This window comes from Tritonibacter horizontis, from assembly GCF_001518015.1.
Taxonomy (GTDB): Bacteria; Pseudomonadota; Alphaproteobacteria; order Rhodobacterales; family Rhodobacteraceae; genus Epibacterium; species Epibacterium horizontis.
Window position 1 is genome coordinate 171,270 of record NZ_LPUY01000074.1, and the last position, 45,564, is coordinate 216,833.

A 45,564-nucleotide genomic window follows, 5' to 3' on the forward strand; every position below is an offset into this window, starting at 1 on the left:
ATTTTGTTCACATGGACTGCGGCGTGGTCCGCAGCTGGCGCGGCTGACCCCTGCCGCCTCATGATCGGTTCGGTTTGTCGGCGAAACCTCAGGGTTGGTCGCGCGCAAACCGTTGGTTTCAAAGACATCTGCGTCACCACAGGCCGTCGCGTTCGGCGTATCAGCCGGAAAACACACTGAATTCTGAACTTCTGCGTTTTTCCCATTGCAGTGTTTTTGAGGGGCGCGTATATCCCCACCACAGACGCACCTGTAGCTCAGCTGGATAGAGCGCTGCCCTCCGAAGGCAGAGGCCAGAGGTTCGAATCCTCTCAGGTGCGCCATTAAAACCTTCCCCCCGACCAGCCCCCCCAATCGAGCACGTGAATCTGTTTCGGCAGGGATAAACACCTGTCCTGTCACGAAAAATCGTGGTGGCGGTGGTTCTGATCTGGGCCCGTCCCTCCGGGCGGAGTCGTTCAGTTGCGCACTGAGCTGAGGATGCTTCCCACCGTTTCTTCCCGGAGCTGCGCCTGACCGGCTTCGGAAAACAGGGCATCGCCAAAGTTTGTGGCGAAGGTCATCTGGTTTGCCACATTGAAAAAACTCATCGCGCTGATCTGCCAGTGCAGCACCAGCGGCGAAACATCCGCCCGGAACACGCCCGCCGCCTTGCCGGCCTCGCAGATACGTTCCAGCTGTTTGATCGCCACAGAGTTCGTGGTGGCCAGGTTTTGCAATTCGCGCAGGTGACGGGCGTTGTGAATATTCTCGATCATCACCAACCGAATGAACTCCGGGTTGGCCCGGTGGTGATCAAAGGTGAATTCCACCAGTTTCCGCAGCGCGGCCATCGGCTCCAACCCGTCCAGGTCCAGCTCGGATTCTGCTTTTCGCACGCTGGCGTATTCCGCTTCGAGCACCGCGCGGTAGAGCCCTTCCTTGTCGCCGAAATAGTAAAAGATCATCCGTTTGGAGGTTTTGATCCGTTCCGCGATCACCTGCACTCTGGCGCCGGACAGACCGTGCTCTGCGATTTCCGCCCGGGCCGCCCGCAGGATATCCGCCTTGACGGCTTCGGGATCCTGTTTCCAGGACCGACCGACGTTTTTTTTCACTGTTTTTTCAGCCATTTCACCCGCTTCCCTCATCTGTCCTAATTGGCACATTTAACCGCGCGGTTCAATCCTGTTGACTAAATTAACCGCACGGTTCATTTTGGGGCAAGAGAGAGATTCGGACGAGCCACGATGAGGCTTGTCATGTGGGGAGGACATCAGATGCGCGAAAGTGGCGAGACGCTGCTGGCTGGGCTTGTGGGGCGGGGGATCCAGCTTTCGCGGACCCCGGCGATGCATGTCGCAGAGGCAGAATCGCAAGGCATGCATGCCGCCTATCAGCTACTTGATGCCGACCTGTTGGATCGGCCGCTGGCCGAGATCCTCGATGCGGCAGAGATGATGGGGTTCAGCGGGCTGAACGTCACCTATCCGTTCAAGATCGAGGTTCTGCCGCTGCTTGATACGCTGTCCACCAACGCCAAATCGGTTGGCGCGGTCAATACGATCGCGTTTCGTGACGGCCGCCGGTTTGGCCATAACACGGACCTTTGGGGGTTTGCCGAGGGGCTGCGGCGCGGGCTTCCCGGGGCGGCATTGGACCATGTGCTGCAGTTCGGCGCCGGTGGCGCCGGCGTTGCGGTTGCCCATGCGCTGGCGGAACTTGGGGTTCGGCAGCTGTCGATTGTCGATGTCGACCCGGAACGGGCCGCAACATTGGCAACGCAGATTGCGCATACCCATGAAACCTGCGCCGCGGTTGCGGTCGAAGATGCCGCTGCCCTGATCCAATCCGACCGCCCTGACGGGATCGTCAACGCCACCCCGATGGGCATGGCCAAACTGCCCGGCACAGCCGTCGAAACCAGTTTGCTCCAGCCCACGATGTGGGTGGCGGATATCGTATATTTCCCTTTGGAAACAGAGTTGTTGCGGGCTGCGCGCGCCCGTGGCTGCCGGGTTCTGCCCGGATCCGGAATGGCCGTGTTTCAGGCCGTGCGCGCCTTTGAACTGTTTACCGGCCGCAAGGCTGATCCAATCCGGATGAAGGCAACATTCGACGCCTTTGTCCCATCGCGCGATCCCGCGCACACCTGAAGACCTGACTTTGCTTATCGGGAGGAGAAAAGCATGACTAAAACTTTCACCAAATGGGCCACAGTCGCCGCAACGGCATTGACCCTTGGCATGGGCGCAACGGCGCAGGCGCAAACTCTTCGTCTGGCTCACGTGGACCCGGACGACTGGACCGCATCGAAAAAGGGCGCCGCCGCCCATGTGTTCAAGAACATCGTCGAAGGCGAAACCGACCTGACGGTAGAGCTGTTCCCAGCCGGTGCGCTCGGCAACGAGGATGAACTGATCGGCCAGGCACAGGAAGGTCTGACCCAGGTGGTCCTGGTTTCCGGTGCCATGTCCAAGGTCTGCCCGGCGGCTTCCGTTCTGGATATTCCCTACACGTTTTCCTCGGCCACCGTCGCCTGGGAAGTGCTGGACGGTCCCTTCGGTGACGATCTGGCCGCGCATTGTCTTGAACAGACCGGCCTGCGCACCCTTGCCTATGGCGAAACCGGGTTCCGCAACTTCACCAACAACACCCGCGAGATCAAAAGCCCCGCAGATATGGAAGGGCTGAAGTTCCGCGTGCAGCCGATCCCGCTCTATGTGGAAATGGTCAAGGGCCTGGGCGGCGAGCCGACCCCGATTGCCTGGACCGAACTGCCGAATGCGCTGTCGACCGGTGTCGTCGATGGTCAGGAAAACCCGGTTGGTGTGATCTACAACAACTCCCTGCACAAGCTGCAGAAATACATGACCCTAGACGGCCATGTCTATGCGGCTGATTTCATTCTGATTTCGGATGAGTTCTATGAGGGCCTGGAACCGGCCGAGCAGGAAGTGGTCAAGAAAGCCGCCCGTGTGGCAGGCACCATGGGCCGTGCGATCCAGCAATGGGGCACTGCCGAGGGCGTGAACAAGGTGCAGGCCGAGGGCATGCAGGTCTATTCGCCGACTGCCGACGAGATTGCAGCCTTTGCGGAAAAGGCGCAGCCTGCTGTGGTAGACTATCTGCGCGGCGAACTGGGTGACGATGCCGTCTGGATCGACAACCTTCAGGCCGCCGTTGCCGCCACCAACTGATACTTGAACACCCCGGACCGCCCTGTCGTGGGGCGGTCCGGTCACCATAAAGGTCACTGCCATGCACAGTCTCAATCGCCTTGTCGAACGGATCCTCGCCGGCCTGTCGGGCCTGTCCATCGCCCTGGTCTTTTCCATCATCTTCGTGAACGCGCTGCGGCGCTACACACTTGGCAAGTCCCTGCCCTGGGGCGAAGAATTGCCGATCTATCTCACCATCTACGGGGTCATGTTCGGCGTTGCCCTCGCCTATATGCAGGACCGCCACATTCGCTTTACCGTGCTGACGGAATTCCTGTCCGAGCGGGTGCGCGCGCGGCTTTGGTTGCTGGTGGACGGGATCACTGCGCTCAGCGGCCTGGGTCTGATGTTCGCGGGCCATGCCTTTGCGGTCCGGCGCGGCAACCTCGACTCCTCTGGTCTGAAATCGGCCGCGGGCTGGCTCAGTGACACCACCGGGTTTGAGACATTGCTCTGGATCGGGAAGACCGGCACCTGGCAATATGCCATGCCCATCGGCGGCGCGCTCCTGTGCCTCGCTGCGACCCTGAAATTCGCGGAACGTCTCTCCGCCCTGCGGAGCGCATGACCATGGTTTACGTTGTTCTGATTGCCGGTCTTCTCATCGGCGCCCCGATTGCAATTGCCATCATCTCTGCCCTGCTGGTGTTTATGGCAACGGGAGAGGCCCCCTACAGCTTGCGGATTGTCGCCTCCGAGATGTTCCGCAGCATGAATTCCTTCCCATTGCTGGCCATTCCGCTGTTTGTGCTGGCCGGAGAGCTGATGAACGAAAGCGGGATCACCGGCCGCATCATTGCCTTTGCCAATGTTCTGGTCGGGCGGATGCGGGCCGGGCTGGCGTTGGTCAATATCTGGGCTTCGGTGATCTTTGCGGGTCTGTCCGGGTCTGCGGTTGCCGATACCTCCGCCATCGGGCGGGTCTTTATCCCCGAGATGGAAAAACACGGTTACGACCGGTCCTTTGCGGCGGCGCTGACGGCGGCATCGTCGGTGATCGGCCCGATCATTCCGCCCTCGATCCCGGTCATCATCTATGCGCTGATCGTCTCCGGCGTGTCCGTGCCGGCGCTGTTTATGGCCGGGGTCATTCCGGGGCTGATGCTGGCGCTGTTCCTGTCGGCCTATGTCATGCTGACGGTCAAGGTAAAGGACCCTGCCCCCGGCGTTACCTCCGACACCCAATCCGCAGGTCAGGCGCTGCTGGGCGGCATCCTGCCGCTGCTGATGCCGGTTTTTGTCGTCGGCTCCATCCTGATCGGGGTGGTAACCCCGACCGAGGCGGCGTCTTTTGCTGTGGCTTACGCCTTGTTTCTGGGCGCGTTTGTCTACCGCAAGATCACCCTGACCTCCCTGCCCCGGATCTTTACCGATGCCATGCGGGACAGTGCCGTGATCCTGGTGATCATCGCCGCCGTGGGCGCTGCCAACTGGCTTTTGACCTATAACCGCGTGCCCAACATGCTCACCGATTGGGTGCTTGGAAACGTGGAGAGCAAGACCATGTTCCTGATCGCGGTCATCCTGCTGTTTCTCTTTGTCGGTCTCTTTCTTGAGGGGATCGCTGCGATGCTGGTGCTGGTGCCGATCCTGCACCCCATTGCGGTCTCCATGGGGGTTGATCCGGTCCACTTCGGCATTCTGGTGATTTTCAACCTGATGATTGGTCTCATCACGCCGCCCTTGGGTCTGTGCATGTTTGTCGCCGAAGGCATTGCCCAGGTCGGCATGGCGCGGCTGACCCGCTCGATCCTGCCGTTCTTCCTGGTCGAGGTGGTGGTGCTGCTGATCCTGACCTTCGTGCCGGAAACCGTGATCTGGCTGCCCCGCGTGCTTGGATATTGAGGGAAACCCGCAGATGAAAACGTCCATCGCCACTGTCTCGATCTCCGGTAACCTGCTTGAAAAACTGGACGCGATCGCCAAGGCGGGATTTGGCGGGATCGAGATCTTTGAACAGGATTTTCTGACCCACGAAGGTACCCCGCGCGAGGTCGGTCAGATGATCCGCGATCACGGGCTGGAGATCACTCTGTTTCAGCCCTTTCGGGATTTCGAATGCCTGCCGGGAGCCCTGCGCGACAAAGCGTTTGACCGGGCGGAACGAAAATTCGATCTGATGCAGGAGCTGGGGACCGATCTCGTGCTGATCTGTTCCTCGGTGCATCCACAGGCCCTTGGCGGAATTGAACGGGCGGCGGATGATCTCAACGAACTGGGCGGGCGCGCCGCGGCGCGCGGCCTGCGTGTCGGATATGAAGCCCTGGCCTGGGGGCGGCATGTCAATGACCACCGGGATGCCTGGGAAATCGTGCGCCGGGCCGATCACGACAACGTTGGTCTGATCCTCGACAGTTTCCACACCTTGGGGCGCAAGCTCAGCCCGGAGAGCATTCGCGCCATTCCCGGCGACAAGATTTTTTTCGTGCAGCTGGCGGATGCGCCGCAGATCGACATGGATCTGCTGTATTGGTCGCGGCATTTCCGAAACATGCCGGGCGAAGGCGATCTGGATGTGACCGGGTTCATGCGCGCGGTGATGGCAGCCGGATACCAGGGGCCCATCAGCCTTGAGATTTTCAACGATCAGTTCCGGGGGTCCAACCCGCTGGCCGTGGCGCAGGATGGGTATCGTTCGTTGGTTGCGTTGATGGATGACGTGCGCCGGACAGAGCCGTCGGCCGCCGTTGCCCTGCCCGCCTTCCCGCCCCGGATCGAGACAGATGGCGTTGCCTTTGTCGAATTTGCCGCGCGGGGCGAGGCGGCCGCCGGGCTGGGACGGACCTTGGCGACACTCGGTTTTCGCCGGGTCGGCAGCCATCGCAACAAATCCATCACCCTCTGGCAACAGGGAGAGGTGCGCATCGCGGTGAATTCGGAAACCGAAGGCCATGCCGCCAGCACCTGGAACGCCCGTGGCACCTCGGTCTGTGACGTGGGGCTCTCGGTGCGCTCTGCGGCCGATACCGTCGCGCGGGCGCAGGCCCTTGGGGCGCATCCCTTTGGTCAACCGCTGGGGCCGGGCGAATTGGACATTCCCGCGATCCGCGGGCTTGGCGGTTCGGTCCTGCATTTCCTTGAGCCAGAGCCGGAAGGCGCGCAGGTCTGGGATGTGGAATTTGTGACAGATGCGGCGCCACAAACGGCAGAGGCCGGCCTGACCCGCATCGACCACCTTGCCCAGACCATGAGCTATGAAGATATGCTCAGCTGGTCGCTGTTCTATACGTCCCTGTTTGATATGCATAAAATGCCGATGATCGATGTTGTCGATCCCGACGGGCTGGTGCGCAGTCAGGCGATCGGGACACCGGATGGCAGCCTTCGCATCACGCTGAACGGGGCCGAAACCCACCGCACGCTGGCGGGCAATTTCCTGGCCGAAAGCTTTGGCGCCTCGGTTCAACATCTGGCCTTTGCAACCGATGATATCTTTGCCACGGCCCCGCAACTTGCGGATCTGGGGTTCGAGGCGCTGGTGATCCCTGCCAACTATTACGACGACATCGCCGCACGTTTCGACATCGCGCCCGACCGACTGGCGGCGATGAAAGCGGCGAATATTCTGTACGATGCCGAAGGTGAGGCGGAGTTTTTCCAACTTTTCTCGCGCAGTTTTGCGGGCGGTGTCTTCTTTGAAATCGTGCAGCGCGGTGAAGGGTATAAAGGGTTCGGCGGTCCCAACGCGCCGTTCCGCATCGCCGCTCAAAAACGGCTGATGCGGGCCAAGGGGATGCCACAGAAGTAGCGCCTGCCTGAAAACGCCAATTGCCCGAACTGGCAGGTGGCCAGCCCAGCTACAGGCCCTTAAATCGTCCGCCCCTGCTTTGCTGCGAACCAGGTGGTTACGGCGCTCAGATCCGGACCGGTCAGGGCGCGATTGAACACAGCGAATGCATACATTCGCATGCCGCATGGGTTTGTCGCCGCACGGTTGGCGGCGATCCGCAGGGTCTGGCCTGGATGGAGCGGCGTGGTGTATTCCGACCGCTGGTCGGCTACCATGCCGTCCACGATCATCGCAGCCGTTCCAGCCGCGAGATCCAGCCGCACCGCTTCGACAAAATCCACATCAAGACGGTCCACGACATCATTGAGAAAGCCCGACAATCCCAACCCGGAGGAGTTTACTCTGCCGTAGAATTTATCCGCGCCACCGGCCTCGACCTGGTAGTCCCTTGATACCGCATCAAAGGACCAGAGGCTTTCATTCACCCCGGAAGCGGCAAGCGGACGCGCGGCCATGACGGCCGTGTGATTGTCGCCGCCGACCGTGGTGGTTTCCAGGTAGTCATCCGTCCGGTCGAACTCCAGCCACTGTACGCCATTGACCGACCGAAAGGTTGGGCGGGCGGCGTCTGAGGGCGCAACAAGATGATCGCTCTCCGCCACCTTGTTGCGGATCAGCCTGACCGGATCGCCATCCGCCGCAACCGGGACCAGCCCCGCCGCGTCCTGAAACAGGGTCCCCGGATCAGAGGGATCGTAAAGACAGGCGAGCCCCGCCATCCCAATCAGCCCGCCGTGCTGCGCGATCACGGCAAAGCGCGCCGTGCTCTCTAGCGAGATCGAGATGCCCTCCATCAGTAAAGCCCCACGATGCCAGTGGCGGTTGTCCCACTTGCAAGGATCCGGCGGGCGCGGACCGGATAGGGCACGCCCGGTTGCAGCGCGGGCAAGGTGGTGGTGCTGCCGTCCTTCATGATCACCGCAAGATCGCCGGCGGTCGCAACCATGATCGCACGCGGAAGCACATTGAGATCTGCGCCGTCGTCAGGCACCACGTCAAACGCGCCGGTTGCGGGAGAGCCCAGGTCGGAACTGAAGCTGGAGAAGTGATCTGTCGCAGGCATTTTATATCCTTTTCAGCAGCGCTGTATGGTTCGGGATTTAATGCGGCTGACTGTGACAGAGGGGGCTTGAGATGTGGTCTCCTGGAGGGGCGCTGTCTTTACCTTTGCGCAAGAAAGGCAGCTCTGTTCGGCGATTTCTCACCGTGGTGAGCCCACTGGGTGAGGATTCAAAACGGCGTGTACCGTATTGAAAACGTGCACCATCTATCGGATCACTCAGGTGGATAAACCAAAAAAAACCGCGCGGCCTGGCCCGGATTGGGGGCGCAGGCTGCACGGGGTTTGGTGTTGCGCTGGCGGCGATGGTGCCTAACCTGCCAATCGCGATCCTGTCGCTTGCGGCATCAACGCGCCGTCAAGCAGGGATTCGATGCGGGCAATGCAGTCCGCCCGCAGGTCGCGTTTGATCGCGGCATAGGCCTCCTGCGGCAGCGCCGCCAGTTTGCGGGCTTCCTTCAGCGCATAGCCATGCAGATCCTGCAAATCATCCGCGATGATTTCGATGAACTGCGCGTTGCGCGCGGCAATCGGCCCCAGCCGTTGCCCCGTCAACATCAACCGGCGCTGGGTATTGGTGTCGAGCACGGCGCGCGCGATCTCCATCAGGGCAACGGGAAAGACTTTTCCCTGCTGCACTTCGATCATTTCAAAAGCGCCGCGCGCATGGGACACCCGCAGATCGCTGGCCAGGATAAAGAACATGCCCGCCCCGGAGCTCAGCCCCAGCGTGGCCACAACCACCGGTTTTGGACAGGCATAAAGCGCCAGAAAGGCGCCGTTCAGCTCGGCCGCGATACTGTCCGGCTCTTCGATCTCGGGGTCGATCCCGACCGAAAAATCCTTGAACGGGCTGGTCAGCAGGATTGACCGAACTTCAGGGTCAGCACTTAACGCTCTGATCTCATGTTCGAAGTCGCGCAAAAAATCGCCCGACAGGCGATTGTCCGGTGCCCGCCCCAATTGCAGTTCGACGACTCCATCGCCGTGCGTTCGGCGGTTAAGCCATTCGTCGCGTTCCATAATGCCCCCAGGTTCCCAATAGAATGATGCACCAGGCCGCAGCACATCTGTCTGGTCCGACTTTGGGGGCGGTTCTTTGCCAATGTGTTACCACGGCCTGTGAAACCATTTTGAATTGTAAAGGTTTCGCCGCTAGACGCCGGAGTCGTCCAGCGCCTGAAGCCCCGCCTGGGCAAAGCTCGGCACGTATCCGCCCAGCGTCATGGCCCGGTCCGGGTTGGAGGCATTTCCATCGAGCGCGCGTTTAAGAACGCCCTGCAAGATCGCGGCCATGCGAAAGAAACTGAACCCGAGGTAGAACCCGAAGTTGTCAATTCCCGGCAGGCCACGGCGCTGACAATAGGCGTCGATAAAGGCCTGATCGGTCATCAGGCCTTCGGCTTGTCTGTCGATCCCGGCCAGGCCGCGCCCATCGGTGCCGGGCGGCATCTGCCATTGCATGATGACCCCGGCAAGATCCGCATACGGGTGACCAATGGTCGAAAGCTCCCAATCAAGCACCGCACGGCAGTCCTGCCCATCCGGCGAAAAGATCATGTTGTCGATGCGAAAGTCGCCATGCACCAGCCGACGCTGGCCATCATCCGGTGGCAAGGCGGATCCCAGCGCCTGGATCAATCGATCCATTGCGGCGATGGTCCGGGTTTCAGAGGCGCGGTATTGCTTGGTCCAGCGCGCCAGCTGGCGGGCGAAATAATCGCCGGGGGGACCGAAATCGCTCAGTCCGATCTGTTCAGGGTCCACCTCATGCAGCGCCGCGAGAACCCTGTTCATCTCATCAATCGGTGCGCGACGAGCCGCGACGGGCAGCTTCGGCAGGCGGGGGTCCGCGAAATTGCGCCCCGCCACATGGTCCATGATGTAGAAGGCGGCACCGATCACATCGTCGTCCTCGCAGAGCAGATGCATCCGTGGAACCTGCACACCACTTTGCTGAAGGGCGGATTGCACGCGAAACTCCCGGTCAACCGCATGTGCGGATTTCAGGAGGTTTCCCAATGGCTTGCGGCGAAGAACATATCTATGTTCGCCGGCGTCCAACAGATAGGTCGGGTTGGACTGACCCATGGCAAATTTTTCAACCCGCAGGGTCCCGTCAAACCCCGGCAGCCGGCCGGCAACAAAGTCGGCCACCTTCGCGATATCAATATCGCTCGCCGGGCTGGTCATGATTGAAACGCGCGACGGACAGACTGGCCTGCCACCGCGTATTCTGACGCGATCCGGTCCACCAGCGCGGCGGCGGTGGTCAGGGATTTAACGGCACCGATGCCCTGTCCCGATCCCCAGATCTCCTTCCAGGCTTTTGGCTTTTCCCGATCCCCGCCGAAATTCATCGTGGCGGCATCTGCCGTTGGCAAATTCTCCGGGTCCATGCCGGCCTGGCGAACGGACTGCTTGAGGTAGTTTCCCCAGACCCCTGTAAAGAGGGAGGAATAGACGATTTCTTCGGCGGAGCCATCTACGATCATCTGTTTGTATTCGGCAGGCGCGTTGGCCTCTTGCGTGGCGATGAAGGGGGATCCCATATAGCCGAAATCCGCCCCCAGAGCGCGCGCGGCGAGCAAGGCCCGACCGCTGGCAATGGCCCCCGACAGCGCCAGGGGACCATCGAACCATTCGCGGATCTCCTGGATCAGGGCAAAGGGCGATTGCTGGCCAGCATGCCCACCGGCGCCGGCCGCAACGGCGATTAGCCCATCGGCGCCTTTTTCAATCGCTTTCCGGGCGAAGGTATTGTTGATTACGTCGTGTAGTACAATGCCACCACAGGCATGTGCGGCCTCATTCACCTCGGGGCGGGCACCGAGAGAGGTGATCCAGATTGGAACTTTCCAGCGTTGGCAGATCTCAAGATCGCGCTCGAGACGGGCATTCGACCGGTGTACGATCTGGTTGACCGCAAAGGGGGCGGCCGGAGCATCGGGGTTGGCCTGGTTGTGACGGTCCAGAGCTTCGGTGATTTCTTTCAACCAAAGCTCCAGCCGCGGCGGCTCACCGGTCTCCTCGCGGGCGTTCAGGGCGGGAAAAGAACCGACGATCCCGGCCTTGCATTGCGCAATCACAAGCGCAGGGGTGGAGATGATGAACAACGGTGCACCGATCAGGGGCAAGCGGAGCCGCTGCAGGGCGTCCGGCAACGTCCTGCCGTCCGTCAAACCGGTATATTCGTTCATTTTCAATTCCCTCCAACGCGTTGTGAAAGCGCCCTGCGCAGGGCAAAGGCCAAGGCCAGCCGCTTCCTCTTGCCACGAAGATGGCATTTCGGTCTGCTTCGTACAACGGATGCTGTGCCGTCACGACATCACGTCACATTGCTTACAGGCGCGGTTTCGCAGCCAAAATACGCCGCAGTCTTCACGGCGCCAGTTTTTCTGGTCGGTTTCACGGGTTTATCACGCTGCCGACTGGCGTGCAGACACAGCACGGTGGCAAGCTTGTTTCAGGTTGCCGCTATTGTACCCGGGCCCCAAGGGGCGCAATAAGGCTGACAGATGGATCTGGCGACAGCGGGTCCACAGCCAACCGCTCTGCCGGGCAGGGCAACCAGAGAAGGACAACAGATGACGAGCATTTTGATCCTCAACGGACCGAACCTGAATTTGCTGGGCACGCGCCAGCCGGAGGTTTATGGCCGTGAAACCCTGGCGATGGTCGAAGAGAAATGTCAGCGCCACGGAACCTCCGCCGGGGTCGAGATCACATGCCTGCAGTCGAACCATGAAGGTGTGTTGTTGGATGCAATCCACGCGGCAAAGGGCCGCCATGATGGGATCATTCTGAACGCTGGCGCCTTCACCCATAGTTCGGTGGCATTGATGGATGCGATCTATTCGGTCGAAGTGCCGACGATCGAGGTGCATCTGTCAAATATCCACGCGCGCGAGAGTTTTCGCCAAACCTCCTATATCTCCAAGGCGGTGATCGGCCAGATTTGCGGCTTTGGCTCCTTTGGCTACCTGATGGCGATTGATGCGCTGATCGAACGGTTCAAGGGTGGCAGTGACGAATGAAGGTCGCGGAGTATCTCCATCGGGTGACACAGTTCAGGTCCATCGCTGATTTGTGGGGCGCTCATGTCGCACAAATGGGGCGGTATGGATTTGACCGTCTCCTTTATGGATATACTCTCTTCAAGACCGAGACCTCGCTTGGCGATCCGGACGATTTTGTCGTGCTCAGCAATCATAGTCCTGAGTATCTCAAGGGGTATATCTCGGACGGGCTGTATTCGGATGCGCCGATGTTGCGATGGGCGCTCGACAATGAGGGCGTTGCCAGTTGGCGTATTGCCCAGGACATGGCCGCGCAGGGTCTGCTGGACCCGCGCGCGCAAGCCACCTTTGATTTCAATATGCGCATGGGGGTCCGGGCGGGCTATACCATCAGCTTTCATTCCGCCACCCAACGGTTCAAGGGGGCGATTGCCCTCGCCGCGCGACCGGAATCGAGCCAGGACGCGGTGGAGGACATCTGGGCAGAGCACGGCCAGGACATCGTTCTGATGAACAATGTGGCACATCTTAAAATTCTCACCCTGCCCTACGAAGCTCCGAATCGGGTCCTGACAAAGCGGCAACGAGAGGTGTTGCAGTGGGTCGGAGATGGAAAAACCATTCAGGACATCGCGCTTTTGATGGGGTTGACCAACGCCACCATCGAAAAGCACCTGCGGTTGGCGCGCGCGAATTTGTCAGTAGAAACAACAGCTCAAGCTGTTCTGAAGGCCTCGCTTCACAATCAGATGTACTCGGTCGGTGGCTAGGTTTTTGCCGCCCGACAAGACACTGAGAAAAGTGAAAAACCGTAGATTTTTTGTTAAGGTTTTATGATGCTGCACTTGCAGCAGGTATGGAAATCAGGACTATTCTTACGAGCGTAAAACTGGCATAATGAAAATGTTCCGTGAGTGGTGGCTTGGCCTGGGAACATTGGGGACTGACCCCTGTAATTGCAGGGCTCTCTGACCTGTTCGGTCGTTGGCGTGTATTGATCCGCGTCAGCGATCGGCCTTAAACCTCTGATATATCGTTGTGAATAGTCCAACCACTCGGCGCGTGCCGTCGCATTTCCGCATGGGCCGCCGTGCTGCGCGCTGCCCTTTGGGCGGCGCAGTGTTTTATTTTGCAGAACCGCGCCACAGCTTAACGAAAAAACCCTAGCGCGAACACTCGCGCCAGGGTTTCGTCGATCCGGAAAGCAGTGAGGGCGGATTAGCCCTTCGCGGCTTTCGCAACTTCTGCGGCGAAGTCTTCTTTTTCGACTTCGATGCCTTCGCCAACTTCGACGCGCGCAAAACCGGTGATGGTCGCGCCCTCTTCGGTTGCTGCGGCTTGGACTGTCAGGTCCGGGTTCACCACGAACTGCTGGTTCAGCAGGGTGGATTCCGCGACGAATTTTTTCATCCGGCCAACGATCATCTTCTCGATCACCTGCTCGGGCTTGCCGGACTCACGTGCGATATCCATCTGCACCTGACGCTCTTTTTCCACCAGCGCGGGATCCATGTCGTCTTCGGACAGGGCGGCGGGGTTCACAGCGGCGATATGCATGGCGATCTGTTTGCCAATCGCTTCGTTGCCACCGGTCAGAGCGACCAGAACACCGATTTTGCCCATGCCTTCTGCGGCGGCGTTGTGCACGTAGGACACGACGGTCTCGCCTTCCAGCTTGACCATCCGGCGCAGGGTCATGTTTTCACCGATGGTGGCGATCTTGTCGGTCAGCGTGTCGGCGACTGTTTTGCCACCCAGGTCCGCCGCGGCCAGTGCCTCGACCGAGTCCACACCAAGCGCCGCTTGCGCAATGCTGCCAACCATGGCCTGGAAATCAGCGTTCTTGCCGACGAAATCGGTTTCGGAGTTGACTTCAACCGCGACGCCAGTGCCGCCATCGACAACGACAGCCACGAGGCCTTCTGCAGCGGTACGGCCGGATTTCTTGGCCGCTTTCGCCAGACCCTTGGTGCGCAGCCAGTCAACGGCGGCGTCCATGTCGCCATCGTTCTCTGTCAGTGCTTTCTTCGCGTCCATCATGCCTGCGCCGGTCATTTCGCGCAGTTCTTTTACCATTGCTGCCGTGATTGCCATCTTTAGGCTCTCCTCAAGTCAAATGCGATTTGGGGCAGGTCTAACCTGCCCCACATGTCAAATCTATGACAGGCTGTCGGGTCAGGCCTGGGCTTCTTCAGCGACGGCTTCTTCGACGGGTGCCTCTTCCAGAGCACCAAGGTCAACGCCAGCGGCGCCCATCTGAGCGGTCATACCGTCCAGAGCGGCACGGGCCACCAGGTCACAGTAGAGCGTGATCGCGCGGGCGGCGTCGTCGTTGCCGGGGATGATGTAGTCTACACCATCGGGCGAGCAGTTGGTGTCAACAATTGCGACAACCGGGATGCCCAGCTTGTTGGCTTCGGCGATGGCGAGCGATTCTTTTTTCACGTCGATGACGAACAGCAGATCGGGAACGCCGCCCATGTCGCGGATACCGCCCAGGGATGCTTCGAGTTTCTGCTGGTCACGTTCCATGTGCAGGCGCTCTTTTTTGGTGAGACCTTCTGCACCGGTCACCATGCGCTCGTCGATTTCCTTCAGACGGTTGATCGACTGGGAAACGGTTTTCCAGTTGGTCAGCGTGCCGCCGAGCCAGCGGTGGTTCATGTAGTACTGCGCGGATTTCTCTGCTGCTTCGGCGATCGGGCCGGCGGCCTGACGCTTGGTGCCGACGAAGAGAACGCGGCCGCCTTTGGCGACGGTGTCACGGATCGCGGTCAGGGCCTGGTCCAGCATCGGAACAGTCTGCGTCAGGTCCATGATGTGGATGCCGTTGCGCGCGCCGTAGATGAACGGACCCATGCGGGGGTTCCAACGCTGCGTCTGGTGACCAAAGTGTACGCCAGCTTCCAGCAGCTGACGCATGGTGAACTCGGGAAGAGCCATGCTATTCTATCCTTTTCCGGTTTCATCCTCGGCGGGGGTTCAGACGCAAATGCGGCCAACCGGCGGTGCGTCCGGGATGTCTCCCCGGAACGGACCAAACCCCGCCTGTGGGTTCGATGGCGCGCGTATAGGCCAGGTTTGCGGGCGGCGCAAGCGCAAAAGAGCAGCTAGTCCGTGGCAACCGCGCCCTGACGCTGGCGGGTGTGGCCCATTCTGACCGTTTCCTCGCAATAGGCGGCAAGGGCCTTGCGGTTCTCGAACCGCGAAACCGCAACGGGCGGGTGGTAGGTGACATCCACCCGCCCCTGCGGTGAGGCCGCAAGCACCCTGAGGAAATGCGAGCCGAAATCCATGTCGCCCCACCAGCCATAAAACCGGGGCTCGGCGCCGTTTGGCGCGTGAAATGCCACCGAAACCGGCTGAACCGACAGTTGATCGCGCAGGTCCGGTTCAAAGAGCGACGCAAAGAGCGTTGTTTTGAAGGGCAAAACCCGCAACCCATCCGTTGAGGTCCCTTCCGGGAAAAACAACAACCTGTGCCCCGCCTTGAGCCGTGCGCCAAATAGCGCTTTTTGTGCGCTGGCTTTTTTTCTGTCCCGCTCGATAAAGACCGTGCCGGTGGCGCGTGCCAGCCAGCCGATCCCCGGCCAGCCGGCCACTTCGGATTTGGACACGAAGTAGATCCTGCTTCGGGCGTTCAGTGCAAAAATATCCAGCCAGGAGCTGTGATTGGCCACGATGATCCCCGGCCCTGTCATCGGCCGTCCCGTCGAGGTGAACCGGATCCCCATCACCCGAAAGGCGTTGCGACAGACAAAGAGCGTCAGCCAGGGCGTTGCCGGTCGACGCGCGCCGCACAAGGGGCGTTCGACCAGCCGGGCAAGCAGCAGCAGGAGCAGACCGCCAAAGACCAGGATCGCCAGCAATAATCCGCGCAGCCCCACGCGCAGCCAGCCCCAGCCCGAGATCGTCACCGACTCCGGGGGCGTGTCGCTGTTCCAGCTGATGTTGTTCATTCGGTGCCGCGTCCTTGGGTGTAAAACCGGCTCTGACGCAGATTCATCCGGTCGGTATCAAGGATCAGGCAGACATCGGTGGTGTTAAAGGCGTGATCCACAAAGGCGCCGTCGCCAACAAATCCGCCAAGTCGCAGATAGGCCTTGATCAACGAGGGGGTCTCCAGCATGGCGCGGCGGCGGTCGATCTGATCCTCGGACAGCAGGTCCATCGGTTGATAGGTTTTTGACCGCACCCGCAGCTCTTCTGGCGCAAGGTGGTTGTGGTGCAGCAGGGCCAGCGGCTGAACCAGGGCCTTCAGGTCTGTTCCGTGAAAGGAGGCAACGCCGAACAACACTTCGATTTTGTGCTTGGCAACATAGCTGGCGAGACCGTTCCACAGATAGAACATGGCCATGCCACCGCGATAATCCCGGTGCAGGCAGGACCGTCCCAGTTCCAGCAATTTGCGGCCGGACTGGCGCAGGGCGGTCAGATCATATTCGTCCTCAGAGTAAAACTGCCCCAGTTTCGCGGCCTGATCACAGCGCAGCAAGCGGTAGACGCCGATCACGTCTCGCGTGGTGTTGTCGTAGACGAGCATGTGATCAAAAAACGGATCGAACCGATCCCGCTCCAACCCTGCCTCGTGGTCGACCAACGCGCCACCGCCGCCCAGTTCGCGCACGAAGACCTCGTACCGGAGGGCTTGCGCGGCTCTCAGGTCCTCTTCGGTCTCTGCAATCTTTACGGAAAACTGTGGCGCCCCGTCATGCATGGCTCTATTCAATCCCTAGTCTGTGTCGGGCAGATAGCCCATCGGCACGTTCGCGCGCAAGTTTTATGCTGCCTTGCGCCCCTGGCGTTAACGATTCATAAACCGTTTTTAAGGATCAAAGACAGGGACCAGAGCAACCAGAGCGCCGTTGAAGACGACTTTGCCCTGGTCTGGAAAATTGACTGTGATCTTACCGCCAATGTTCGACTGTACCTGTCCCATGCCCCAATCGGGGTGATCGGGGTGGCGCACGAACATACCGGGTGCCAGGATTGCATTGAGGTCGTTCATGATTGGATGGCCTGTATTGGAGGAATATTATGGGTGTAGATAGCGCCAAACTGGCGGCATTGGTAGGCTCCCGGATTTGTCACGACCTGATCAGCCCGGTCGGGGCGATCAACAATGGTCTGGAACTGCTCGGGATGTCCAATGCGCTTGACGGGCCGGAGCTGGAGCTGATCTCGGACAGCGTCAACAACGCCAATGCCCGGATCCGGTTCTTTCGCATCGCCTTTGGCGCCGCCGGTGAGCAGGATCTTGGCCGGTCCGAGGTGATGAGCGTTCTTGACGACGTCAGTCAAGGCAGCCGGATCAAATATCACTGGTCCTCCATGGAGTCCGCCACGCGTCGCGAGGTGCGGATGACCTTTCTGGCCGGGCTTTGTGTCGAAAGCGCCCTGCCCTATGGTGGCGCCGTGCAAATCCTGCGCAGCGGCACCAGTTGGACTGTGGTGGGTGAAGGCCGCAAGATCAACGTGGACGAGACCCTTTGGTCTGGATTGAGCGCCGCGCAGCCAGAGGCCGAGATTACCCCGGCGCTGGTGCAATTCGCGCTGCTGCCAGAAGCCGCAAAAGAGGCCGATCGCAGCCTTTCCTATGATCACAGCCTGGAAAAAGTTTCGATCAGCTTCTGACCCGCTCCACGAATAAGGGTCTGACCGAATACAGACGCCGCTGTCAGCCAGCGGCGTCTTTGTTTTTCAGGGGGTCAGCCCCTGACCGTTCCGTCCCCCCGGACCAGATATTTGAAGCTGGTCAACTGAGCGGCGCCCACCGGACCGCGGGCGTGCATCTTGCCAGTGGAAATCCCGATCTCGCCGCCCATGCCGAATTCACCGCCATCGGCAAATTGGGTCGAGGCGTTGTGCATCAGGATCGCGCTGTCGAGCTCTGCAAAGAACTGCGCGACGGCGGCATCATCTTCGGTGATGATGCAGTCGGTATGGGCCGAGTGATACTTGCGAATATGCGCAATCGCGTCGTTAATCCCCGAAACTTTCTTGGCTGCGATGATGGCGTCGAGGTATTCCCTGCCCCAATCCGCATCGGTTGCGGTGGTCATGTTCTCGGGGCCAGGCAGGCCTGCTTCGGCATGGATTTCCACCCCGCCAAGGGCCAGCAGCTCCAGCACATCCTTGCCAATGGTGTCGGCGATATCCTCGTGGATCAACAGGCATTCGGCAGCACCGCAAACGCTGGTGCGCCGGGTCTTGGCGTTCAGCACCACGTCCACGGCTTTTTTGCGGTCGGCGGATTTGTCGATATAGATATGCACGATCCCCTCAAGATGGGCAAAGACCGGCACCCGGGCCTCGCGTTGGACCAGGCCGACCAGTCCCTTGCCGCCGCGCGGCACAATCACATCGACATAATCGACCATTGCCAGCAATTCCTGCACCGCCGCCCGGTCCCGTGTGGGGACCAATTGCACAGCATCTTCGGGCAGATCGGCGGCGCGCAGTCCTTCGACCAGGCAGGCATGGATTGCCTGCGCCGAATGCAGGCTCTCTGAACCGCCGCGCAGAATGACCGCATTACCGGATTTCAGGCAGAGCGCCCCGGCATCGGCTGTGACATTGGGCCGACTTTCGTAGATCACGCCGATGACCCCCAGCGGCGTGCGCACTCGCTCGATCCGCAGCCCCGATGGCCGGTCCCAGGCGTCCAGCACGGTGCCGACAGGATCATCCTGCGCCGCGACCGCCCGCAGGGCGTCCACCATACCCTGGATCCGATCCTCGTTCAGCATCAGCCGGTCGATCATCGGCGAAGAGAGGCCCTTTTCCTGCGCAAAGGCAATGTCCTGCTGGTTCGCGGCGATAATCGCGGCGCGGCGCGACCAGACGGCGTCTGCCGCCGTGGTCAGGGCCAGTGCCTTGCGCGCGGCGCTGGCGGTCGCAAGGGTATATGCTGCCGCTTTTGCGCGTTGGCCGATGTCGGCCATCAGCGCGGGGATGTTTTCCAGATCTTTCATCTCGGTTGCCCTTTGTTGTCCCGTTTTGGGGTGTCCCCTTTCGGGGTCGGGTCCCTCCGCCACAGGGCGCGCCGGAGGGTCAAAACATATGCGGTTCAGAATGGCAGGATCAGAGCGCCATGTCATCCCGATGGATCAATGCCGCCCGTCCCGGAGAGCCGAGGAGGGCCTCGATTTCGTCCGAGCGGTGGCCCTGAATGGCGCGCGCTTCCTCGGCGGTATACCGGCTGAGGCCCTGGCCGAGTTTGCGCCCGTCTGGACCAAGGATGGCCAGCGGATCACCGCGGCCAAAATCGCCCTCCACATGGCGCACTCCTGCGGGCAACAAGCTGCTTCCAGACCGCAAGGCGCGGGCGGCACCGGCGTCGATGGCGACCACACCCCGGGTTTTCATCGCGGCGATCCAGCGTTTGCGGGCGACCTGCGGGTCGTCCTGAGCCGTAAACCAGGTCGAGGGCGCGCCATTCTCCAGCGCCCGCAGCGGCGACTGGGCAGAACCTTCGGTTATTGCCATCGCGCAGCCCGCGGCGGTCGCCATCTTTGCCGCCATCAGTTTGGTGATCATGCCGCCTTTGGACAGGCCAGAGACCCCGTCGCCGGCCATGGATTCGATGTCAGGCGTAATGCTGTCGATCCGGTCAAAGCGCCGCGCAGTTGGGTCGAGTGCCGGATTGGCGCTGTAAAACCCGTCGACATCCGACAGCAGGACAAGCAAATCCGCCCCGACCGTCACGGCCACCTGCGCCGCCAGCCGGTCATTGTCACCATAGCGGATTTCATCCGTTGCAATGGTGTCGTTCTCGTTGACGATGGCCACCGCGCCCAGCCCGATCAGGGTTTCCAATGTGGCCCGCGCATTCAGGTAGCGTCGCCGGTCGGCGCTGTCTTCCAGCGTGACCAGCACCTGAGCCGCGGTGATCCCATGCGGCGCCAGGGCTTCTTCATAGGCGCGAGCTAGGCGAATTTGCCCCACCGCCGCCGCCGCCTGGGATTGCTCCAGCGGCAGCACGGTCCGGGGCAGCCCAAGCGCCCCGCGCCCCAACGCAATTGAACCGGAGGACACCAGCACCACATCCTTGCCCGTGGATTTCAGCCAGGCAACATCGGCGCAGAGACTGCGCAGCCAATCCTGTCGCAACGCGCCGGTCTGGCGATCCACCAGCAGCGCCGAGCCAACCTTGACGACGACGCGTCTGGCTGCGTCTAGGGCTGCCAAGGGGCGTCCTCCTCCACCGAGGATTCTTCCTCCTTGATCCGCAGACGGTCGTCGTCGATCTGCGAGCGAACCGCGCGCAGCACGGTATCCAGCCCCTCGCGGCTGACGCTCGACATCAACAGGACCGGCGCGCCGACCTCTGCCTCGAGCGCGGCCCGCGCCTCTGCCCGTTCGTCGTCGTCCAGAGCGTCGATCTTGTTCAGGGCGGTGACACGGGGCTTGTTCGCCAGCTCGCCGCCATAGGCCTCCAGCTCGTTGATGATGGTGCGGTAATCCGCCGCCACCGTCTCTGATGTGCCATCAACCAGATGCAACAGCACCGCACAGCGTTCCACATGGCCGAGGAACCGGTCACCGATGCCGCGCCCTTCATGAGCGCCTTCGATCAGGCCGGGAATATCGGCCATGACGAATTCCGTGTTGTCGATCCCCACCACGCCGAGGTTCGGATGCAGGGTCGTAAACGGGTAATCCGCAATTTTTGGCCGCGCGTTGGAGGTTGCGGACAAAAAGGTGGATTTACCGGCATTTGGCAGACCCAGCAATCCGGCGTCCGCGATCAGTTTCAGCCGCAGCCAGATCGTCCGCTCCACCCCGTCCTGACCGGAGTTGGCCCGGCGCGGCGCCTGGTTGGTCGAGGATTTGAAATGCAGGTTGCCAAAACCGCCGTTGCCACCCTTGGCCAGCATCACCCGCTCGCCAATGACCGTCAGATCGGCCAATACGGTTTCTTCATCCTCGTCGAGGATCTCGGTGCCGACCGGAACCCGCAGAACGATATCGTCGCCATCTTTGCCGGAGCGCTGGCGCCCCATGCCGGACTGGCCGTTCTTGGCAAAGAAATGCTGCTGGTAGCGAAAATCGATCAGGGTGTTGAGGCCATCGACGACCTCGACCCAGACGGTGCCGCCTTTGCCGCCGTCACCGCCGTCCGGACCACCGTATTCGATGTATTTTTCGCGGCGGAAGCTGACGCAGCCGTTCCCGCCGGCGCCAGAGCGGATATAGACCTTTGCCAGATCGAGAAATTTCATGAGAAGGCCCCAGTGTTAAAGCTTGATCGCCAATACTTGAATTCAGGGGATGGCTCAACCCTGTGATGTTCGTCCGGACCGGGAGGGTCAAAATCAAAAACGCGGGCCGGTCCGATGACAAGCCCGCGAAGATATGGCCCTGAAACGGCGGTTACAGCTTGCGGCTATAGGTCCAGGTTGGCACCGTCGTGTCGCGCGCCACCGAATAGCTTTCGGCGTCGCCAAGATAGTCAAACCCGCAATGCGCCAGCACCCGCGCTGAGGCTGGATTGTCCTGAAACACGCTGGCGAACATCGTCGCATCGTTCAGCGGGTTGGCCTCGACCAGAAGGCTCACGGCCATGGAGGCCAGTCCGGTGTTCCAGAACGGCGGCGCCACCCAATAGCCGACTTCGGACTGGTTGCGGTCCATGGATTTCAAGGAAATGACACCCATGAGTTCGGAATTGCCATCCTTGGTGCCATCCATCGCCCAGATGAATTCATCCTGTTCCGCCGCCATCGCCCGCGAGACATAGGCCTCTGCCGCGCCCGGTGGATACGGATGTGGGATCGGTGCGGTCATTTTCGCCACGCGCGCATCGCCGGCATAGTGGTGCACAAGCCCAACATCCGACGACCGGAGTGGCCGCAGGACAAAGCGATCCGATTCAATGGTTATCTGCTGATCCACTTGATCCAAACCCATAGTCTTCGCTCCTCCTCAGAAACACAATTGCGGCACCGACAGGACAAGCTCCTCCATGCCCTCGCCGCACAGATGGGAGGTCCCCGTATTGCAAACAAGGCGCATCACGTCGCTTGTTCGACAACAACCCGGCACTGGACCCATCAAAACGCCAAGAGGGACCGGTCGTATAACCGATCCCCCTGAAGATTTTACTACCCTTTGGGTTCGGTTTACTCAGCGGCCTCCGCCACTGGGAGAACCGAAATAAAGGTGCGGCCCTTGAGGCCCTTGTGGAAGGTCACGTTGCCATTGGCGGTCGCAAAGATGGTGTGATCTTTGCCGATACCAACGCCTTCGCCCGGCCAGAACTTGGTGCCGCGCTGACGAACGATGATGTTACCTGCAATTGCGGACTGGCCGCCGTACAGTTTCACGCCAAGACGGCGACCTGCGGAGTCGCGACCGTTACGGGACGAACCGCCTGCTTTTTTATGTGCCATTCTTGTCTCTCCTTAGCCTTGAGCCAGCTCTTTGGCCTGCTCAACCCATTCGGGTTTGATCTTGATGGCGTCGATACCAGCAATGTCGTCTTCAGACAAGGCTGCGATCTGAGCGAAGGTGGTCAGGCCAGCTGCTTCCAGCTTTTTGACCGCCGCGGGACCAACACCGGTGATCTGGGACAGATCGTCGGAACCAGCAGCTGCAGGAGCTGCGGCTTTGGCGGCCTTGGGGGCAGCAGCAGGTGCCGCATCGCCTTTGCCTGTCGCCAGTTTCACACCGGAAGCATCCGCACCAGAGGCCAGGATCTCTGTGATCCGCACCAAAGTCAGCTTCTGACGGTGACCGACAGTCCGCTTGGAGGAGTGCTTACGGCGACGTTTGACGAAGTTGATGACCTTGTCACCTTTGATCTGATCGATCACTTCGGCCTGAACGGCGGCGCCGGATACGAAAGGCGCGCCGACCACGGGGGCATCGCCACCGAGCATCAGAACGTCATTGAATTGGATGGTTTCGCCGGCGTCAGCAACAAGTTTCTCAACGCGGAGCACATCGCCCGCCTGAACTTTGTACTGCTTGCCGCCAGTCTTGAGGACTGCGAACATCTTCAGTCTTTCCTTTTCTAACCGCGTTCTTCGGTCCCCCATTCGGGGTGTTGTCGACGGGACCTGCGTCCTGTCACCTGGAACAGCGCGCTCCGCCTTGCGGAACGGTATGACAAAATGACCCCGGCGCGGGGAGTCCGGGCCGGGATGCGCGCTTTTGACGGTCTGAAGGACGGATGTCAACCCATTTCACAGGCCCGCGTTGGAAAAACAATCCCTGCGGCAAGGTCCAAACCGTTTCTCAGAGTTCCTGAACCGGCTGCAGGCCCCGCATGCGATGGGCGAGTTCCTCGAACCGATTGGCCTGGATCTCGTATTGCACGGCATTGAGAAGCGCGTAGACTTCTTGCATCACGGGGTCTTCCAACGCCGCCACATAGTCGCGCAACTCATCGACCGAGAAGTCCCGATAGGTATAGGCGGAATGGGCCAGGTTGGACGCGTTCATCGCGCGGCGCATTTCGTCTTCTTGCGCCTTCATCATGGCCCGCAGCCCATCGGCATCGAACTGCATTTCGACCAGACCGGCCGCAGAGGCGGCCATGAGGAACCGGAACTGAATTTCCTGCACCGCCCTCAAGGCGCTGTCGGTGCCGCCAATCGCGGTGTTCATCCGATGAAACAGACTGATGCGCGGATCGCCCGTCGCCTGCATTTCGGCCACCATATCCTCACCAATCTCGCGGCGGGACTCGCCCTCCTCGCGCTGGTGCGAGATGTTTTCCGCCTCGACCAGTCGCTGCCCGAGGTCGGAGGCATAAAACTCCGCCGCATGCAGCAAAGCGTCGCGCGACAGGGTCTGCTCCAGGATATCGACTGCCATGTCCTGCATTTTTTCCGGATCGAACACGTCGCTGGCCAGCCGCTCCCAGGCCAGTCCGAAATCGCTGGCCTCGGCACCCAGCATGCCAGGCGCGTCGCCGGCCGATTGCGCAATACTGGCAATCGCGACATCAAATCCGGTCACCTCGAGGAAAGCCGACACCTGAGAGCGCTCAGCAGCATAAGACGGAGCGGCCAGAAGCGAGGAAAGCCAGAACAACGCAACACAGATCCCCTCCACGATGGCAGGGCGGGTTTTGGCGGGGCGAGCGGGCGCGGTTGGTGTCATCGTCATAGGCTAAATGTAGAAGTGAAACCGCGCGGCGCAAATGGAAAAGTGAAATTCTTGAACGCGTTGTGATTTCGCCCCTTGCACAGCCCGTATTTCCACTTTAAACGCCCTCACACCCCCCGCGGAGAGGTGCCGGAGTGGTCGAACGGGGCGGTCTCGAAAACCGTTGAGCCTTTACGGGTTCCCAGGGTTCGAATCCCTGTCTCTCCGCCATTTAAACCCTGTCACACCACGGGTTTACAGTCTGAACAATCGAACACTGACCAGTCCGCGCAGCGCTCCCTCTTGGTGGGCTTGGGCTGGATGTTCGACATCTTCGCTCAAGCCGGCGCAGCGACGCCGTCAATGACCCGCTTTTGCGGGACGGACTATTGTGTCGCGATAGAGCAATCCGGCCTACATTGGCGGCGAGATGAGCGCCGAAGGCTGGTGACATGGGGTATTGCTCACGATCGGACAAAAGAAAAGCCGGGGTTTGGACCCGGCTTTTCTGCGCGTTATCCTGACGGGGCCGCTTATCCGCGACGGCGGCGACCGCCGGCACGACCGCCGCGCCCTCTGGCTTCTTCGCCTTCTTTGAGCGGTGCCTTGTTGAACTTGATCCATTCACCGCCGTGGGGGTCATTGTTGGTCAGGAAATTGGCCGCCCGGATGGCCTCCATTTCCGACCCCGCGCGCGGTTTCGTTGACCCAAGACCAAAGAGCGTGACAAAGGTCTCGTCGTCCATATCCTCGGGCAGGATGATGCCGGAGGCCGCCACCAGCGCCTTTTTCTCCGCAATGGCTTTCTGCGTTACCGGAAGGGCAACGGGGTTCATGATCGCAGAGGTCATGCCTGCCCCCATTGCCATCGGCAGGAAGGCATTGTTGATCCCATGACGGTTGGGCAGGCCGAACGAGATATTTGACGCGCCACAGGTGGTATTTACGCCAAGTTCCTCACGCAAACGCCGCACCAGGGCAAAGACCTGAAGCCCGGCGGTTCCCATCGCCCCCACTGGCATCACCAGAGGGTCGACGACGATATCATGGGCGGGAATGCCAAAATCGGCTGCGCGCTGGACGATCTTTTTGGCGACCTCAAAACGGACATCGGGGTCTTCGGAAATCCCGGTGTCATCGTTGGAAATCGCCACCACCGGCACATTGTATTTCTTCACCAACGGTAAGATCTGCTCCAGCCGTTCTTCCTCGCCAGTGACCGAGTTCAGCAGCGGACGCCCCTCACAGACCGCAAGACCAGCTTCAAGCGCACCGGGGACCGAAGAGTCGATGCACAAAGGAACGTCAACAAGCCCTTGAACCAGCTCGACAATCTTGGACATCAAGGGCGGCTCTGTTTCGTTGGGGTTCGGGTTGGAGTTGTAGACCACCCCGGCGTTGATATCGAGCACCGTTGCCCCGGCCAGAACCTGGGCGACGGCGTCCTTTTCAATGGTCGAAAAATCGCCCGCCTCCAGTTCGGCGGCCAGTTTCTTGCGCCCGGTGGGATTGATCCGCTCGCCGATCACGCAGAAAGGCTCGTCAAACCCCATCACGGCGGTTTTTGTCTTCGATTCTACGACAGTACGGGTCATGGTTTATCCTTGCTGATTGGCAGGTTGGGCGGGTTCGCCGCCATTATTGATGGCCCATGTGGCGTTGGTCTTGATCCCGCCAAGTGGGAAGAAATGCACATTGGTGATGTTAAAGTCCGGATGCGCGGCCTTGTAGGCGGCGAGTTCGCTCAGAACCTCTGTCGGCTCATAGGGCAACATCAGTTTGGTCACATCCATCGCCCGTTTTTGCAGGACCTTGAGCGACGGGCCAACACCACAGGCGATGGCGAATTTGATCAGGGTCTGCAGCTTGGCCGGGCCGGCAATGCCGATGTGGATCGGCAGGTCAATGCCGGCGTCTTTCAGGCCGTTGGCCCAGGCGATGATCGGTTTGGCTTCAAAGGCGAACTGCGTCGCCAGGGCCATTTTTGCATCCGTGCGTTCCGAAAACTTCTGTTTCCACGACAGCGCTTGGGAGACGTTCTTCATCGAGCCGTCAGGGTCAATGTCCTTGTTACCCTCCGGGTGACCGGCGACATGCAGATTGGTAAAGCCCGCCTTGTCAAACAGGCCCGTTTCCAACAGTTGCATGGAACTGTCAAACGCGCCGTGGGGGTTTGTCACCCCGCCGGCCAGCATCAGCCCCTGACGCACATCCGCCTCGCCCTGATAGCGCGCGATCCAGTCTGCAAGCGTCGCCTTATCCTTGATGATCCGGGCCGGAAAATGCGGCATCACCGGATAGCCGTCGGCGTTCAGGCGTTGGGCGGTGGCGACCATGTCTTCGATTGGCGTGCCTTCGATATGGGCGATGTAGACGCGGGTGCCGACGGGCAGCAGCGCACGGAAATCCTCAACCTTTTCGGCCGTCCGCGGCATGACCTCGATGGAATAATCCGTCAGGAAATCCTGCAGCTGCGGGTCGACCGGGACCTCCGCCTCAGTGGCACGTTTTTTGAAATTCAACAAAGCCATGGCGGCCTCCCATAGAGACGTCCGGGCGCTCACGCCCAGCCGTCATTCGCGATCAGGGTCTTCAGGCGGTCCTGATCGTATTCCTGTTCCAGACGCGCGGCTTCGGCCTCGGCAATGTCACCGGGGTCTCCGTCCACGCTGTAAGGATCGGCCTTGCGCCACTCTGCCAGATAGGCATCCGAGTCCTTGGCGTTTACTTTCATCGCGGCCCGGTCAATGGCCTGCTCGAAGCGTTCATCGAGCGGGCGTTTGGAGCCACGCCGCCCCTTGCCCACGATGACCTGAGCCGGGATGTCGCGCCAGTAAACGATGGTGACGTCGGGCATTGCCGTTCCTTCCTGATACGTCCGTCGTATCGCGTTTCTAATTCGCCAATGATCGCTGAGTGCGTCGAATTTCGACAACAAAGAGGGGAGGAGCGACCTTTCGCGACGGATGCTAGTCTTTCCCCTGCCCCGTGACCAGCGCTGGTCGCCGTCATAATATTCAACAAAATCATGAGTGGTTTGGGCCGGAGCCCTGCATTTTGGTCGTGTTTTCAAGAGCAAGCCCCTGGCACTCCCTTGCACAGACGGAATGGCGCACGTAGGATCAAGGCAACACGATAATCGGAGGGCGTGATTCATGGCGCCCAGGCGTTCCAAAGGTACAGGAGCGTTCCCCAGAGCGGTAGAGAGCCCTGTACCTGCCCGACCGGACCCGGATGCCCTCTATGCGGCGCTGGATCTTGGTACGAATAGCTGCAGAATGCTGATTGCCCAGCCAAAGGGCAGCGGCTTTCATGTGGTAGATAGTTTTTCCAAATCGGTCCAGCTTGGGTCCGGTCTGGAAAAGACGGGGCGTTTGTCCCGCTCGTCGATGGCGCGGACCATTCAGGCGCTGCGAATCTGTCAGCAAAAAATCTCCCGCAATCGGGTCAAACGGATGCGGCTTGTGGCGACAGAGGCCTGTCGGCGGGCCAAGAACGGACGCGACTTCATGCGTCAGATCAAGCGCGAAACCGGGATGACGATGGACATCATCCAGCCGGAAGAAGAAGCGCGGCTGGCGGTGATTTCCTGCGCGCCCCTGGTGTCGACCAAGACAGAGCAGCTTCTGGTTGTCGATATCGGCGGCGGCTCGACAGAACTGGTCTGGATTGATCTGTCCTCGATTGCGCGCCGCGACCGCCCCTCTGCGATCATGCGGCTGCACGCTGGTTTTCACAATTCCGACAGCCCCTTCCCCGCCGCCAAGGTTGTCGACTGGATTTCCGTGCCCCTCGGCGTTGCCACCCTGCGGGACCAGTTCAACGATGTTGAGGACGACGCGGCGCGTTTCGCACTGATGAGCTGGTTCTTTGAGGAAAATCTGGCCGATTTCGCGCCCTACAAGAACGAACAGGCCCGCGAGGGGTTTCAGATTGTCGGCACCTCCGGCACGGTGACAACCGTTGCGGCCTCTCATCTCGGGCTCAAACGCTATGACCGGACCAAGGTGGACGGGCTGCGAATGACCTCGGATCAGATCGACAAAGTGATCCGCAGCTATCTGGAGCTTGGCCCGCAGGGGCGCCGCCGTGATCCGCGTATCGGCGAGGATCGCCAGGCGCTGATCATGTCAGGGGCTGCAATTTTGCAGGCCTTGCTGCGCTGCTGGCCGACCGATCGCTTGTCCGTCGCGGACCGGGGTTTGCGCGAAGGGTTGCTTTATGCACAGATGAGTGCCGATGGCGTGCTTGAGGATGGGCCGTTCTGATCGCCCACTGGATTTGCGGACGCGGCAGGAATGCCTGCCACGACCCCCTGTGAAACAGAGCCCCCGCAGCGCCCTTGAACCCCGGCGCGCGAACCGTTATCTGCACCCATCCCATGGAGGCCGAGTTGATGGCGAAGAAACCGACTGGTAAGAACACATCTGGCCGCGGACAGCGCGATCTGACCGTAAAGGTAAAGACTGCGCGGGGCCGGACCCTCAGCTCGACCCGTTGGCTGCAACGCCAGCTGAACGATCCCTATGTCAAACGGGCCCAGAACGAAGGCTATCGCGGGCGGGCAGCGTTCAAGATCATGGAACTTGACGACAAATACCGGTTTCTGGTCCCGGGCGCCCGCGTCATCGACCTTGGTTGCGCGCCCGGCGGTTGGGCGCAGGTGGCCGTGCCCCGGGTCAATGCACTGGGTGAGAAAAGCGGCAAGGCGGTTGGACGGATCATCGGCGTCGACCTTCAGGAACTGGAGCCTCTCGCAGGGGCGGAATTCCACCAGCTGGATTTCATGGATGAGGGCGCCGACGACAAGGTCAAGGAATGGCTGGACGGCAATGCGGATGTGGTGATGTCCGATATGGCCGCCTCCAGTTCCGGTCACAAGCAGACAGACCACCTGCGGATCATGTCCCTGTGCGAAGCGGCGGCCTATTTCGCCTTTGATGTGCTTGAAGAGGGCGGTACCTTTGTTGCCAAAGTGCTGGCCGGCGGGGCCGAGGGCGAGTTGCAGAAGCTTTTGAAACAAAAGTTCAAAGCCGTTGCCAACGTCAAGCCGCCCTCCTCCCGCGCGGACAGTTCGGAAAAATTCGTCGTTGCGACGGGTTATCGCGGCAACGGCTAGCGAAACAACCAGCGCGACCGTCTGGCGGTCAGGGATCGCACGGCGAGGTCCCTCATTTCCAGAATCGCCTCACTGCCTGCATGCGATGGTTTCCGTTTCCCGGCCGCGTGCCAGCGGACGGCAGAGGGCGCGCTGGTGCGGCTCTCGGACATGCTTGCAAGTTTCAGCAGGCGTTGACGTGCTGTCGGCGCATTGGAATTGGCACTGGTCATGTAAGGTCCCCCGGTTCACTCACCAAGGGAGAGTTTCGGCGGGGGGCGTGCCGTTCCGGCGGCGCAATTGTGGCGAAATTCGTGCCTGTCCGAACAATTCAATTCAAGCGTCGCGGGTGTCCTTTGCTGCAGCCGCCCGATCCGTTTCCAGCACGCCGTTGATTTCGGCCCCCAGGATCAGGATCGCCGCATTGAGATAGAGAAAGATCAGCGCTGCCATCGCGCCGGCCAATCCGGCATAGGTGGCGGAATAGCTGGCAAAGCTGGAAACATAGAACGCAAACCCAAGGCCAGCCGCCCACCACAGGACCAATGTCGTGGCGGCGCCGGGAAAAATGCGCCGTATCGTCGCGCGCTGCGGCAGCAGCACCAGATGGTACAAAAAGACCGCAGCAATCGGCACCACCGCGACAACCAGGCCACTGGCCCCGTTTTCCCATCCGCTCAGCACATCGAGATCCGGGAAAAACCGTCCCAGGAACCGGGCAGCAAGGGGCAAGAACAGCTCGAAAAAGGCGGCCAATAGCAACCCGACACCACCAAGGATCACAAGTCCCACAGAAATCAACCGGTGTTTCCAGAACGGCCGCGTTTCCTCCTGGCCATAGGCGCGCAGCATCGCGACCCGGATCGCGTCAACTCCATTGGATGCAAAATACAGCGCCAGAATGCCCCCAAGGGTCATCAGCCCGGTGCCAGAGGTTTCAAGGACCGCATAGACCTCTCGTGTGATCGGTTTGGCGACCGAAGGGGGCCAGCTGCCGAAAACCAGATTGACCACGTCCTCGACCACAATCCGATGCGACAACAGGCTGGCAATCGCCCCGCTGAGCGACACCGTAAACAGCACAAACGGAAACAAGGCCATCATCATCGACATGGCGATATGGCTGCTGAGCACCCAGGCGTTCTTGCGGTTGAAGCGCGCCACCGCGCGGCGCAATACCTGCCACACCTGCGTGCGTTTTTGTCCCTTGGCCATGACGGTCCCTTGTGTGGTTTGTGCGTGGTTTGATTGCATTTGCCCGTGATCGGTGGCCGTGGTGTGTGGGGTCGCCCTTAAAGCAGCCCCCCTGATACAGCCCCCGGTCGGCACAGGTCGTATCCGGACCGAAAAATTTGCGACATCAGGATGATCGCGACCCGCCCTCCGTCAGCCGCCTGCCCTTCGCGTTTCGGAGCCGCTGTTCCAGAAGGGTTTCGGTTAGTTTAGAAATCGAACCTTGAACATGCAACGCTTGCATTACATGCATGTTACAAGATCTTGGTTCGAGGGGCATATTTATGCTTTTGTCTGTCAGTGGCCTGACCCATCGGTATCCCGGCCAGTCGCGCAATGTTCTGACCGGTGTCGGCTTTGACCTGGCGCGGGGCGACAGCGTGGCGCTGACCGGGGAAAGCGGTTCCGGCAAAAGCACCGTGTTGCATTTTCTCGCAGCCCTTGACCGACCGGATCAGGGCCGCATCCTGTTTGACGGGCACGACATCGTGCCCCTCGCGGACAAACCCGCAGCCGCCCTGCGTCGCAGCCGGATCGCGCTGGTTTTTCAGCAGTTTAATCTGGTTCCGGCGCTTACGGTGGCGGACAATATCGCCCTTCACGCGCATCTGGGACAGCGATTTGATCCGGAATGGACCCAGACCCTGATCCGCCAATTGGGCTTGGCCGAGCTGGTCACCAGATACCCGGAACAGATCTCTGGCGGGCAACAACAACGGGTTGCGATCGCCCGGGCGTTGGCTCTGCGACCGGATCTGCTGCTGGCGGACGAGCCGACCGGCAATCTGGATGAAACTGCCAGCGCCGAGGTTCTGCGCCTGATGTTCAGGCTTGTGGCCGAGGCCGGAAGTGCCCTGTTTCTGGTGACCCATTCGCAAAACATCGCCCGTCAATGCGCCCGTCGGCTGCATCTGAGCGGCGGCACAATCCGGCCCGTCGGCTCATGATCCTGACCCTGCGGGTGCTGCTGAGCCATTGGCGACATGCGCCGCTTCAATTGGGTTTGCTGATCCTCGGTCTGGCCCTTGCCACCGCGCTCTGGTCGGCGGTTCAGGCGATCAACAGCGAGGCGCGTGCGTCTTATTCCCGCGCGGTAGAGCAGCTTGGCACCCGCGATCTGCCCAGCCTGACCGCCCCGGACGGCGACATTCCGCTGGCGACCTATGTCGCGCTGCGCCGGGCGGGGTGGCAGGTGTCGCCGGTTCTGGAAGGGGTCTGGACCCCCGCCAAAGAGTCGCTGACCCTGCTGGGCGTTGATGTCCTGAGCTACCCGGGGGCCGCATTGATGGCGCAAACGACACCCGCCACCGGACTGGATCCTCTTGCCGTCCTGCGCCCGCCCGGCACGCTCTATGCGCATCCCGACACGCTGGCGCATGTGCTGCAGGACACAGGGCCGCGCGTCATGGCCCTGCAAGAGCTGCCGCAGGGCATTGTCCTGACCGATCTTTCGGTTGCCGAGAGGCTGCTGGGGACATCGGGCCGTCTCAGCCGCATACTGATCCTGCCGGATCAGCCCATGGGGCTTTTGCCGCTGACCCAGCTGGTGCCAGAGCTGGAGCTGAGCACAACGGACGACGGAGCGCTTGGTGATCCGCAGCGATTGACCCAGAGTTTTCACCTCAACCTGACGGCGTTTGGGCTGTTGGCGTTTGGCGTCGGACTGTTCATCGTTCAGGGCAGCGTCACCCTCAGTGTCGAGCAACGGCGCGGCACCATTCACACCCTGCGCTGCCTCGGCGTGCCGGTCGCCACACTGATACAGGCGCTCCTGCTGGAGTTGGTGTTGCTGGCGCTGGTTGCCGGTGTGCTTGGTCTGGTGCTGGGCTACATCGTTGCCGGTTTTCTGCTGCCGGATGTCAATGCGACGCTGCGTGGGCTATATGGTGCACCGGTCGCCGGCGCGCTGTCCCTGCGTCCCGGCTGGGTCCTGTCCGGGCTTGGGATGGCGCTGGCCGGCACGGGTCTGGCCGGGCTTCAGGCCTTGCTGACCCTGAAACATATGGCGACACAGCTGACCCAGGCGAGCCAGGCCGTCGCACGCCGCCGGGCGGGCCTGATCTGGATATGGGCCATTGTGGGCCTCTTGTTGATCGGGCTTGCTGGGGGAATGCTTTGGGGCGGAAACGGCCTTGTGGCGGGCTTTGTCGGTCTTGCGGGCCTGATGCTGGGCTGCGCGCTGTTGTTACCGCCGAGCCTCTTTTGGGCGCTGACGTTCTGGCTGCGGATGACCCGTCGTCCTGTCCTGCGTTGGTTGATTGCGGACAGCCGCTTGCAACTGCCCGGCCTGTCGCTGTCCCTGATGGCGCTTTTACTGGCGATTGCGACCAATATCGGTGTCGGCACCATGGTATCGAGCTTTCGGCTGACCTTTACCGGCTGGATCGATCAGCGGCTCGCCGCTGACCTCTATGTCGAAGCGGCAGGACCGCAACAGGCGCAGGCGATATTGACCTGGGCAGAGGCACGGGGCGCGCGCAGCTTGCCGCAATACCGCTGGACAACCCGAAGCGCCTCGGCGCCGCTGCTGCTGTATGGCGTGGTCGATGATCCGCTTTACCGGCAGAACTGGCCGCTGCTGCGCAGTCTTCCCGACGCATGGGATCGCTTGCACAGCAAGGGCGCGGTCCTGATCAACGAACAATTGGCCCATCGCGCCGACCTCGCCCCCGGAGACATGCTGGCGCTCGGACCAGACTGGTCTGCCCGGATCGTGGGGATCTATTCCGACTATGGCAACCCGGATGGGCAGGCGATTGCCGGGATTACGACCTTGCAGCAACGGGCGGTCCCCCTGACCTTGCGGCGCATCGGTCTGGTGCCGCCGGACGGCGAAACACCCGAAGGGCTGGCGGCCGCCCTGCGCCAGGACCTGGCCCTGCCCGCAAGTGCCATCCTGGCCAAGGACCGGATCCGCGCGGCATCTGTGGCGGTGTTTGACCGAACCTTTGTGGTGACCGCCGCCCTCAACGTGTTGACCTTGGGAGTTGCCGGCTTTGCGATGCTCACCAGTTTTCTCAGCCAATGGAGCAGACGACTGCCGCAACTCGCGCCGGTCTGGGCCATGGGCGTCAGCCGCCGCCAACTTGCCGGGCTCGAGCTGTTGCGCAGTCTCGGTCTGGCGCTGTTGACCTTCGTGCTTGCGCTGCCGCTGGGCCTTGGTCTGGCCTGGGTCCTGCTGACTGTCATCAATCTGGAGGCCTTTGGCTGGCGGCTGCCGATGTTCCTTTTCCCGGCGGACTGGGCGCGTCTGCTGGGCCTGACAGGGGCGGCAGCCGGGATTGCGGCGCTCCTGCCGATCCTGCGCCTGCTGCACATCCCTCCGGCCCGCTTGTTGGGAGTTTTTTCAAATGATCGCTAGGGCTTATCGGGCAGTCTTCGCCTGCATTTCAACTGCAATCCTGGGTATTGTTTTCCCAGCACTTCCAGTGTCTGCACAGACCCAAGGCTACGCGGACCTCGGTCGCGCGGCAACGGGTTTTGCCGTGCCGACGCCGGGCGTGCCTTTGCAATTCCCGGCGGATCACGGTGCCCACCCCGACTATCGGATCGAGTGGTGGTATCTGACGGCGAACCTTCAGACCGAAACCGGCGAAGATCTGGGGATACAATGGACGCTTTTTCGCTCCGCACTTGCGCCGGGCGAAGGGCCGGCCTGGCAAAGCCCGCAGATCTGGATGGCCCATGCCGCCGTCACCACACCCAGCGACCACCATTTCGCCGAACGTCTGGGACGAGGCGGAACCGGGCAAGCCGGGGTCGAGATCGCGCCGTTCACCGCCTGGATTGACGACTGGGAACTCCGTGCGCCCGATGCCTCGCTCGACCGGCTGGCCGTGACCGCAAGATCCGAGGACTTTGCCTATGCGCTGGACCTCGCGGCGGATGGGCCGCTGGTTCTGCACGGCAGCGACGGCTATTCGGTCAAATCGGCGCAGGGTCAGGCCAGCTATTACTACGCGCAACCCGCCTATCAGATCACCGGGCAGATCACCCTGCCGGACGGTTCGCACAGGGTTTCCGGCACGGCCTGGTTGGACCGGGAATGGTCAAGTCAACCCCTTGCGCCCGATCAAAGCGGCTGGGACTGGTTCTCGTTGCGGCTCGACAGTGGTGAGGCGCTGATGGGCTTCGTCCTGCGCAGCGAACAGGGCGATTTCACCTCCGGCACCTGGATCACTGCTGACGGAACGGTTGAACCCCTGCACCCGGAGGAGTTCCAGGCTGCGCCCCTCGCCTGGTCCGAGGTCGCCGGGCGGCAGATCCCGACTCGCTGGCACGTCACGCTTGACTCTCGCCAACTCCGGGTCGAGGTGGGCGCGCTCAATCCGCAGGCCTGGATGGGAACATCCTTTGCCTATTGGGAGGGGCCGGTCACGGTCTCCGGCAGCCACACGGGTCGCGGATATCTGGAAATGACCGGCTACGGGGAACTGCGCTCCAACAGTCCCTCGAACCGGAAATAGGCGCGCGCGGCACGGTGCAGCGGCGCGGTGTTGAAATCCTCCACCATCCGCTGTTGGTCGAGTGAGGCAAAGCCGGGATGCGCCCGCCGCAGCGCCGCGAGATCCGTGATGATGGTCCGAACCAGCGCGTTCACCACGCGCAAGCCCTGCTGACGGGTGGTGACCAGGGTTGCGGCAAACCCGAAGGATTTCACCGGCTCCCTGTTGCCCCGATAGAGGTTTGCCGGAATTTCAGCAAAGCCATAAACATCGCTTGCGGCGATAATCGCCCGCAGACGCGGGTCATCGACCGGAACCAGCACAGAGTCACAGGCGGTGGTTGCATCCTCGACCGAGGCTGACGGATGCCCCACCACATAAATCATTGCGTCGAATTCACCGGCGCAGAGGGCGGCGGACTGGCTTTCTGCCGGCAAGTCGGACACCTGGGCAAAACTGTCCAGGTCCCATTCCAGCGCCGTCATCAGCACCTCCATCGTGGCGCGCTGGCCAGACCCCTTGTTGCCGATGTTCACACGTTTGCCACGCAGATCGGCAAAGGACGCAATGCCGGCATCCGCGCGCGCCACTACGGTAAAGATCTCCGAATGCAGCGAGACCAGCGCGCGCAGGTCGGAAAACGGGACCCCTTCAGATAGCAGTGGCGATCCGTGATAGGCCTGCGCCTGCCAGTCGGACTGCACAATGGCGAAATCCAGCCGTCCCTCGCGCAGCGCCTGTAAATTGGCCAGAGATCCGCCGCTTGGTTCTGCACGGCACCGGATGCCGTGGCGGCGACGGTCCTTGTTCAGCAGCCGGCAGATCGCGGTTCCCATCGGGTAGTATAACCCGGACACCGCGCCCGTGCCGATGGTAATGAAATCCTCGGCGGTGACCCGCGTGGACATCAAACTGATGCACATGAGCGTTCCCAGTACCCATCGCGATACCGTTTTTCGCAACGCCCGCATCCGCTGTTCTCCCCCGAAGATATGTCCGCGCAAACTTCCAAAGGGGCCGTCGCGTGTCAAGGACCATGGCCCGTTGCACCGTGGATCCCACCACCGGCACATGGCCTGCTTTGCCGACCGGGGCCACCGCGACCGATGTCATAAAAGAGTTATTCAAAATCTGTAGGCGGGCACTCGTGTCCCCGGAATCAATACCGGCACCCTGTCTGCATTGCCTTGCAGAGCGCGTGTCGAAATTGGAACCGGCGCGATCCGCGGGGCGCGCTGTCATTGGCCTTTTGGGAATGGTGGCAGTTTGTGTGCGTCCAAACAAATAAAACACGCTCCGCTCTTGGGGTATTCAGACTTGGAGATGTCGATGACATTCTGGAAAATCGCAGCGCTGAACGTCGCTGTTGCCATCTCGGCCACCGCGGCCTGGGCCGAAACCGAAATCACACTCTGGCACGCAATGGGCGGCCAATTGGGTGAAACTGTCAACAAAATCGCCGAGGATTTCAACGCCGCCCAGGATGATTACAAGATCACTCCGGTGTTCAAGGGCTCTTACGAGGAAACCCTGACAGCAGGTATCGCCGCTTTCCGTGCGGGCGAACAGCCCAACATCATGCAGGTCTTTGATGCCGGCGCCGCCACTGTGATCGGTGCCAAGGGCGCCACCATCCCGGTGCAGGATCTGCTGACCGAAAATGGTGTTGATTTCGACATCAACGATTACATCTCCGGCGTGCGTTATTTCTACGCCGACAGCGATGGCAAGATGATCGGCATGCCGTTCAACTCTTCCTCGCCCATCATGTATTTCAACGTCGATGCGCTGGAAAAAGCGGGCGTTTCCGCGCCGAAAACCTGGGAAGAGTTCCAGTCCGTGACCGCGCCCGCCCTGAAGGACGCCGGTTACATCGCCTTGGCACAATCGCACCTGCCCTGGATCTTCACCGAAAACTTCATGTCCCGTCACGACCTGCCCTTTGCGACCAACAACAACGGGTATGATGGCGCCGAAGGTACAGAGATCCTCGTCAACAACGACGCGATCAAGGCCCATTTCACCGCTCTTACAGAGTGGAAAGAAAACGGCCTGTTTGAATGGTACGGCACCGGTTGGGGTGACAACCAGCAGCCCTTCGAAGATGGCGATGTTGCAATCTGGCTCGGCTCTTCCGGCTCTTTCGGCGGCCTGATGTCCAAGGATCTCGGCTTTGAATTCTCCGCCACCGTGCTGCCCTACTGGGAAGCCGTGACCACGGAGCCCAAACAGACCTTCATCGGCGGCGCGTCCCTGTTCGCGATGTCCGGCCATGACGCAGAAGAGAACGAAGCCGCCGCGAAGTTCTTTGAATACCTGACCTCCCCCGAGGTTCAGTATTTCTGGCACCAGGAAACCGGCTATGTGCCGATCACCGAAGCCGCCTATGCGCTGGCCAAGGAAGACGGCCACTATGACCGTTTCCCGGCTGCCGAAGTTGGCATCCAACAGCTGTCCCTGCCCGGCGGCGAGAACACCAAAGGCTATCGGATGGGCTTTTACGTGCAGATCCGTGACGTGATGAACCGTGAATACGGCCGCATCCTGTCCGGCGAGACCTCCGTCGAAGATGCCTTTGCCAATATCGAGAAAGAAGCCAACGACCTGCTGGCGCGTTTTGCCAAAACCCAGGGCTAAGCCTCTTTGAACGTGAGACAACCCGCCCATCTGGTGCGGGTTGTCTGCTATTTCTTGACTATGGAAGACCCCTCATGAAACGTGCCGGATTCACCACCGTCTGGCTGCCCGTCGCATTGTTGCTGCCGCAATTGTTGATCATCGCGATCTTCTTTTATTGGCCGGCAGCCTGGGCGGTGCAGTCTTCGTTCTACCTTCAGGACCCGTTTGGGTTCGGGTCCACATTTGTGGGCTTTGAGAACTACACCGACCTGTTGCAAAACGTCGAATATGCCAAGGTCGCCCGCTTCACGGTGATCTACACGGTGCTTGTCACGTTCTTTTCTCTTGCTCTGGCGCTGTTGTTGGCGGTCAAGGCCGATGCGGTGATCCGGGGCGCCAAAACCTATCGCACGCTGCTGATGTGGGTCTACGCCATCGCGCCGCCGGTTGCGGGATTTCTCGGGCTGATGTTCTTTGATCAGCGCAACGGTCCGCTGACAGAGATGTTTCAATTCTTCGGTTGGGATTTCCGTTTGGGCGCGGATTTCAACTCCACCGCCACCGCCATGGTGATCGTCGCGGTCTGGAAACAGATCCCGGTCAATTTCATTTTCTTCCTGTCCGGTCTGCAATCCATCCCGAAATCGGTGCGTGAGGCAGCCCTGATCGACAACCGCTCTGCCACCGGGCGGTTCTGGGATGTCACCTTCCCGTTGCTGGCGCCGACCGCCTTTTTCCTGCTGATCATCAACATCACCTATTCGCTCTTTGATACCTTCGGCATCGTCGACACTCTTGTGCGATCCGAGCCGGGCAACAATCCGGTCACCCTCGTCTACAAGGTCTTTGTCGATGGGTTCCGGGGCAATGACCTTGGGGGCTCCTCCGCGCAATCGGTGATCCTGATGATCCTGGTGCTTGTCCTGACCATCTTCCAGTTCCGGCTTATCGAACGCCGGATCCATTATACCTGAGGGGTGGTGATTATGGCTGACCTGACCCAATCCAGTACACTTCAAACCAGCGTCTCCACGCCGTTGCGGCCCCGGATCAAACTGCGACATGTTGTTGACCACGCGATCCTCATCGCGGGCGCGTTCCTGATGCTGTTTCCGGTTGTTCTGGTTCTGATGACCACCAGTTTCGAGGATGCCGACATCGTCAAGCATGGCCTGCAACTAGGGTTCGAAGGCAAGATGCTTGAGAACTTCGAGGCCGCGATGTTTGAGGCCTCCGGGTTCACCAAAACCATCACCGGCACGCGGATGCTGATGAATTCCATGATCCTCGGGCTTGGTTTCGCCATCGGCAAGATCGTGATCTCGATGATGGCGGCCTATGCGATCGTCTATTTTCGGCTGCGCTTTGCCACGCTGGCGTTCTGGATCATCTTTACCACCCTGCTGTTGCCGCTGGAGGTTCGCATCCTGCCCTCCTACGAGGCGATCCAGAGCCTCGGGCTCGCCAATACCTATACCGGTCTGATCGTGCCGCTGATCGCCTCCGCGACGGGCACGTTCTTCTTTCGCCAGTTCTTCCGGTCCATTCCGGAGGAGCTGGTAGAGGCCGCGCGGATTGACGGCGCCGGGCCGGTGAAGTTCTTCATCGACATCATCATACCGCTCAGCCGCACGATGATCGCGGCGATCTTCATCATCATGTTTGTTTACGGCTGGAACCAGTACCTCTGGCCCACCCTGATCACCACCGACGAGGGCATGTTCACCCTGGTGCGGGGCATCAAGCAGATCGTGCAGGTTCTCTCTCAGACCGGCGCCATGATCCCCGAATACGGCAAGGCGCTGGCGCTCTCGCTGATCGCCATGATCCCGCCGGTGCTGATCGTCATCTTCTTCCAAAGCTGGTTCGTCAAGGGCCTCACGGAATCCGATAAATAAGGAACGAAACTATGGCACAGGTAACTCTGGACCGTGTCCGCAAGACCTACCCCAACGGGCATGAGGCGGTGCAGCCGTGCACCGTGGAAATCCCCGATGGCGAACTTGTGGTGCTGGTCGGCCCCTCGGGCTGCGGCAAATCCACTCTCTTGCGGATGATTGCAGGCTTGGAGGACATCACCGAAGGGTCATTGTCCATCGGCCCGGATGTGGTCAATCACAAGGATCCCGCCGATCGCAACATCGCGATGGTGTTTCAGAACTACGCGCTCTATCCCCATATGACCGTTGCAAAAAACATGGGCTACGGGCTGAAGAACAGGGGCGCGTCCAAGGCGGAAATAGACCAGAAGGTCGCAGAGGCCGCGCGCATTCTGAACCTCGGGGACTATCTTGACCGGCGGCCGAGCCAGCTTTCGGGCGGGCAACGCCAGCGGGTCGCGATGGGGCGCGCCATCGTCCGCGATCCCGAACTGTTCCTGTTTGACGAGCCGCTCTCCAACCTGGACGCCAAGCTGCGCAATCAGATGCGGATCGAAATTCGTGCGCTGCAGCAGCGGCTTGGGGTGACTTCTGTCTACGTGACCCACGATCAGGTCGAAGCGATGACCATGGCCGACCGGATTATCGTGCTGAACGGCGGCCGGGTCGAGCAGATCGGCACCCCGAGCGAGATTTACGAACGCCCCGCCTCGACTTTTGTCGCGGGGTTCATGGGCGCGCCGCCGATGAACCTGATGCAGGCCCGGGTCCTGAACGGTGCGGTGCAGTTGGACGGCACCACCAAACTCACCCTCGCGCCGCCGGCGGTTGCCACCGATACCGTTCTGGTCGGCTTTCGCCCCGAAGATGTCCGTCTCGGGGGCGATGGATCCGCCGTTCTGGAGGTCGCGATTGTCGAAGAACTGGGCGCGCACCGGCTTCTTCACGGCACTTTGGGGGGGCAAAGCTTTTCCATCAGTGTCGGCAAGGATGAAACCGCGCAGGTCGGTCCGCAGCCGATCACCCTGCCCCAGGATCGCGTGCATTTCTTCCACCCTGAACGCGGCACGCGTCTGTAACCTTATGGCTCCATCATAAAAACGCCGACCGCATAAATGCGGTCGGCATGGTGGTCGTTCGGGGACCTTCAGCGGGCTTGCCCGACACTTGCCAGCCGGGACAGGTCATGCCGGAACGGGCGGCTTCAGCTTTTTACGCCATTCAGAAATAGCCTTGATCCGGGTGGTCATCTTGCCATTCAGATCCAGCATGTCCTTCTTGGTCTTCATCGCCTTGATGTCGCTGGTGTTTGCCCCTTTGGACGCCCAGTCCGCCATCGCCTTAAAAATCGCGTCGCCGGTTTTCTTTTCTACGCTTCCATCGGGATAAAGCTTGGCAATATTGCCGACGTTCTGGTTGATGTCCCGGGCTGCTTTCATGATGTTTTCGCGAAAGAACGACAGCGCTTCGGCTTCATCGCCATTGGAATTGCGCTGGTTCTGCGCCACAAACAGCGCCCCCTTTTTCAAGGTCGCATCCAGGTTCTTGCCCAGCACGTTCAGCGAGCGCACGGCCTCTGTCATTTCCTTGCCGCGCTTGCCGACGATCTGCTTGTTCAGGTTCAGCTGTGCCTCACCGCTGACGATGATTGCCTCGAGATCTTTTTCAAGAACGTTCAGGCTGTCCAGCTTCATCTTCGACCCGGATTTCTTCACTTCTTCCTTCCAGGCGGCATCGATGACCTTGACGTAGGAGGCGCAGGCTTTCTTCGCGGCGAGCAACGCCTTTGCGAGCGCATCAAGCGATTTCAACTGCTTATCGAGGTCCTTCTTGCCACCGGCGGAGCGGTAGTCGTTAAACCCCTTGTCCATCGCCTTAAAGTTGGTGGACAGCGTGGTCCGGGACACCATCTTGATGAAACCATCGCTGGGCTTCTTGGACTTGGTGTTCTTTTCAAACGCTTTCTTCGCCCGTTCCCATTCCGCCGCCCAGGCTCCTGCTTCAACTGCCATCTTGTGTTCCTCCACTCGCGCAAGCAATTTTCGATCTAATATTCGACTAGCGGTTGCCTAATTTGTCCTCAAGCCATCAGAGGCGAAAGTTTGAAACAACCGATGTCGCATGGTCTACAACGGAAAGGTTGAAAGTTTCCGTCGCGGCAATTGAAATTTTTTCTCTCTCGCGGCGCAAATTCTGCACAGCCCGTTCCCGCAGGTCCGGATACAGGCTAGAACCACTGCTGTGAGAGTGCGAAGAATGGAACTGCAAATGCCCGCTGCCCCGGATCACCTTGAAACGCGCGAAGCGATCATCACCGCCTGTCTCGACCTCAACCGCAGCGGTGTGAACCAGGGGACCTCCGGCAATATATCGGTGCGCATTGGAGATCGCTTTCTGGTCACCCCCTCGGGCGTGCCCTACGAGCAGATGACCCCGGAGATGATCGTTGAGCTTCCCCTCGACGGGACCGAGGTTCGGCCGGGACAAATGAAACCTTCGACCGAATGGCCCTTCCATCAGGCGATCCTGCGGGCCAAGCCGCAGATGCAGGCCGTTGTGCATGCGCATCCCGTCTCCTGCAGCGCGCTGGCCATGAACCGGCTGTCCATTCCCGCCTGCCATTACATGGTCGCGGCCTTTGGCGGCTATGATGTGCCACTGGCCGACTATGCCCTGTTCGGAAGTCAGGAGTTGTCGGACAACGTGACCCAGGCGATGGCCGACCGATCTGGCTGCCTGATGGCCAATCATGGCGCGGTCGTATGTGGCGAAACGCTTGCAAAGGCGATGTGGCGGATGGTCGAACTGGAAACGCTTGCCCGGGGCTATGTTGCCAGTCTTTCGATCGGCACACCGCATATCCTCAGCACTGCAGAAATGGATGCGGTGCTGGAAGGGTTCGCAACCTATGGTCCGCGCCCGGCATCGGATCCCGCCGCGCGCTGACGTTGCCCGACCGCGCAGGCCGGCGATGGATCTGCTCGGGTCTGCGTTCGCCTGCCAACGATCCTCCAGAGTTCAATGACCTGCAGGGACAGGCCCGCCAATGGAGATGCCGTTGGCGGGCCGTTCGCCGCTAGAGGGAAAGTTTAACCATTTTCTGCTAAATTCAGGCTTGGAAAATGAACCGGGACAATAAACCAGCGCAAATTGGACGACAAGTTAACGCTCTATTATGCCAAACGGAGAAACCCTCGTCACGTCCCTAGTATCGAGTATCGTGCGGGCCGAACGGCGTGCACGACGGAAATGAGGCCTGATGGCATTTGTACCCTCTAAATCATTGCGTTTCCAGATCACGGCGCGCGCGGTTGCAACCACGGTGATCGCCGTGGTCGTTCTGACCATCGCCAGCGCCATCATATCAAACCACCTGGAATCCCGACAGACGGCCTCGGACCTCGTCGATGTTGCCAACCAGGTGACCCGTGCCACCACAGACGCCAATTCGGCCATCGGCTCCGACGCCCGGATCCTGGCAAATATGCCCCCTGTCGCGGCGCTTATTCGCGCCTCGCGCAACAATGGCGTCGATCCGCTGAGCGGCGACACTGTGGACGAATGGACCGAACGGCTTGCAACGATTTTCTCCTCCTTCCATTCCCTGCGCCCGAACTACACGCAGATCCGTTTTGTCAGTTTTGACAACAACGGACGCGAAATCGTGCGGGTCAACAAGCAGGACGGTGCATTGGTGCGGGTCCCAGATGACGAGCTGCAGACCAAGAGCAACGAACCCTATTTTGCGGATGCCGCGGAGCTGGCCCCCGGTGAAATCTATGTCGGTGCGCCCTCGTTCAACCGGGAACGGGGGGTCATTCAGAAACCGCACTTGCTGGTTTATCGCGTCTTGGTGCCGGTTTTCGACGAAAACGGCGGCAAATTCGGCTTTATTGCGATCAATGTCGATCTCCTCCGTCACAATGCAGCGGTCTACGAACCGCTGAAACTGGAATCGGATTTCGTTCTTCATAACTCCGCCGGCAGCAGCTACCACTGGAACGCCAAAACCCAGACCGGAAGTTTCAAGTTTTTGGGGACCTCCGCCCTGCCGCCGGAAGTCGAAGAAAAAGTGGTCGCGCGGGATGGGCCGCTTCCACGGGGGTTGATACGGGTCACGCACGATGGGCACGACTACCTGTCCACCCGCTTGAGCAGCCTTAGTCGCGCCTCGCATCAAGTCTATTTCACACTGATAAGAAATAGAAATTTCTTTCAAAGGGTCTTGCCAGGCTCCACCCGGACACTCTTTTTGCTGGGCCTGATTGTAATCGTCACCTCGGTCGTGCTGACCCGCAGGAGCGTTGATCGGGCCCTCGACCCGATGATCAACATGCGCAGCAATGTCATGAACGCCGCCACCACCGGTCGCGCTCCCAGCCTGCCCGTCGGTCTTCAGGATGAGGTCGGCGATCTTGCCCGCAGCTTCAACACCCTGATTGATCGCCTGCGCGATCAGGAGGCCAGCGCACGGCGGGTGTTTGATGCGGTTATGGACGGATTGGTGGTGATCCGTCTGGATGGAACGATTGAAAACAGCAATATCGCATTCCAGAACGAATTCGGCATCGTCCCCGTATCGCCGGTCAAAGCCGAACTCTCCCAGATTATGGCGGGGTCCGATTGGGCGGCTCTGGCGGCTGAAATGGCCGATTATGTCGCCGCCGACCCGCAGGAAACGAGGGAGATCAAACGCCTGTGCACGGGGTGGGATCGGGCGGAACGCGAGGTCTCGCTCGATATTTCGATCAGCCTGCTTCCGTCCCAGAACGACCAGCCCCTGTTCGTTGCGGTTGTGCGCGATGTCACCGCGGCCGCCAAGATGAAGCGGGACAGTCAGGCCCTCATCGACAGGCTCAACCGGTCCAACCAGGAGTTGGAAGAATTCGCCTATGTCGCCTCACATGACCTGAAGGCCCCGCTGCGCGCCATTTCCCACGCCGCCACATGGCTGGAAGAAGACCTGGAAGAGTTGTTGACCGAGGAAACCCGCGAACATCTCCATTTCATGACCTCCCGGATCGCCCGGATGTCCCGCCTGCTGGATGATCTCTTGCTGCATTCCCGTATCGGTTCGGTCGAGTTTGATCCGACACGCGACATCGTAAGCGGCGCCTATATGGCGGAGGACCTGGAAAAGCTTGCAGGCAGTGATGACAAGATCAAACTGGAATTTTCGGACGACTTCAAAGCGGCAATGATGAACTTCATGCCGCTGCGGACCATCCTGCTCAATCTGATCGGCAACTCGATCAAACACAGCGACAAGGAGATCGGCGAAATCACAGTGTCGCTGGAAGAAAGATCAACCGAATATGCGATATCGGTGCGCGACAACGGCCCCGGTATCCCTGAGAAATTTCACGAGCATATTTTTGGTCTTTTCAAAACCTTGGAATCTCGGGACAAAGTCGAAGGCAGCGGCATGGGGCTTGCCTTTGTGAAAAAGCACCTGACGATCCTGGATCAGAACATTTCAGTTGTCTCCGACGGAGATGGGACGGGAACTGAATTCATTTTCACCTGGCCGAAGCCAGAACAGAGAGGAGCGCAAAATGCTGCTTAAACGTCCAGAAAATGACGTCGCACCGGTCAATCTTCTGCTTGTCGAAGACGACGATTTTGAAGCGGCCGCCGTGAAACGTGCCTTTTTGAAAGCGCGGATCAGCAATACGATCATCCGCGCCTCGGACGGCGAAGAAGCACTGGACATCCTCGAAGGCCGGCATCCGGAAAAATCAATCTCCAGCCCGTTGATTGCACTGGTTGACATCAACATGCCCAGGATGGGCGGGATGGAATTCATCGCGGAACTGCGCAAGCGGCCGCATCTGAGTAGCCTGATCTGCTTTGTTCTGACCACCTCCAGCGACCCCGATGATGTCTCCGAAGCCTATGCGCTGAACGTCGCAGGCTATATCGTCAAACAAACGGCGGGCGAAGATTTTTCCAACCTCTTGAACCTGCTCGGGGATTATTGGGTGACGGTGCAGATGCCCTGCTCCCCCGCGCCTCACCCTGTTCCGTCCTGACCCCACCCGTCGCCAGTGTTTGAAATCAGCCTGCTGCCCTGCTGGACGTCACCTTCGCGCGGCCCCCTTCCGATGGCGGGCGGGTCAGGGGG

At 60.4% G+C, this 45,564-nt stretch carries 45 protein-coding genes and 2 tRNA genes (1 of these 47 cut by a window edge); 23 read left to right on the forward strand and 24 right to left on the reverse strand.

From position 1 onward, the window contains the following. A protein-coding gene (locus TRIHO_RS13010; protein WP_068244295.1) for a YcbK family protein crosses the window boundary here: on the forward strand, positions 1-47 show its 3' portion. It extends 520 nt beyond the left edge of the window; only the last 47 of its 567 coding nucleotides appear in the window; its start codon lies beyond the left edge, outside the window; its stop codon occupies positions 45-47. 199 nt (positions 48-246) lie between these two features. Next, positions 247-323, forward strand: a tRNA-Arg gene (locus tag TRIHO_RS13015). A gap of 135 nt (positions 324-458) precedes the next feature. Here the strand turns inward: TRIHO_RS13015 and TRIHO_RS13020 are convergent. Then, positions 459-1,112, reverse strand: coding sequence for a TetR family transcriptional regulator (locus TRIHO_RS13020; protein WP_068244298.1), 654 nt, complete (start codon positions 1,110-1,112; stop codon positions 459-461). A 147-nt stretch (positions 1,113-1,259) separates the two neighbouring features. Here TRIHO_RS13020 and TRIHO_RS13025 point away from each other — a divergent pair, with 147 nt between their 5' ends. The 5 genes from TRIHO_RS13025 (at position 1,260) to TRIHO_RS13045 (ending at position 6,948) form a co-directional block, all read left to right on the forward strand. Beyond that, positions 1,260-2,135 (forward strand): shikimate dehydrogenase, encoded by an 876-nt coding sequence (locus tag TRIHO_RS13025; protein ID WP_068244301.1) that lies wholly within the window; start codon positions 1,260-1,262, stop codon positions 2,133-2,135. A gap of 33 nt (positions 2,136-2,168) precedes the next feature. After that, entirely contained in the window at positions 2,169-3,179 is a 1,011-nt protein-coding gene (locus TRIHO_RS13030) for a DctP family TRAP transporter solute-binding subunit (RefSeq protein ID WP_068244304.1), read from the forward strand. Positions 3,180-3,240: 61 nt separating this feature from the next. Then, positions 3,241-3,768, forward strand: coding sequence for a TRAP transporter small permease (locus TRIHO_RS13035; RefSeq protein ID WP_068244307.1), 528 nt, complete (start codon positions 3,241-3,243; stop codon positions 3,766-3,768). Continuing rightward, positions 3,765-5,045 (forward strand): TRAP transporter large permease, encoded by a 1,281-nt coding sequence (locus TRIHO_RS13040; protein ID WP_232367782.1) that lies wholly within the window; start codon positions 3,765-3,767, stop codon positions 5,043-5,045. Before TRIHO_RS13035 ends, TRIHO_RS13040 begins: the two co-directional genes overlap by 4 nt. A gap of 13 nt (positions 5,046-5,058) precedes the next feature. Further along, positions 5,059-6,948, forward strand: a complete 1,890-nt coding sequence (locus TRIHO_RS13045) for a bifunctional sugar phosphate isomerase/epimerase/4-hydroxyphenylpyruvate dioxygenase family protein (protein WP_068244310.1) — start codon at positions 5,059-5,061, stop codon at positions 6,946-6,948. A gap of 59 nt (positions 6,949-7,007) precedes the next feature. On the opposite strand, the gene TRIHO_RS13050 is transcribed toward TRIHO_RS13045, so the two are convergent. The 5 genes from TRIHO_RS13050 to TRIHO_RS13070 all read right to left on the reverse strand — a co-directional run bounded on the left by TRIHO_RS13050 (position 7,008) and on the right by TRIHO_RS13070 (position 11,250). After that, positions 7,008-7,784 carry a hypothetical protein gene (locus TRIHO_RS13050; RefSeq protein WP_068244313.1) on the reverse strand — a complete coding sequence of 259 codons (777 nt, stop codon included), beginning with the start codon at positions 7,782-7,784 and terminating at the stop codon, positions 7,008-7,010. Further along, a complete protein-coding gene (locus tag TRIHO_RS13055; protein ID WP_068244316.1) occupies positions 7,784-8,053 on the reverse strand; it encodes a spike base protein, RCAP_Rcc01079 family in 270 nt (89 codons plus the stop codon). The genes TRIHO_RS13050 and TRIHO_RS13055 overlap by 1 nt, the downstream gene beginning before the upstream one ends. Positions 8,054-8,362: 309 nt before the next feature. Further along, positions 8,363-9,073, reverse strand: coding sequence for an enoyl-CoA hydratase/isomerase family protein (locus tag TRIHO_RS13060; RefSeq protein WP_068244319.1), 711 nt, complete (start codon positions 9,071-9,073; stop codon positions 8,363-8,365). Positions 9,074-9,205: 132 nt separating this feature from the next. Further along, a complete protein-coding gene (locus tag TRIHO_RS13065; RefSeq protein WP_068244322.1) occupies positions 9,206-10,243 on the reverse strand; it encodes a phosphotransferase family protein in 1,038 nt (345 codons plus the stop codon). Beyond that, complete coding sequence (locus TRIHO_RS13070; RefSeq protein WP_068244325.1) at positions 10,240-11,250, reverse strand: NAD(P)H-dependent flavin oxidoreductase; 1,011 nt, start codon at positions 11,248-11,250, stop codon at positions 10,240-10,242. The genes TRIHO_RS13065 and TRIHO_RS13070 overlap by 4 nt, the downstream gene beginning before the upstream one ends. Before the next feature lie 387 nt (positions 11,251-11,637). On the opposite strand from TRIHO_RS13070, the gene aroQ reads away from it, so the two are divergent. Further along, entirely contained in the window at positions 11,638-12,087 is a 450-nt protein-coding gene (aroQ, locus tag TRIHO_RS13075) for a type II 3-dehydroquinate dehydratase (RefSeq protein WP_068244328.1), read from the forward strand. Continuing rightward, positions 12,084-12,839: a helix-turn-helix transcriptional regulator gene (locus TRIHO_RS13080; RefSeq protein ID WP_068244331.1), complete on the forward strand. Its 756-nt coding sequence runs from the start codon at positions 12,084-12,086 to the stop codon at positions 12,837-12,839. Before aroQ ends, TRIHO_RS13080 begins: the two co-directional genes overlap by 4 nt. A 448-nt stretch (positions 12,840-13,287) precedes the next feature. Here TRIHO_RS13080 and tsf read toward each other — a convergent pair whose 3' ends face one another. The 5 genes from tsf to TRIHO_RS13105 form a co-directional block, all read right to left on the reverse strand. Then, a complete protein-coding gene (gene tsf / locus TRIHO_RS13085) occupies positions 13,288-14,163 on the reverse strand; it encodes a translation elongation factor Ts (RefSeq protein ID WP_068244334.1) in 876 nt (291 codons plus the stop codon). A gap of 81 nt (positions 14,164-14,244) precedes the next feature. Then, positions 14,245-15,012, reverse strand: a complete 768-nt coding sequence (rpsB, locus tag TRIHO_RS13090) for a 30S ribosomal protein S2 (RefSeq protein ID WP_068244337.1) — start codon at positions 15,010-15,012, stop codon at positions 14,245-14,247. A 167-nt stretch (positions 15,013-15,179) separates the two neighbouring features. Further along, positions 15,180-16,028 carry a lysophospholipid acyltransferase family protein gene (locus tag TRIHO_RS13095; protein WP_068244340.1) on the reverse strand — a complete coding sequence of 283 codons (849 nt, stop codon included), beginning with the start codon at positions 16,026-16,028 and terminating at the stop codon, positions 15,180-15,182. Continuing rightward, on the reverse strand, positions 16,025-16,786 hold the full coding sequence (locus TRIHO_RS13100; RefSeq protein ID WP_068244343.1) for a GNAT family N-acetyltransferase: 762 nt from the start codon (positions 16,784-16,786) through the stop codon (positions 16,025-16,027). Before TRIHO_RS13100 ends, TRIHO_RS13095 begins: the two co-directional genes overlap by 4 nt. Positions 16,787-16,894: 108 nt before the next feature. Then, a complete protein-coding gene (locus TRIHO_RS13105; protein WP_068244346.1) occupies positions 16,895-17,077 on the reverse strand; it encodes a DUF3553 domain-containing protein in 183 nt (60 codons plus the stop codon). Positions 17,078-17,106: 29 nt separating this feature from the next. Here TRIHO_RS13105 and TRIHO_RS13110 point away from each other — a divergent pair, with 29 nt between their 5' ends. Further along, positions 17,107-17,703, forward strand: a complete 597-nt coding sequence (locus tag TRIHO_RS13110; RefSeq protein ID WP_068244350.1) for a histidine phosphotransferase family protein — start codon at positions 17,107-17,109, stop codon at positions 17,701-17,703. A 74-nt stretch (positions 17,704-17,777) separates the two neighbouring features. On the opposite strand, the gene TRIHO_RS13115 is transcribed toward TRIHO_RS13110, so the two are convergent. The 7 genes from TRIHO_RS13115 to TRIHO_RS13145 form a co-directional block, all read right to left on the reverse strand. Then, a complete protein-coding gene (locus TRIHO_RS13115; protein WP_068244353.1) occupies positions 17,778-19,043 on the reverse strand; it encodes a glutamate-5-semialdehyde dehydrogenase in 1,266 nt (421 codons plus the stop codon). Between the two features lie 109 nt (positions 19,044-19,152). Continuing rightward, positions 19,153-20,259 (reverse strand): glutamate 5-kinase, encoded by a 1,107-nt coding sequence (gene proB / locus TRIHO_RS13120; RefSeq protein WP_068244356.1) that lies wholly within the window; start codon positions 20,257-20,259, stop codon positions 19,153-19,155. Next, positions 20,247-21,293 (reverse strand): GTPase ObgE, encoded by a 1,047-nt coding sequence (obgE, locus tag TRIHO_RS13125; protein WP_068244358.1) that lies wholly within the window; start codon positions 21,291-21,293, stop codon positions 20,247-20,249. The genes proB and obgE overlap by 13 nt, the downstream gene beginning before the upstream one ends. A gap of 151 nt (positions 21,294-21,444) precedes the next feature. Continuing rightward, positions 21,445-21,981, reverse strand: a complete 537-nt coding sequence (locus TRIHO_RS13130; RefSeq protein ID WP_068244361.1) for a GNAT family N-acetyltransferase — start codon at positions 21,979-21,981, stop codon at positions 21,445-21,447. A gap of 212 nt (positions 21,982-22,193) precedes the next feature. Continuing rightward, entirely contained in the window at positions 22,194-22,463 is a 270-nt protein-coding gene (gene rpmA / locus TRIHO_RS13135; protein ID WP_068244364.1) for a 50S ribosomal protein L27, read from the reverse strand. Between the two features lie 12 nt (positions 22,464-22,475). Then, complete coding sequence (locus tag TRIHO_RS13140) at positions 22,476-23,069, reverse strand: 50S ribosomal protein L21 (protein WP_068244367.1); 594 nt, start codon at positions 23,067-23,069, stop codon at positions 22,476-22,478. Between the two features lie 241 nt (positions 23,070-23,310). Continuing rightward, positions 23,311-24,186 carry a DUF2059 domain-containing protein gene (locus TRIHO_RS13145; RefSeq protein ID WP_082705133.1) on the reverse strand — a complete coding sequence of 292 codons (876 nt, stop codon included), beginning with the start codon at positions 24,184-24,186 and terminating at the stop codon, positions 23,311-23,313. A 120-nt stretch (positions 24,187-24,306) separates the two neighbouring features. Between TRIHO_RS13145 and TRIHO_RS13150 the strand changes: the two genes are divergently transcribed. Next, positions 24,307-24,396 (forward strand) — tRNA-Ser (locus TRIHO_RS13150). Between the two features lie 302 nt (positions 24,397-24,698). Here the strand turns inward: TRIHO_RS13150 and TRIHO_RS13155 are convergent. From TRIHO_RS13155 to TRIHO_RS13165, 3 genes are read right to left on the reverse strand one after another with little or no spacing between them, the layout of a single operon-like run. After that, positions 24,699-25,760, reverse strand: a complete 1,062-nt coding sequence (locus tag TRIHO_RS13155) for a methyltetrahydrofolate cobalamin methyltransferase (protein WP_068244370.1) — start codon at positions 25,758-25,760, stop codon at positions 24,699-24,701. 3 nt (positions 25,761-25,763) lie between these two features. Further along, a complete protein-coding gene (locus TRIHO_RS13160; RefSeq protein ID WP_068244372.1) occupies positions 25,764-26,696 on the reverse strand; it encodes a methylenetetrahydrofolate reductase in 933 nt (310 codons plus the stop codon). A 29-nt stretch (positions 26,697-26,725) separates the two neighbouring features. Further along, entirely contained in the window at positions 26,726-27,022 is a 297-nt protein-coding gene (locus tag TRIHO_RS13165) for a virulence factor (RefSeq protein WP_068244375.1), read from the reverse strand. A gap of 298 nt (positions 27,023-27,320) precedes the next feature. Between TRIHO_RS13165 and TRIHO_RS13170 the strand changes: the two genes are divergently transcribed. Together TRIHO_RS13170 and TRIHO_RS13175 are read left to right on the forward strand one after the other, a co-directional pair. Further along, a complete protein-coding gene (locus TRIHO_RS13170) occupies positions 27,321-28,433 on the forward strand; it encodes a Ppx/GppA phosphatase family protein (protein ID WP_068244378.1) in 1,113 nt (370 codons plus the stop codon). 128 nt (positions 28,434-28,561) lie between these two features. Next, positions 28,562-29,284 (forward strand): RlmE family RNA methyltransferase, encoded by a 723-nt coding sequence (locus tag TRIHO_RS13175; protein ID WP_068244471.1) that lies wholly within the window; start codon positions 28,562-28,564, stop codon positions 29,282-29,284. A gap of 315 nt (positions 29,285-29,599) precedes the next feature. Here the strand turns inward: TRIHO_RS13175 and TRIHO_RS13185 are convergent, their stop codons facing one another. Next, positions 29,600-30,478: a YihY/virulence factor BrkB family protein gene (locus TRIHO_RS13185; protein ID WP_068244384.1), complete on the reverse strand. Its 879-nt coding sequence runs from the start codon at positions 30,476-30,478 to the stop codon at positions 29,600-29,602. 302 nt (positions 30,479-30,780) lie between these two features. Between TRIHO_RS13185 and TRIHO_RS13190 the strand changes: the two genes are divergently transcribed. Genes TRIHO_RS13190 through TRIHO_RS13200 form a run of 3 tightly spaced genes read left to right on the forward strand, consistent with a single transcriptional unit; the run spans position 30,781 to position 34,962 of the window. Continuing rightward, a complete protein-coding gene (locus TRIHO_RS13190; RefSeq protein ID WP_068244387.1) occupies positions 30,781-31,443 on the forward strand; it encodes an ABC transporter ATP-binding protein in 663 nt (220 codons plus the stop codon). Next, entirely contained in the window at positions 31,440-33,857 is a 2,418-nt protein-coding gene (locus tag TRIHO_RS13195; protein ID WP_068244389.1) for an FtsX-like permease family protein, read from the forward strand. The genes TRIHO_RS13190 and TRIHO_RS13195 overlap by 4 nt, the downstream gene beginning before the upstream one ends. Next, positions 33,847-34,962, forward strand: coding sequence for a lipocalin-like domain-containing protein (locus tag TRIHO_RS13200; protein ID WP_068244392.1), 1,116 nt, complete (start codon positions 33,847-33,849; stop codon positions 34,960-34,962). The genes TRIHO_RS13195 and TRIHO_RS13200 overlap by 11 nt, the downstream gene beginning before the upstream one ends. Here the strand turns inward: TRIHO_RS13200 and TRIHO_RS13205 are convergent. After that, positions 34,920-35,864 carry a TAXI family TRAP transporter solute-binding subunit gene (locus tag TRIHO_RS13205; RefSeq protein ID WP_068244395.1) on the reverse strand — a complete coding sequence of 315 codons (945 nt, stop codon included), beginning with the start codon at positions 35,862-35,864 and terminating at the stop codon, positions 34,920-34,922. The two genes, TRIHO_RS13200 and TRIHO_RS13205, sit on opposite strands and share 43 nt — an antisense overlap. Before the next feature lie 406 nt (positions 35,865-36,270). Between TRIHO_RS13205 and TRIHO_RS13210 the strand changes: the two genes are divergently transcribed. The 4 genes from TRIHO_RS13210 to ugpC all read left to right on the forward strand — a co-directional run bounded on the left by TRIHO_RS13210 (position 36,271) and on the right by ugpC (position 40,519). Further along, the gene (locus TRIHO_RS13210) at positions 36,271-37,578 is read left to right on the forward strand and encodes an extracellular solute-binding protein (protein WP_068244398.1); all 1,308 of its coding nucleotides are present in this window, start codon (positions 36,271-36,273) and stop codon (positions 37,576-37,578) included. 74 nt (positions 37,579-37,652) lie between these two features. Continuing rightward, positions 37,653-38,534 (forward strand): ABC transporter permease subunit, encoded by an 882-nt coding sequence (locus TRIHO_RS13215; RefSeq protein ID WP_068244400.1) that lies wholly within the window; start codon positions 37,653-37,655, stop codon positions 38,532-38,534. Between the two features lie 12 nt (positions 38,535-38,546). After that, positions 38,547-39,458: a sn-glycerol-3-phosphate ABC transporter permease UgpE gene (ugpE, locus tag TRIHO_RS13220; protein ID WP_068244403.1), complete on the forward strand. Its 912-nt coding sequence runs from the start codon at positions 38,547-38,549 to the stop codon at positions 39,456-39,458. A gap of 11 nt (positions 39,459-39,469) precedes the next feature. Continuing rightward, entirely contained in the window at positions 39,470-40,519 is a 1,050-nt protein-coding gene (ugpC, locus tag TRIHO_RS13225) for a sn-glycerol-3-phosphate ABC transporter ATP-binding protein UgpC (RefSeq protein ID WP_068244406.1), read from the forward strand. Positions 40,520-40,624: 105 nt separating this feature from the next. Here the strand turns inward: ugpC and TRIHO_RS13230 are convergent, their stop codons facing one another. After that, positions 40,625-41,452 carry a hypothetical protein gene (locus TRIHO_RS13230; RefSeq protein ID WP_068244409.1) on the reverse strand — a complete coding sequence of 276 codons (828 nt, stop codon included), beginning with the start codon at positions 41,450-41,452 and terminating at the stop codon, positions 40,625-40,627. Between the two features lie 244 nt (positions 41,453-41,696). On the opposite strand from TRIHO_RS13230, the gene TRIHO_RS13235 reads away from it, so the two are divergent. The 3 genes from TRIHO_RS13235 (at position 41,697) to TRIHO_RS13245 (ending at position 45,472) form a co-directional block, all read left to right on the forward strand. Next, complete coding sequence (locus TRIHO_RS13235) at positions 41,697-42,386, forward strand: class II aldolase/adducin family protein (protein WP_207498689.1); 690 nt, start codon at positions 41,697-41,699, stop codon at positions 42,384-42,386. Positions 42,387-42,699: 313 nt separating this feature from the next. Next, the gene (locus TRIHO_RS13240) at positions 42,700-45,006 is read left to right on the forward strand and encodes a sensor histidine kinase (RefSeq protein ID WP_082705135.1); all 2,307 of its coding nucleotides are present in this window, start codon (positions 42,700-42,702) and stop codon (positions 45,004-45,006) included. Beyond that, on the forward strand, positions 44,996-45,472 hold the full coding sequence (locus tag TRIHO_RS13245) for a response regulator (RefSeq protein ID WP_068244414.1): 477 nt from the start codon (positions 44,996-44,998) through the stop codon (positions 45,470-45,472). Before TRIHO_RS13240 ends, TRIHO_RS13245 begins: the two co-directional genes overlap by 11 nt. The last annotated feature ends 92 nt before the right edge of the window (positions 45,473-45,564 follow it).

Excerpts from the sequence above, each read along its gene's own strand:
- TRIHO_RS13020 (WP_068244298.1), bottom strand. The coding sequence starts at position 1,112 with ATGGCTGAAAAAACAGTGAAAAAAAACGTCGGTCGGTCCTGGAAACAG.
- TRIHO_RS13025 (WP_068244301.1), top strand. The coding sequence starts at position 1,260 with ATGCGCGAAAGTGGCGAGACGCTGCTGGCTGGGCTTGTGGGGCGGGGG.
- TRIHO_RS13030 (WP_068244304.1), top strand. The coding sequence starts at position 2,169 with ATGACTAAAACTTTCACCAAATGGGCCACAGTCGCCGCAACGGCATTG.
- TRIHO_RS13035 (WP_068244307.1), top strand. The coding sequence starts at position 3,241 with ATGCACAGTCTCAATCGCCTTGTCGAACGGATCCTCGCCGGCCTGTCG.
- TRIHO_RS13040 (WP_232367782.1), top strand. The coding sequence starts at position 3,765 with ATGACCATGGTTTACGTTGTTCTGATTGCCGGTCTTCTCATCGGCGCC.
- TRIHO_RS13045 (WP_068244310.1), top strand. The coding sequence starts at position 5,059 with ATGAAAACGTCCATCGCCACTGTCTCGATCTCCGGTAACCTGCTTGAA.
- TRIHO_RS13050 (WP_068244313.1), bottom strand. The coding sequence starts at position 7,784 with ATGGAGGGCATCTCGATCTCGCTAGAGAGCACGGCGCGCTTTGCCGTG.
- TRIHO_RS13055 (WP_068244316.1), bottom strand. The coding sequence starts at position 8,053 with ATGCCTGCGACAGATCACTTCTCCAGCTTCAGTTCCGACCTGGGCTCT.
- TRIHO_RS13060 (WP_068244319.1), bottom strand. The coding sequence starts at position 9,073 with ATGGAACGCGACGAATGGCTTAACCGCCGAACGCACGGCGATGGAGTC.
- TRIHO_RS13065 (WP_068244322.1), bottom strand. The coding sequence starts at position 10,243 with ATGACCAGCCCGGCGAGCGATATTGATATCGCGAAGGTGGCCGACTTT.
- TRIHO_RS13070 (WP_068244325.1), bottom strand. The coding sequence starts at position 11,250 with ATGAACGAATATACCGGTTTGACGGACGGCAGGACGTTGCCGGACGCC.
- aroQ (WP_068244328.1), top strand. The coding sequence starts at position 11,638 with ATGACGAGCATTTTGATCCTCAACGGACCGAACCTGAATTTGCTGGGC.
- TRIHO_RS13080 (WP_068244331.1), top strand. The coding sequence starts at position 12,084 with ATGAAGGTCGCGGAGTATCTCCATCGGGTGACACAGTTCAGGTCCATC.
- tsf (WP_068244334.1), bottom strand. The coding sequence starts at position 14,163 with ATGGCAATCACGGCAGCAATGGTAAAAGAACTGCGCGAAATGACCGGC.
- rpsB (WP_068244337.1), bottom strand. The coding sequence starts at position 15,012 with ATGGCTCTTCCCGAGTTCACCATGCGTCAGCTGCTGGAAGCTGGCGTA.
- TRIHO_RS13095 (WP_068244340.1), bottom strand. The coding sequence starts at position 16,028 with ATGAACAACATCAGCTGGAACAGCGACACGCCCCCGGAGTCGGTGACG.
- TRIHO_RS13100 (WP_068244343.1), bottom strand. The coding sequence starts at position 16,786 with ATGCATGACGGGGCGCCACAGTTTTCCGTAAAGATTGCAGAGACCGAA.
- TRIHO_RS13105 (WP_068244346.1), bottom strand. The coding sequence starts at position 17,077 with ATGAACGACCTCAATGCAATCCTGGCACCCGGTATGTTCGTGCGCCAC.
- TRIHO_RS13110 (WP_068244350.1), top strand. The coding sequence starts at position 17,107 with ATGGGTGTAGATAGCGCCAAACTGGCGGCATTGGTAGGCTCCCGGATT.
- TRIHO_RS13115 (WP_068244353.1), bottom strand. The coding sequence starts at position 19,043 with ATGAAAGATCTGGAAAACATCCCCGCGCTGATGGCCGACATCGGCCAA.
- obgE (WP_068244358.1), bottom strand. The coding sequence starts at position 21,293 with ATGAAATTTCTCGATCTGGCAAAGGTCTATATCCGCTCTGGCGCCGGC.
- TRIHO_RS13130 (WP_068244361.1), bottom strand. The coding sequence starts at position 21,981 with ATGGGTTTGGATCAAGTGGATCAGCAGATAACCATTGAATCGGATCGC.
- rpmA (WP_068244364.1), bottom strand. The coding sequence starts at position 22,463 with ATGGCACATAAAAAAGCAGGCGGTTCGTCCCGTAACGGTCGCGACTCC.
- TRIHO_RS13140 (WP_068244367.1), bottom strand. The coding sequence starts at position 23,069 with ATGTTCGCAGTCCTCAAGACTGGCGGCAAGCAGTACAAAGTTCAGGCG.
- TRIHO_RS13145 (WP_082705133.1), bottom strand. The coding sequence starts at position 24,186 with ATGACGATGACACCAACCGCGCCCGCTCGCCCCGCCAAAACCCGCCCT.
- TRIHO_RS13155 (WP_068244370.1), bottom strand. The coding sequence starts at position 25,760 with ATGACCCGTACTGTCGTAGAATCGAAGACAAAAACCGCCGTGATGGGG.
- TRIHO_RS13160 (WP_068244372.1), bottom strand. The coding sequence starts at position 26,696 with ATGGCTTTGTTGAATTTCAAAAAACGTGCCACTGAGGCGGAGGTCCCG.
- TRIHO_RS13165 (WP_068244375.1), bottom strand. The coding sequence starts at position 27,022 with ATGCCCGACGTCACCATCGTTTACTGGCGCGACATCCCGGCTCAGGTC.
- TRIHO_RS13170 (WP_068244378.1), top strand. The coding sequence starts at position 27,321 with ATGGCGCCCAGGCGTTCCAAAGGTACAGGAGCGTTCCCCAGAGCGGTA.
- TRIHO_RS13175 (WP_068244471.1), top strand. The coding sequence starts at position 28,562 with ATGGCGAAGAAACCGACTGGTAAGAACACATCTGGCCGCGGACAGCGC.
- TRIHO_RS13185 (WP_068244384.1), bottom strand. The coding sequence starts at position 30,478 with ATGGCCAAGGGACAAAAACGCACGCAGGTGTGGCAGGTATTGCGCCGC.
- TRIHO_RS13190 (WP_068244387.1), top strand. The coding sequence starts at position 30,781 with ATGCTTTTGTCTGTCAGTGGCCTGACCCATCGGTATCCCGGCCAGTCG.
- TRIHO_RS13195 (WP_068244389.1), top strand. The coding sequence starts at position 31,440 with ATGATCCTGACCCTGCGGGTGCTGCTGAGCCATTGGCGACATGCGCCG.
- TRIHO_RS13200 (WP_068244392.1), top strand. The coding sequence starts at position 33,847 with ATGATCGCTAGGGCTTATCGGGCAGTCTTCGCCTGCATTTCAACTGCA.
- TRIHO_RS13205 (WP_068244395.1), bottom strand. The coding sequence starts at position 35,864 with ATGTGCATCAGTTTGATGTCCACGCGGGTCACCGCCGAGGATTTCATT.
- TRIHO_RS13210 (WP_068244398.1), top strand. The coding sequence starts at position 36,271 with ATGACATTCTGGAAAATCGCAGCGCTGAACGTCGCTGTTGCCATCTCG.
- TRIHO_RS13215 (WP_068244400.1), top strand. The coding sequence starts at position 37,653 with ATGAAACGTGCCGGATTCACCACCGTCTGGCTGCCCGTCGCATTGTTG.
- ugpE (WP_068244403.1), top strand. The coding sequence starts at position 38,547 with ATGGCTGACCTGACCCAATCCAGTACACTTCAAACCAGCGTCTCCACG.
- ugpC (WP_068244406.1), top strand. The coding sequence starts at position 39,470 with ATGGCACAGGTAACTCTGGACCGTGTCCGCAAGACCTACCCCAACGGG.
- TRIHO_RS13230 (WP_068244409.1), bottom strand. The coding sequence starts at position 41,452 with ATGGCAGTTGAAGCAGGAGCCTGGGCGGCGGAATGGGAACGGGCGAAG.
- TRIHO_RS13235 (WP_207498689.1), top strand. The coding sequence starts at position 41,697 with ATGGAACTGCAAATGCCCGCTGCCCCGGATCACCTTGAAACGCGCGAA.
- TRIHO_RS13240 (WP_082705135.1), top strand. The coding sequence starts at position 42,700 with ATGGCATTTGTACCCTCTAAATCATTGCGTTTCCAGATCACGGCGCGC.
- TRIHO_RS13245 (WP_068244414.1), top strand. The coding sequence starts at position 44,996 with ATGCTGCTTAAACGTCCAGAAAATGACGTCGCACCGGTCAATCTTCTG.